At 66.3% G+C, this 57,671-nt stretch carries 47 protein-coding genes and 2 pseudogenes (2 of these 49 running past the window's edge); 22 read left to right on the top strand and 27 right to left on the bottom strand.

Annotated elements, in window-relative coordinates; translation table 11 throughout:
* The 8 genes from WKW82_RS20580 to WKW82_RS20545 all read right to left on the bottom strand — a co-directional run.
* Positions 1-869: the 5' portion of a Wadjet anti-phage system protein JetD domain-containing protein gene (locus tag WKW82_RS20580; RefSeq protein ID WP_340344196.1), read on the bottom strand. The gene continues 304 nt to the left of window position 1, outside the view; the window shows 869 of its 1,173 coding nt (coding positions 1-869); its start codon is at positions 867-869; its stop codon lies beyond the left edge, outside the window.
* A complete protein-coding gene (locus WKW82_RS20575; protein WP_340344195.1) occupies positions 866-4,243 on the bottom strand; it encodes an ATP-binding protein in 3,378 nt (1,125 codons plus the stop codon). Before WKW82_RS20575 ends, WKW82_RS20580 begins: the two co-directional genes overlap by 4 nt.
* Complete coding sequence (locus tag WKW82_RS20570; protein WP_422823541.1) at positions 4,236-4,910, bottom strand: DUF4194 domain-containing protein; 675 nt, start codon at positions 4,908-4,910, stop codon at positions 4,236-4,238. The genes WKW82_RS20575 and WKW82_RS20570 overlap by 8 nt, the downstream gene beginning before the upstream one ends.
* Before the next feature lie 17 nt (positions 4,911-4,927).
* Complete coding sequence (locus WKW82_RS20565) at positions 4,928-6,382, bottom strand: DUF3375 domain-containing protein (RefSeq protein WP_340344193.1); 1,455 nt, start codon at positions 6,380-6,382, stop codon at positions 4,928-4,930.
* Positions 6,383-6,649: 267 nt separating this feature from the next.
* Positions 6,650-7,828, bottom strand: a complete 1,179-nt coding sequence (locus WKW82_RS20560; protein WP_340344192.1) for an FAD-dependent monooxygenase — start codon at positions 7,826-7,828, stop codon at positions 6,650-6,652.
* Positions 7,829-7,995: 167 nt separating this feature from the next.
* Positions 7,996-8,274, bottom strand: coding sequence for a DUF6587 family protein (locus WKW82_RS20555; protein ID WP_340344191.1), 279 nt, complete (start codon positions 8,272-8,274; stop codon positions 7,996-7,998).
* Positions 8,275-8,279: 5 nt separating this feature from the next.
* Positions 8,280-10,181 (bottom strand): ferrous iron transporter B, encoded by a 1,902-nt coding sequence (gene feoB, locus WKW82_RS20550; protein WP_340344190.1) that lies wholly within the window; start codon positions 10,179-10,181, stop codon positions 8,280-8,282.
* The gene (locus tag WKW82_RS20545; RefSeq protein ID WP_340344341.1) at positions 10,174-10,455 is read right to left on the bottom strand and encodes a FeoA family protein; all 282 of its coding nucleotides are present in this window, start codon (positions 10,453-10,455) and stop codon (positions 10,174-10,176) included. The genes feoB and WKW82_RS20545 overlap by 8 nt, the downstream gene beginning before the upstream one ends.
* A gap of 107 nt (positions 10,456-10,562) precedes the next feature.
* Here WKW82_RS20545 and WKW82_RS20540 point away from each other — a divergent pair, with 107 nt between their 5' ends.
* Complete coding sequence (locus WKW82_RS20540; RefSeq protein WP_340344189.1) at positions 10,563-12,032, top strand: C13 family peptidase; 1,470 nt, start codon at positions 10,563-10,565, stop codon at positions 12,030-12,032.
* A gap of 247 nt (positions 12,033-12,279) precedes the next feature.
* Here WKW82_RS20540 and acnA read toward each other — a convergent pair whose 3' ends face one another.
* A complete protein-coding gene (acnA, locus tag WKW82_RS20535) occupies positions 12,280-15,015 on the bottom strand; it encodes an aconitate hydratase AcnA (protein ID WP_340344188.1) in 2,736 nt (911 codons plus the stop codon).
* Positions 15,016-15,147: 132 nt separating this feature from the next.
* Here acnA and WKW82_RS20530 point away from each other — a divergent pair, with 132 nt between their 5' ends.
* Entirely contained in the window at positions 15,148-15,972 is an 825-nt protein-coding gene (locus WKW82_RS20530; protein ID WP_340344186.1) for a helix-turn-helix domain-containing protein, read from the top strand.
* A gap of 76 nt (positions 15,973-16,048) precedes the next feature.
* Here the strand turns inward: WKW82_RS20530 and WKW82_RS20525 are convergent, their stop codons facing one another.
* The 9 genes from WKW82_RS20525 to WKW82_RS20485 form a co-directional block, all read right to left on the bottom strand.
* Positions 16,049-17,200, bottom strand: a complete 1,152-nt coding sequence (locus WKW82_RS20525; protein WP_340344185.1) for a HupE/UreJ family protein — start codon at positions 17,198-17,200, stop codon at positions 16,049-16,051.
* Positions 17,197-18,426 (bottom strand): tetratricopeptide repeat protein, encoded by a 1,230-nt coding sequence (locus WKW82_RS20520; protein ID WP_340344184.1) that lies wholly within the window; start codon positions 18,424-18,426, stop codon positions 17,197-17,199. Before WKW82_RS20520 ends, WKW82_RS20525 begins: the two co-directional genes overlap by 4 nt.
* Before the next feature lie 26 nt (positions 18,427-18,452).
* Entirely contained in the window at positions 18,453-18,740 is a 288-nt protein-coding gene (locus WKW82_RS20515; RefSeq protein WP_340344183.1) for a hypothetical protein, read from the bottom strand.
* A gap of 11 nt (positions 18,741-18,751) precedes the next feature.
* Complete coding sequence (locus tag WKW82_RS20510) at positions 18,752-20,251, bottom strand: DUF4331 domain-containing protein (protein ID WP_340344182.1); 1,500 nt, start codon at positions 20,249-20,251, stop codon at positions 18,752-18,754.
* A 298-nt stretch (positions 20,252-20,549) separates the two neighbouring features.
* Positions 20,550-21,638 carry a mandelate racemase/muconate lactonizing enzyme family protein gene (locus WKW82_RS20505; protein ID WP_340344181.1) on the bottom strand — a complete coding sequence of 363 codons (1,089 nt, stop codon included), beginning with the start codon at positions 21,636-21,638 and terminating at the stop codon, positions 20,550-20,552.
* A 16-nt stretch (positions 21,639-21,654) separates the two neighbouring features.
* Positions 21,655-22,236 (bottom strand): hypothetical protein, encoded by a 582-nt coding sequence (locus tag WKW82_RS20500; RefSeq protein ID WP_340344180.1) that lies wholly within the window; start codon positions 22,234-22,236, stop codon positions 21,655-21,657.
* Entirely contained in the window at positions 22,233-23,378 is a 1,146-nt protein-coding gene (locus tag WKW82_RS20495) for a DUF2827 domain-containing protein (protein WP_340344179.1), read from the bottom strand. Before WKW82_RS20495 ends, WKW82_RS20500 begins: the two co-directional genes overlap by 4 nt.
* Complete coding sequence (locus WKW82_RS20490; protein ID WP_340344178.1) at positions 23,375-24,529, bottom strand: DUF2827 domain-containing protein; 1,155 nt, start codon at positions 24,527-24,529, stop codon at positions 23,375-23,377. Before WKW82_RS20490 ends, WKW82_RS20495 begins: the two co-directional genes overlap by 4 nt.
* 45 nt (positions 24,530-24,574) lie before the next feature.
* A complete protein-coding gene (locus WKW82_RS20485; RefSeq protein ID WP_340344177.1) occupies positions 24,575-25,663 on the bottom strand; it encodes a YadA family autotransporter adhesin in 1,089 nt (362 codons plus the stop codon).
* A 229-nt stretch (positions 25,664-25,892) separates the two neighbouring features.
* Here WKW82_RS20485 and WKW82_RS20480 point away from each other — a divergent pair.
* Positions 25,893-28,055: pseudogene (locus WKW82_RS20480) on the top strand (hypothetical protein); the annotation flags it as partial.
* Between the two features lie 206 nt (positions 28,056-28,261).
* Here the strand turns inward: WKW82_RS20480 and WKW82_RS40645 are convergent.
* Together WKW82_RS40645 and WKW82_RS20475 are read right to left on the bottom strand one after the other, a co-directional pair.
* Positions 28,262-28,327: pseudogene (locus WKW82_RS40645) on the bottom strand (ESPR-type extended signal peptide-containing protein); the annotation flags it as partial.
* Between the two features lie 46 nt (positions 28,328-28,373).
* Complete coding sequence (locus WKW82_RS20475) at positions 28,374-32,282, bottom strand: ESPR-type extended signal peptide-containing protein (protein WP_340344175.1); 3,909 nt, start codon at positions 32,280-32,282, stop codon at positions 28,374-28,376.
* A 200-nt stretch (positions 32,283-32,482) separates the two neighbouring features.
* Between WKW82_RS20475 and WKW82_RS20470 the strand changes: the two genes are divergently transcribed.
* The gene (locus WKW82_RS20470) at positions 32,483-34,033 is read left to right on the top strand and encodes a tryptophan halogenase family protein (protein WP_340344174.1); all 1,551 of its coding nucleotides are present in this window, start codon (positions 32,483-32,485) and stop codon (positions 34,031-34,033) included.
* A 141-nt stretch (positions 34,034-34,174) separates the two neighbouring features.
* Positions 34,175-35,314 carry a DUF2827 domain-containing protein gene (locus tag WKW82_RS20465; RefSeq protein ID WP_340344173.1) on the top strand — a complete coding sequence of 380 codons (1,140 nt, stop codon included), beginning with the start codon at positions 34,175-34,177 and terminating at the stop codon, positions 35,312-35,314.
* On the opposite strand, the gene WKW82_RS20460 is transcribed toward WKW82_RS20465, so the two are convergent.
* Positions 35,262-35,426 carry a hypothetical protein gene (locus tag WKW82_RS20460; RefSeq protein ID WP_340344172.1) on the bottom strand — a complete coding sequence of 55 codons (165 nt, stop codon included), beginning with the start codon at positions 35,424-35,426 and terminating at the stop codon, positions 35,262-35,264. The two genes, WKW82_RS20465 and WKW82_RS20460, sit on opposite strands and share 53 nt — an antisense overlap.
* Before the next feature lie 85 nt (positions 35,427-35,511).
* On the opposite strand from WKW82_RS20460, the gene WKW82_RS20455 reads away from it, so the two are divergent.
* Positions 35,512-36,018: a pyridoxamine 5'-phosphate oxidase family protein gene (locus tag WKW82_RS20455; protein ID WP_340344171.1), complete on the top strand. Its 507-nt coding sequence runs from the start codon at positions 35,512-35,514 to the stop codon at positions 36,016-36,018.
* 90 nt (positions 36,019-36,108) lie between these two features.
* Here the strand turns inward: WKW82_RS20455 and WKW82_RS20450 are convergent, their stop codons facing one another.
* Positions 36,109-37,002: a LysR family transcriptional regulator gene (locus WKW82_RS20450; protein ID WP_340344170.1), complete on the bottom strand. Its 894-nt coding sequence runs from the start codon at positions 37,000-37,002 to the stop codon at positions 36,109-36,111.
* Between the two features lie 82 nt (positions 37,003-37,084).
* On the opposite strand from WKW82_RS20450, the gene argC reads away from it, so the two are divergent.
* Positions 37,085-38,014: an N-acetyl-gamma-glutamyl-phosphate reductase gene (gene argC, locus WKW82_RS20445; protein ID WP_340344169.1), complete on the top strand. Its 930-nt coding sequence runs from the start codon at positions 37,085-37,087 to the stop codon at positions 38,012-38,014.
* Positions 38,015-38,195: 181 nt separating this feature from the next.
* Here argC and WKW82_RS20440 read toward each other — a convergent pair whose 3' ends face one another.
* The 5 genes from WKW82_RS20440 to WKW82_RS20420 all read right to left on the bottom strand — a co-directional run bounded on the left by WKW82_RS20440 (position 38,196) and on the right by WKW82_RS20420 (position 44,410).
* Positions 38,196-40,784, bottom strand: a complete 2,589-nt coding sequence (locus tag WKW82_RS20440; protein ID WP_340344168.1) for a bifunctional aconitate hydratase 2/2-methylisocitrate dehydratase — start codon at positions 40,782-40,784, stop codon at positions 38,196-38,198.
* 69 nt (positions 40,785-40,853) lie between these two features.
* On the bottom strand, positions 40,854-41,405 hold the full coding sequence (locus WKW82_RS20435) for a hypothetical protein (RefSeq protein WP_340344167.1): 552 nt from the start codon (positions 41,403-41,405) through the stop codon (positions 40,854-40,856).
* Positions 41,406-41,439: 34 nt separating this feature from the next.
* Positions 41,440-42,441, bottom strand: a complete 1,002-nt coding sequence (locus WKW82_RS20430) for an HpcH/HpaI aldolase/citrate lyase family protein (protein ID WP_340344166.1) — start codon at positions 42,439-42,441, stop codon at positions 41,440-41,442.
* 94 nt (positions 42,442-42,535) lie between these two features.
* Complete coding sequence (tam, locus tag WKW82_RS20425) at positions 42,536-43,315, bottom strand: trans-aconitate 2-methyltransferase (protein ID WP_340344340.1); 780 nt, start codon at positions 43,313-43,315, stop codon at positions 42,536-42,538.
* 108 nt (positions 43,316-43,423) lie between these two features.
* Positions 43,424-44,410 carry a malate dehydrogenase gene (locus tag WKW82_RS20420; RefSeq protein ID WP_340344165.1) on the bottom strand — a complete coding sequence of 329 codons (987 nt, stop codon included), beginning with the start codon at positions 44,408-44,410 and terminating at the stop codon, positions 43,424-43,426.
* Between the two features lie 199 nt (positions 44,411-44,609).
* Here WKW82_RS20420 and WKW82_RS20415 point away from each other — a divergent pair, with 199 nt between their 5' ends.
* From WKW82_RS20415 to WKW82_RS20345, 15 genes are all read left to right on the top strand, one after another.
* The gene (locus WKW82_RS20415) at positions 44,610-45,371 is read left to right on the top strand and encodes a GntR family transcriptional regulator (RefSeq protein ID WP_340344164.1); all 762 of its coding nucleotides are present in this window, start codon (positions 44,610-44,612) and stop codon (positions 45,369-45,371) included.
* Between the two features lie 237 nt (positions 45,372-45,608).
* The gene (gene sdhC / locus WKW82_RS20410; RefSeq protein ID WP_340344163.1) at positions 45,609-46,055 is read left to right on the top strand and encodes a succinate dehydrogenase, cytochrome b556 subunit; all 447 of its coding nucleotides are present in this window, start codon (positions 45,609-45,611) and stop codon (positions 46,053-46,055) included.
* 16 nt (positions 46,056-46,071) lie between these two features.
* A complete protein-coding gene (sdhD, locus tag WKW82_RS20405) occupies positions 46,072-46,437 on the top strand; it encodes a succinate dehydrogenase, hydrophobic membrane anchor protein (protein WP_340344162.1) in 366 nt (121 codons plus the stop codon).
* Between the two features lie 43 nt (positions 46,438-46,480).
* Positions 46,481-48,289, top strand: coding sequence for a succinate dehydrogenase flavoprotein subunit (gene sdhA / locus WKW82_RS20400; RefSeq protein WP_340344161.1), 1,809 nt, complete (start codon positions 46,481-46,483; stop codon positions 48,287-48,289).
* 22 nt (positions 48,290-48,311) lie between these two features.
* On the top strand, positions 48,312-49,013 hold the full coding sequence (locus WKW82_RS20395) for a succinate dehydrogenase iron-sulfur subunit (protein WP_340344160.1): 702 nt from the start codon (positions 48,312-48,314) through the stop codon (positions 49,011-49,013).
* A 15-nt stretch (positions 49,014-49,028) separates the two neighbouring features.
* The gene (locus tag WKW82_RS20390; protein ID WP_340344159.1) at positions 49,029-49,307 is read left to right on the top strand and encodes an FAD assembly factor SdhE; all 279 of its coding nucleotides are present in this window, start codon (positions 49,029-49,031) and stop codon (positions 49,305-49,307) included.
* 47 nt (positions 49,308-49,354) lie between these two features.
* The gene (gene gltA, locus WKW82_RS20385) at positions 49,355-50,665 is read left to right on the top strand and encodes a citrate synthase (RefSeq protein WP_340344158.1); all 1,311 of its coding nucleotides are present in this window, start codon (positions 49,355-49,357) and stop codon (positions 50,663-50,665) included.
* Between the two features lie 164 nt (positions 50,666-50,829).
* A complete protein-coding gene (locus WKW82_RS20380) occupies positions 50,830-50,970 on the top strand; it encodes an entericidin A/B family lipoprotein (RefSeq protein WP_340344157.1) in 141 nt (46 codons plus the stop codon).
* A gap of 164 nt (positions 50,971-51,134) precedes the next feature.
* Positions 51,135-52,103 carry a LysR family transcriptional regulator gene (locus WKW82_RS20375; RefSeq protein WP_340344156.1) on the top strand — a complete coding sequence of 323 codons (969 nt, stop codon included), beginning with the start codon at positions 51,135-51,137 and terminating at the stop codon, positions 52,101-52,103.
* A gap of 112 nt (positions 52,104-52,215) precedes the next feature.
* A complete protein-coding gene (leuC, locus tag WKW82_RS20370; RefSeq protein WP_340344155.1) occupies positions 52,216-53,637 on the top strand; it encodes a 3-isopropylmalate dehydratase large subunit in 1,422 nt (473 codons plus the stop codon).
* A gap of 162 nt (positions 53,638-53,799) precedes the next feature.
* Complete coding sequence (leuD, locus tag WKW82_RS20365; protein ID WP_340344154.1) at positions 53,800-54,450, top strand: 3-isopropylmalate dehydratase small subunit; 651 nt, start codon at positions 53,800-53,802, stop codon at positions 54,448-54,450.
* 12 nt (positions 54,451-54,462) lie between these two features.
* Positions 54,463-54,744 (top strand): hypothetical protein, encoded by a 282-nt coding sequence (locus WKW82_RS20360; protein ID WP_340344153.1) that lies wholly within the window; start codon positions 54,463-54,465, stop codon positions 54,742-54,744.
* 27 nt (positions 54,745-54,771) lie between these two features.
* A complete protein-coding gene (leuB, locus tag WKW82_RS20355; RefSeq protein ID WP_340344152.1) occupies positions 54,772-55,860 on the top strand; it encodes a 3-isopropylmalate dehydrogenase in 1,089 nt (362 codons plus the stop codon).
* Positions 55,861-55,949: 89 nt separating this feature from the next.
* A complete protein-coding gene (asd, locus tag WKW82_RS20350; RefSeq protein WP_340344151.1) occupies positions 55,950-57,119 on the top strand; it encodes an aspartate-semialdehyde dehydrogenase in 1,170 nt (389 codons plus the stop codon).
* A 148-nt stretch (positions 57,120-57,267) separates the two neighbouring features.
* Positions 57,268-57,671, top strand: partial view of a motility hub landmark protein FimV gene (locus WKW82_RS20345; RefSeq protein ID WP_340344150.1) — the 5' portion only. The gene runs 2,305 nt beyond the window's last position; 404 of the gene's 2,709 nt are visible here — the first part of the coding sequence; the start codon lies at positions 57,268-57,270; the stop codon falls past the right edge of the window.

Below are 57,671 nucleotides of genomic sequence, written 5' to 3'. Positions count from 1 at the left end.
AGCCATCCGGCCTCGGCCAGCATTTCGAAGCCGTAGCCAGAGCCAAAGATCACCACAGCGGATTCGACCGGTGGAAACGCCAGGAAATTGATCTCGTTCTCGGTGATGAACACGCGCGACACACCGAGGTCCAGGCGCGCGAAGGTCGGCGCGTCCACCGCAATGTCCTGCGCCAGGGCAGCCGCACCGAGGGCGAACTTCGCATCCAGGATGCGAAAGCGGATTCGAAGCCCCTTGTCGCGGAAACCGTAGCGTTGCGCAAACGCCTGGATGCCCGAAGCCTTCGCCTCCACGACCTCCGCTGGCAGCACAAGGTCCAGCAACTCCGAAAGCACGCCGCGATGGGCTTCGATGAACTTGGTGTGGACGCCCGGAATGTCGACTTGCCGCAGGTAGACACCAGGCCGCGGACGCGCCTCGACCCATGCAACGATCGCCAGCAAGCGCTGCCATTCGTGCGCGAGTTCCAGCGCCCGCAAGGGTCGCCGGGCCAGCCATGGCAACAGCAGCGGCTGTCGTGACTGCGTGACGGCCACCAGCGTGGCAAAGCGCTGCCCCTCCTTGCGCTTGCCGATCAGCGCCAGCGCTTCCTCCATCGAATCGACCCACGCTTCCTGCGGCAGCGCGTTGTCGCCCAGCACCCGGTGCCGGAATTCGCGCATCACGACGCGGCAGCCCGAGGCCCGGATGTCGCGACTCCAGGCGCGCACCGCATCGAATCGATCGGTCATCTCGGCGGACGTGGGCGTCCGCAGTTGCAGCCTTCGCGGGAATAGCGGCTCGCCCGTCGCCATGCTGGAGAGCAAGTCGCCCCGCTCCCAAAGCTTGAGCACCTGGCCCCGCAGGTCGGCCGACTGCGTCCAGTTCATCTTCCGGCCTTGGCCTTTTCCGCCTGGTATTCCTCGATGGAAAGATTGCGCAGCCGCGAATCGCGCCCCTGCTCGTTGTGGACGAAACCGACGCTGGAGACGTAGGGCTCGATGATGTGGATCTTCTGCAGCGGCGTCACGATCAGCAACTGGAGATTGAGCTGTGCGAACAGGCGCAGCCCGTACTGCGCCGACTCGTCGGAGCCGCGGCCGAAAGCCTCGTCGATCACCACGAAGCGGAAGGACCTGGATCGCACCGCGCCCCACTCCAGGCCGAACTGGTAGGCAAGGCTCGCCGCGAGGATCGTGTAGGCCAGCTTTTCCTTCTGGCCGCCAGACTTGCCGCCCGAATCGGAATAGTGCTCGTGCTCGGCGCCGCCCTCTTTCCAGCGCTCGCTGGCCGCAAAGATGAACCAGCTGCGAACGTCGGTGACCTTGGCGGTCCAGCGCCGGTCTTGCTCCGTCTGCCCTTCGCGACCACGGAAGCGCTCGATGATCTGGCGCACCTGCAGGAACTTGGCTTCGGAATACTGCGCGTCGTCCGAGCCGGTGAGCGTGCCTTCGGTACAGGCGCGCAGTTCGGTCTGGAAGTCGCGCACCTCGGCATCGTTGGTGGCCTGCGCCTGCAGCTCGATGTAGCGCCCGGGGTTGTAGTCGATCTGCGTCAGCGACTCGTTGATCCGCGCGATGCGCTCCTTGATGGTCTCGCGCTCGCGTTCGAGTTGCGACTTGAAGTTGGCGACTTCGCGGATGGTGTTCTCGTTGAGCAGGTCCTTGAAGGTCGCCTCGAAGCGCGGCAAGCCGTCCGCCTGCAGGTCGCGCAGCATCGCCTGGTATTCGAAGGCCGCCTCGATGCTGGCGTCGACCTCGGCGGTCTCGAGCTTGTAGGCCTCCTTGTAGGAAGCCATCGCCTGGATCACCTTGTCGCGCAGGCGCTTGATCTTGTGGTCCTCCGCATCGATCTGCGACTGCAGCCAGTCGCGCAGGTCGCGCTCGCGGTTGTCGCAGGATTCGACGGTCAACTGGTGCGCGCCGAGGGCTTCCGCGCGCAGGCTGTCGAGCCTTGGAAACACCGCAGCACCGGCCGCGGCGCCGGGCTCGTCCAGCGTGGCTTGCGTCTGCACGCGCAGCGCCTGGGCATCGGACTTCTTCTGCTCGGTCTTCGACCGGAGGTCGCGACGATCATTGAGTTCGCGTTCGGTCTTCCCGATGGCTTCGGTGATGGCCTCTAGCTGCAGGGTCAGTGCCTTCAGGATGTCGGACGCCGCTTCGACCTCGGCCTTTTCGCGTGCCAGCCTTGCCACCTCGGCCGCCACCGATTGCCAATCGAGTTCGGCGAAGTCGTCATAGACGTCCAGCTTCGCCAACACGGTCGTGCGCTCCCGCAACGCGTCCAGTTCCGCCTGCATGCCGGCGATCCGGCTGCCCACGTCGCCCAACTGCTGCTCCAGGATGCGCGCCTTCGATTCCAGCGCGGCAATCTTCGCCGCGTTGCTCCAGCCCAGCACGTAGCGGCCGCGGTCGTCCAGGCGGTGCCGGTCGTCCTTCTCATGTCGCTCGCCCTTGGCCTTGATCTGCCCTGCACGGGTGATCGCGTGCGTCTCGCGGCGAAACTGCTCCCGCGTTGCGCAGCAGGCCACATCGAATCGATGGGCAACCTCGCGTTCGACCCAGTCGTAGAAAGGCGAATCCGGCTTGATGGACAGCTTGCGCGCCAGCGAATCACGATGCAGGCCCGGCAAGGCCTCGCTGCGCGATGCGGCACGCACGCGGTAGTAGACGATCCGGCCCTTGAGGTGCGTCTTGTCGACCCACTCGGCCACATCGGCGTAGCAATGGTCAGGCACCAGCAGCGACAAGCCGAAGCTGCGCAGGAGGCGCTCGGCCGCGCCCTCCCAATCGCGTTCGTCCTCGCGCACCTGGAGCAACTCGCCGACGAAAGGCATCGACGCTTCCACCAGCCCCAGGGCCTGGCACAGCGCCGCGCGCATCGCGATCTGGTCGGCCGGGATGTTGCTGCGCCGCGCCTTCAGGCTCCGGATTTCAGCGGTCAACGCGACATGCTCCTGCTTGCCCTGGCGAAGCGTCACGCCATGCTCGGTCGCTTCGTTCTGCAGCGTGCTTTCACGGTCCTGTGCCGCCTGCTTCATGCCGGCCAGGTTTTGCCGCTGGGCGAGGAAGTCGGCGGGCGAACTCATCGACAGCAAGCCCGCGGCCCGGGCCAGTTCGTTGTAGCTGCCCGCCTTGGCGCGCCGCTTCGCGACCTCCGCTTCCAGCCCGCGAATGCTGGCTTCCAGTTGCGCCAGCCGATCTCCGCCGTTGCCGGCGATGCTGCGCCGCAATTCGGCTTCCTGTTGGCGCTGGATGTCGCGCACCGAGCCCAGTCGGGACACCGCGTCGTCCTGCCGCTGCCATTCCTCGGTCAAGGACAGCACACGCTTGTCGAGCAGTTCCAGCTTCAGGCCCGCGAAGTAAGCCTTGAGCGCTTCGCGGCAGCTTCGCAGCTCATCCGACTGCGCCACCAGCGCGCCGTGGCGTTCGCAGTCGGCCACCAGGGGTGTCAACAACTCGACCTGCCGCTTGGCCTTCAGCACGGCCTCGTGGGCACGGTTCAGGTCGTCGAAGTGACCGATCAGCGCGGTAATGCGCGGCCCCACCTCGAACGGTTCCAGCATGTGGCTGCGCACGAAGTCGGTCAGGTTGCCGACCGACTTCATCGACACGGTCTGGTGGAACAACTCCAGCGCCTGTTCGTTCTCGATGCCGAACCGGCGGCGAAACCATGCGCCATAGGGCGGGAAGCTGTCGAACAGGTCGGCACCCGTCGTGCGCAGCCGCTTGCGCAACGCAAGGATGTCGGTGCCGAAATTGGCGAAGTCGACCGCGATGGAAAGGTCGCGTTCGGCGCCGACGAAGAAGCGCGCAGGCTGCCCTTGGGCTTCCTTCATCCAGAACACCTGGGCGATGGTGATGGTCTGGTCATAGCCGGCGTTGCGGAACACGCCCAGGATCACGGTGTAGCCGTTGTGGTTGCGCAATGCGACGGGCTTCGCCGTGCCGCTGGTTTCGTTGCGCTCGGACTTGTAGTGCCCGAGCACGTAGGAACGCAGGCTGCGCTCCTTGCTGTCGGCGCCCGCGGCCTTGTTGTAGGCAATGCGATGCGCCGGCACCAGGAGCGTTGTCACCGCGTCCACCAGCGTGGACTTTCCCGAACCGATGTCGCCGGTCAGCAAGGCATTGCGGCCTTCGGGATGAAGCGTCCAGACGCGGGCATCGAAGGTGCCCCAGTTGAAGACCTCCAGCCGGTGCAGCCTGAAGCCGGACAGTGCATCGTCCGCCGCGAAGTCCAGCTCGAAGGTGGCCCTGTCATTCATCGGTGGCGCTTCCGGAACCGGTTTGCAGATGTGCGCGGTAGCCCTCGAGCCGGGCATCGAATTCCGCCAGCCACTGGGCGTCGACGAAGGCCTTCAGGATGCGGCGCACCTCGAACGAAGCCTGTCCACCCGCCCCGCCGCTGGCAGGCTTGAGCCGGCGCAGGAAACCCAGGTCGACGATCTTGGTCAGGTGCGCGTCGATCTGGTCCACCAGCCTGGCCTCGTTGCTTTGCGTTGGCAGGAAGACCCGGACCAGCTCGACGATCTGGTCACGCGACAGCACCAGGCGCGTGTCGCCACCGCCTGCATCGAATTCGGCGAGCTTCTTGCGCAGCAAGGCCAACAGCAGGCTGACGTGGAAGGACAGGGGACGACGGGTGATCAACCGGGGCGATTTCGTGCCTGGCGACTCGTCCGGGTCGTCGGCGAGCGAAGTGCGCGACCGGAGGAAGGCGTAGCCCTCGGCTTCATCCATGGCCAGTTCGAGGCCCAGCACGGCGACGTAGTCGCGGACGCGAGCCTGCAGGCTGTAGAGCGCGTTCCACAAGGGGCCGGCACTGTCGCGGTAGATCACACCCTTGAGCAGTGGCACCACCACGGCCGACAGTTCGGGCGCCGCGCCCGTTCCTGTCGACATCGCCGGTTGCAGTTCCACGTCTTCTTCCATCATCCCGGCTCCTCCAGCTATCGAACAAAGATCACGCGAGGCAGGCTCGCCTCCCGGCGGCACAGCTCGCCGTCACGCCCGGCGCCGGTCCATTCGATCACGTCCAGGGTGCTTTCATCGGTGGTGGCGCCGAAGGCCTCGTCCGCCAGTTGCAGGTACGCGACCACTTCGGCCAGCCCGTGCCGCAAGGGTTGCATCTGCGTCAGGTCCTTCAACGTCACCTGGCTGCGCTCCTGCAGCGCCTTGCGAACATGTCGCTCGAGTTGCGCCTTGTCGATCACCACCTGCGAGAACAGCGCGCCCGCATCGATGCTGCCCTCGCCGGCCTCCAGCGAAACGTCGGCGATCTGCGGCTTGAGCGTGGGCACATGGAGGGGGCGTTCCATGGGCAATTCGACATCCACCCCGGTGCCGGCGATGCGCATCACCTCCCCGGCGGGCGGCGAATCCCGAAGCGCCAGCGCGTGGGTCTCGATGCTGCGCAGGATGTCCATGATGCGACGGTTTTCCAGCCAGGCCTGGTCGTCCAGGAAGCGCCGCAATTGCTGCGAAAGCTGCGCGACGGTGCGTTGCGTGTGTTCGCCCGCTTCCAGCCAGTCGTAGTGCACGCGCCGCGTGCGCGCCTCCGGCTTGAGCGCCTGCACGGCGGGCAAGCCCAGCACGCGCTCCAGCAGCGCCGAGAGTTCCTCCTGCCGGCTGCTCGACATCAGGAAATCCCAGAAGGCGCGGAAGCTGCGGCCCTGGTCCGATTCGGCGATGGCATCGCGCTCGCCCATGATCTGCTCGAGGAGTTCTCCCTTCGAACCGTCCCACAACGTGATGCGCTCGCGCACGCGTCGGTCCAGGCCACGGAAGTTCTGCTCCACTTCCCGGAAGTCCGTCATCAACTCGCGCGCCAGTGCGCTGAATTGCTGAAAGCGCTCCTTCAGCGCGGTGTCGTCGAGCAAGGGCAAATCACCCGACAGGACCTTGGCAATCTCGGCGTCGATCTCGTCCCGGCGCTTGTGCAACTCGGCCACGCGCAAGGCAGGGTCGGTTTCGCTGCCCTGGCTCATCTGCTTGAGCAACTCGAACAAGGTCAGCAGGCGCGATTCGGTGCCGACAAACGCGCGCTCGGTGAGCGTGCCGAGCCACGCGATCGCCTTCTCGGTGGATGGCGTCAGGTCGAACTGGGGCTCATCCGAACCCACGGCGTAGAACTTGCGCAGCCAGCCTTTTTCATTGGCGGCCCAGTCGTTGAGGTATTCGAGGGCGGACTTGGGAAATGCCGCGGTGCCGAGCTTTTCGCGCAGGTCGAACAACGCGTCCTCCAGCGTTTCGGCCAGGTCCGCCTGCGACATCACGCGGACATTGGGTGCAACGAACGCACGGTGCAGGAAAGTGGCAAGCAGGGCCGCATGATCCGAACGCAGCAGGCGCCACGCCGGATGGCTTTGGCGCAGCAGTTCAAGCGTGGCGTAGTCGAGGCTCATCGGGCCCTCGGCGCAACGCCGTGGCCACACGAGCTCAGGGCATGGCGGAGCCCGGGGCGGCGCGGTGACAGCAGGGCATGACACAAGTCGGCAGGCGACATCGCCGTCCACAGTGCAGCACTGCGAGGCAACGGTCGGGGGACTTTCAAACCTGGACGCGGTCTTATCTTCGGCATGGCGAGACTTGCAGCAAGGCGAGGTGCCATGCGCTGCGAATTATGGCAAGCCGTTCAGGCCGGGAACGGTTCCGATGCAGGCACGGCGGAATCAGGCCTGAAAGAGCCAGGGTTGATCAAGCAACGCCTTCCCCAGCACCCGCATCGCCACATCGCGCCCCAGCCGCACCGGCCCGGTCGCATGGAAGATCGCGCCATTGCGTTGCGCCCGCGCCTGTACGCGCGCATTGCGCTGCCAGCGCGCGTCGGCGTAGCGCGCGAAGGCCTGGGGCAGCCCGGCGGCGTCGGTGTTGCCCAGCGCCTCTGCGAGCGCGACCGCATCCTCGATGGCCATGCCGGCGCCTTGGGCGAGGTACGGCAGCATGGGATGCGCGGCGTCTCCCAGCAAGGCGATGCGGCCGCTGGCCATCTGGTCGGCATTCTTGAGTGGCGGGCGGTCGCTCAGGGCCCAGGTGCGCCAGGCGGGCATGGCCTCCAGCAGTTTCTGCAGGCCCGCACCGCTGCGACCTGTGGCGCCTTGCAGCGCGGCCAGGCTGCTGGCCTGGTCCCAGTCGCGCACATCGCCGGTCGGTTTCGATTCCGCGATCACCACCACGTTGAGCCATCGGCCGCCACGGACCGGGTAGGCGACCGCATGCAGCTTCGGGCCGAGCCAGACCTCGACGCCGTTGCAGCGCAGGGCCGCCGGCAAGGCCTGCTGCGAGACGATGGCGCGCCAGGCCATGTGGCCGGTGGCGCGCGGTGGCGCATCGTGCTCGACCACCTGCTGGCGCACCCGGCTCCACAGCCCGTCGGCGCCGACCAGGGCATCACCTTCCCACGCACGCGCATCGGCGCTCGCCACGCACACGAACTCATCGTCGCGCCGGACTTCAACGATGCGTGCGCCGGTGCTCAGCGCCACCTGCTTGCGGGCGCGCACGGCCTTGAGCAGCAGCGCATGCAGGTCGGCTCGGTGCGCGCAGTAGTACGGCGCGCGGTAGCGATGCTCGGCGACGCTGCCGAGCGGCAGGCGGGCCAGCACCGCGTTGTTGGCGGCGCTGCGCACAGTGAGGGCGTCAGGCTTCGCAGCGATCGCGGCCAGCGGCTTGCCCAGGCCCATCGCAATCAACCGGCGCGTCGCATTGGGCCCCAGTTGCACGCCGGCGCCGATTTCAGCGAACGCCGGGGCCTGTTCGATCAGGTCGATACGATGACCTTGGCTGGACAGCGCCAACGCGGTCGCGAGTCCGCCGATGCCGCCACCGGCAACGATGATGTTTGACGGCATGCGGATCAGGAGGTAGGAATGGATCCGGCGTGCCCGGGCAGGCCGTCAAGACGCGTCCGATCAAGGTACAAACCACTGCCACTGCGGGGGCCACGGCGAGCATTTGCAACCCAGGGCGGGCGTGTTCTGGCGGAATGAGCGGGCATGGCGGGGTCGTTCACACCTTCTCAACGTACGGCCGTGGCGTTCTTGCTTGCTGACTTGTCCGCCGACTTGGCGTCGCCAGTGCCGCATGCGCCGCAGCTGTCGCAGGAGCCGCAGCCCGAGGACTTGGCGAGCGACGCCGCCAGTTGCTTCGCGCGCTCCTCATCGACCAGTCCGGCGCGCTGTCCGCCCGCCGTCAGCTTTTGCGCGGCGCCGCGGCGCCAAGCGGCCGGCATCCATCGCCAGGCGGCGTAGATGGCGGCAGCAGCGACGATCAGGCCCACGATGATTTGTTGCAGCATGATGATCAACCCCATCCCAGCGCAAGCGCGATCCGGTAGGTGACGAAGCAGGCGAAGTACGCCAGGCCGAACAGGTAGCCGGCCATGATCCAGACGTACTTCCAGGAATTGGTCTCGCGCTTCACGGCCGCCAGCGTCGAGATGCATTGCGGCGCGAACACGTACCAGACCAGCAGCGACAGCGCTGTCGCGAGCGACCAGCTTTGCGCGATCAGCGGCTGCAACTGGCCCGCGACTTCCTCGCCCGTGGCCGACAGCGCATAGACCGTACCCAGCGCGCCTACCGCCACCTCACGCGCCGCCATGCCGGGCACCAGCGCGATCGAGATCTGCCAGTTGAAGCCGATCGGGGCAAAGATGTGTTCCAGCCCGCGCCCCAGCATGCCGGCCAGGCTGTACTGGATCGCAGGGCCGGTCGCGCCTTCGGGCGGCGACGGGAAGGTCGAGAGGAACCAGAGCAGGATGGTCAGCGTGAGGATGATCGTGCCCACACGCTGCAGGAAGATCCAGGCGCGTTCGTAGAGCCCCAGTGCCAGGTTGCGCGGATTGGGCCAGCGGTAGGCCGGCAGTTCCATCAACAGCGGGGAATGCGACTGGTTGTCCCGGAAACGCTTCATGACCCAGGCCACCGCCATCGCCGACAGGATGCCGAAGGCATACAGCCCGAACAGAACGATGCCCTGCAGGTTGAACAGCCCGCCCACGGTCTTCTCGGGGATGAAGGCAGCGATCAGCAGCGCATACACGGGCAGCCGCGCCGAGCAGGTCATGAGCGGCGCGATCATGATCGTCGTGAGGCGGTCGCGCCAGTTGCTGATGGTGCGCGTCGCCATCACGCCCGGAATGGCGCAAGCAAAGCTCGACAGCAGCGGGATGAACGAGCGGCCAGACAGCCCCACGGTGCCCATCACGCGGTCCAGCAGGAAGGCCGCGCGGGGCAGGTAGCCGGAGTCCTCCAGCGCCAGGATGAAGAAGAACAGGATCAGGATCTGCGGCAGGAACACGACCACCCCGCCCACGCCCGCCACGATGCCGTCGACCAGCAGGCTCTGCAACATGCCGTCGGGCACGACGGTCTTGATGAACTCGCCGATCGCCTCGGTGCCGGCCTTGATCGCGTCCATCGGCACGGTCGCCCAGCTGAACACGGCCTGGAACATCAGGAACAGCGTGACGCCCAGCACCAGCATGCCCCACAGCGGATGCAGCACCACGCGGTCGATCCTGTCGCTGGTTGCCAGGCTGCCGACCGGCTCGCGCACGGCCACGCCGAGGATGCGGCGCACTTCGCGCTGGGTGGCCAGCACGTCGGCAAAGGCCGGGGCCTGCCACGGCACCGGCGAGGCGCTCGCGACCGGCGCATCAAGCTGTTCGAGCAGGCCTTGCGCGCCGCCGGCATGCACGCCCACGGTCTCGATCACCGGCACGCCGAGTTCACGCGAGAGCACGGCCTTGTCGACCACGATGCCCTGCTTCTTCGCCATGTCGGTCATGTTGAGCACGACCACCATCGGCAGGCCGAGCCCGCGCGCTTCCAGCACGAGGCGCAGGTTCAGGCGAAGGTTGGTCGCATCGGTCACGCAGACCAGCAGGTCGGGCAGCGCTTCCTTGCTCTTGCCGGTGACCACGTCGCGCGTGACGGCTTCGTCGGCGGAGAGCGCGTTGAGGCTGTAGGCGCCCGGCAGGTCGAGCACGAACACGCGGCGGCCGGTGGCGGTGCGCAGGATGCCCTCCTTGCGCTCGACCGTGACGCCGGCGTAGTTGGCGACCTTCTGCCGGCTGCCGGTGAGGAGATTGAAAAGCGCGGTCTTGCCGCAGTTGGGATTGCCGAGCAGCGCGATACGCGCCGGTGGCGTGGTCGCCGCGCCGGTGGCACCGGGCTGGAAATTCAGTGTCGCTTCAACCATGTTGGGCGGCCCCCGGTATCACGCGGATGAAAGAGGCTTCATGGCGGCGCAACGCGAAGGTGGTGTGGCCCAAGCGAACGGCCAGCGGCTCGCGGCCGGGCACGCCGGTCGCCACGACGCGCACCGCCTCGCCGGGCACGAAGCCAATTTCGGCGAGGCGCAGCACCAGTTCGCGGTCATCCGCCGCGTCCGGCAGCAGCATCTCGACCACCGTGGCCCACTGGTTGCGGGGCAGCTGGTCGAGGCTCATCGCGGTCAATGCCGCTCCATTCATCTGGGTCACCCTGGAAGTCCGAATTGCAAAATGAGAATTATTCTCGAAAACTCGGCCGTGCGGCTGTCCGGTGGCAAAGTAGCCCTGCGTAAAGGCATCATCACCGCATGAAAGAGGACGCTTCCCCGGATTTGCCGACGACCCAGAGTGCGTCCTTGCCGCCGCCAAATGCGCCACCGTTGCCAGGGCGCGCCAGCATCCTGGCGTGGATCGCCGAGGGCCTCCGAAGCGGCCTGCTGTTGGCGCCGCGCATGGGCGACGCGGTGCCCACGCCCTGGCAACTGCTGGTGATCGTGCTGCTGCCCAATCTGCTGCTCCTCGCGGTCGAACGCTTCGAGATCACCGGGCCCGCCGTCTTGAACACGCCGATCGCCCTCAACTACCTGTGGACGATCGGCGCACTGCTCTGGCTGGGATGGTGGACGCTGCCGGGGCATGCTACGCCCGGCGCATCAGCCCGCCTGCCGCGCTGGTTTGCGCTTGCGAGTTGGGCCGGCATTCCGTCCAGCCTGCTGATGGTGCTGCTGTCCATCGCCTTCGTGCACGGCTGGTTGCCCAAGGCCCTGACCGGCGCGAAGGGCTTCTGGATTGTCTACGCCGTTTTGATGGCCTGGTCGGTGGTGGCGCAGGTACGGCTGATGGGCCGCTTTGCCGCGTCGCGCGTCCGGCTCGCGCTGTTCGCGCCCGGCTTGGCGGTGATCCTCGGACTCGGGTTGTGGCAAGCGCTGCAGGGGCAGACGCATGTCTGGGAAGAGGACCGCAGCGCCGCCGAGGACTCAGGGCGTGCCCGCATGCACCTCTCTCAGGAACTGTTCGAGCAGCAGCAGGCGGTGTGGCAACGCGCCGTCGACGGCTTGGCCGAACGGCAGCCCGGCCACGCCAACGTCTACGCGCTGGTGTTCGCGCCCTACGCGACCGAAGACGTGTTCCTGCGCGAAAGCAACATGGTCACGCACCTGCTGGAAGACCGCTTCGACGCCAAGGGCCGCGTGCTGCAACTGGTCAATCACGCGACGACCACGGACACGCTGCCGTGGGCCACGCCGCTGAACCTGCAACGCGGCATCGCGGCGCTGGCCGGGCGCATGGACCTTGCGCAGGACGTGCTCGTCGTCTATCTGACCTCGCATGGCGCCAGCGATCACCAGCTGGCCGCATCGCACTGGCCGCTGACCGTCGCCTGGCTCACGCCCGAGGAACTGCGCAAGGCGCTGGACGATGCGGGCGTGAAGCATCGGGTGGTGGCGATATCGGCATGCTTCTCGGGTGGGTGGATCGACGCGCTCGCCAGCGAGGACACGCTGCTGATGACGGCGGCCGATGCGACGCACACCTCCTACGGGTGCGGGCGGTTGTCGGAACTCACCTTCTTCGGGCGCGCGATGTTTGACGAGGAACTGCGCAAGACGCATTCGTTCGAGAAGGCATTTGCGGCGGCTGTGCCGGTGATCCAGGCGCGCGAGGTTGAAGCGGGCAAGGACGACGGGTTTTCGAATCCGCAGATTCGGGTCGGGGAGCGGATTCGGCCCGTGTTGGAGGGGCTGGCGGAGCGGCTGGATGGTGGGGGGCGGAACTGAATGCGGGAATACGGGATCGGGCTTGGCCGTACGCAGAGGACGCGAAGGTTACGCAAAGGACGCGAAAGGACTTCCGGAAAAATCCATCGAAATTCTTTGGCCTCCTTTCGCGTCCTTCGCGGGACCTTCGCGTCCGTCGCGGGACCTTCGCGTCCTTCGCGTACGGCCAAGTCCGAATTCCCGTGCCCTCACCCGCCGCCGTGCCCTCTTCCCAGCCCTCTCCCCCCGGAGAGAGGAGGCAAGACCCTCAGGCTGCGAGCAGCTGGCGCAGCACGAAGGGCAGGATGCCGCCGTGCTTGTAGTAGTCGACCTCGATCGGCGTGTCGATGCGCAGGCGAACCGTCACCTCCTGGTGCACGCCATCGAAGCGGCGGATCACGACCTTCACATCCATCTGCGGCTTGAGTTCGCCGCCGATCACCACATCGACTTCCTCGTCACCGGTGAGGCCGAGCGTCTGCCATGAGTCGGCGCCGCGGAACTGCAGCGGCAGCACGCCCATGCCGACCAGGTTGGCGCGGTGGATGCGTTCAAAGCTGCGCGCGATCACGGCCTTGATGCCCAGCAGTTGCGTGCCCTTGGCGGCCCAGTCGCGCGAGGAGCCGGTGCCGTATTCCTCGCCGCCGAAGATCACCGTCGGCACGCGCGCGGCCATGTATTTCTGCGCGGCGTCGTAGATGAACATCTTCTCGTTGCCGGGCTGGAAGCGCGTGATGCCGCCCTCCTCCTGCGTGCCGTTCTCGTCCGGCGGGATCATCAGGTTCTTGATGCGCACGTTGGCGAAGGTGCCGCGCATCATCACCTCGTGGTGGCCGCGGCGCGAACCGTAGCTGTTGAAGTCGGCCTTGGCCACGCCGTGCGCCTTGAGCCAGATGCCGGCGGGGGAGCTTTCCTTGATGGAACCGGCGGGCGAGATGTGGTCGGTGGTGATCGAGTCGCCGAACAGCGCCATGACGCGCGCATTGACGAAGCCGGCGTCGGTCGCGTGCGGCTGCATCTTGAAGCCGGCGAAGAAAGGCGGCTCCGCGATGTAAGTGGACTTGGGCCAGTCGTAGACATCTCCGCTGGTGCCCTTGATGCTCGTCCAGAACTTGCCGGGCTCGGTCTTGACCTTGTCGTAGTTGGCCCGGAACGACTTGGCATTCATGGCGAAGCGCAGGTTGTCGTCGATCTCCTTGGGCGTCGGCCAGATGTCTCCGAGGTAGACGTCCTTGCCGCCCTTGCCCTTGCCGACCGGCTGCGTCATCAAGTCCGTCATCACGTTGCCGGCGATCGCGAAGGCCACCACCAGCGGCGGCGAGGCCAGGAAGTTGGCCTTGATGTTCGGATGGATGCGCGCTTCGAAATTGCGGTTGCCGGAGAGCACCGCCGCGCCGACCAGTTCGTTCTTCGAGATCGACTCGTTGATTTCCACCGTCAGGTCGCCGGCATTGCCGATGCAGGTGGTGCAGCCGTAGCCGGCCAAGTAGAAGCCAAGCTTCTCCAGGTACGGCAGCAGGCCGGCCTTGGTCAGGTATTCGGTGACGATGCGCGAGCCGGGTGCGAGCGAGGTCTTGACGTGCGGTTTGACCTTGAGCCCCGCCTCCACCGCCTTCTTGGCGAGCAGGCCGGCCGCCAGCATCACGCTCGGGTTGGAGGTGTTGGTGCAGGAGGTGATGGCCGCGATCAGCACGTCGCCGTTGCCGATGGTGGTCGCGGCCTCCTTCAGCGGATAGCGCTCCTTGAGCTTCTCGGCCGGCTGGTTGAAGCCGTTGGCCTCCTGCGGCTTGCTGTAGAGCTCCGAGAACTTGGTTGACAGGTGGCCGAGGTCGATGCGGTCCTGCGGGCGCTTGGGGCCAGCGAGGCTGGGCGTGACGGTGCCGAGGTCCAGCTTGACGATCTTGGTGTAGTTGAGTTCGCCGACAGCCGGCATGCCGTACAGGCCCTGCGCCTTGTAGTAGGCCTCGAAGCGTTCGATCTCCGCGTCGGTACGGCCGGTGCCCTTGAAGTAGGCGACCGTCATTTCATCGACCGGGAAGAAGCCCATGGTCGCGCCGTATTCGGGCGCCATGTTGCCGATGGTCGCGCGGTCCGGCACGGCGATGGATGCGGCACCGGGGCCGAAGAATTCGACGAACTTGCCGACCACCTTCTCACCGCGCAGGATGGCCGTGACGTAGAGCACCAGGTCGGTGGCCGTCACGCCTTCGCGCAGCTTGCCGGTGAGTTCGAAGCCGACCACGTCGGGCGTCAGCATGTAGACCGGCTGGCCGAGCATGGCCGCCTCCGCCTCGATGCCGCCCACGCCCCATCCGACCACGCCGATGCCGTTGATCATGGTCGTGTGGCTGTCGGTGCCGACCAGTGAATCGGGGTAGTAGACAGGCGGGTCGCCCTTGTCATAAGGACTCTTGTAGACGCCGCGCGCGAAGTATTCGAGATTCACCTGGTGCACGATGCCGAAGCCCGGCGGCACCACGCCGAAGGTGTCGAAGGCCTGCATGCCCCACTTCATGAACTGGTAGCGCTCGTTGTTGCGCTGGAACTCCAGCTTCATGTTGAGGTCCAGCGCCTTGGGCGTGCCGTAGTGGTCGACCATCACCGAATGGTCCACCACCAGGTCGACCGGAACCAGCGGCTCGATGGCCTTGGGCGACTTGCCCAGCGACTGCGCCACGGATCGCATCGCCGCCAGGTCGGCCAGCAGCGGCACGCCGGTGAAGTCCTGCAGCACGACGCGCGTGACCACGAAGGGGATCTCGTCCACGCGCTCGGCATTGGGCGCCCAGTTGGCCAGTTCCTCGACGTGCTGCGGCGTGACCTTCTGGCCGTCGCAGTTGCGCAAGACTGACTCCAGCACGATGCGGATCGAGACCGGCAGCTTGTCGACGTTGGGGTATTGCCTGGCCAGTTCGCGCAGCGAGAAGTACTTGCCCGACTTGCCCGACGCCGTCTTGAAGGTCTTGAGCGTGGAGGCGAAGGCGTGGGCCGAATCCTTGGTCATGAAGAACTCCGTGGAAATCGTGGGCGGAAGTGAACATAGCAGGGTTCGGCGAATCGGGTTGTCGGACCAACCCTTCAAACATGACGTGTGAGGTCATGTTCGAAATGACGTGCACGGCCTAGCATTCGACGCATGACACTTCGCACCGCCTCGCCCACCGCGGCCGATCCGTTCGGCACCCACCTGCGCCACTGGCGCCAGCACCGCCGCTTGAGCCAGCTTGACCTGGCGCAAGAGGCGGAGGTGTCGACGCGCCACTTGAGCTATGTGGAAACCGGCCGGGCGGCGCCGAGCCGCGAGATGGTGCTGCGGCTGGCCGAGCGGCTGGACGTCCCGCTGCGCGAGCGCAATGCACTGCTGGTCGCGGCCGGCTTTGCGCCGATGTACCGGCAGCGCTCACTCGACGACCCTGCCCTGGGCCCGGCGCGGCGCGCAGTCGATCTGGTGCTGAAAGGACATGAGCCCTTCCCGGCGCTGGCGGTGGACCGGAACTGGAACTTGGTGGCGCACAACGCGGTCGTGCCGCTGCTGATGGCGGGCGCGTCGGCCGAATTGCTGAAGCCGCCGCTGAACGTGCTGCGGCTCAGCTTGCATCCGGACGGGCTGGCACCGCGCATTGCCAACCTGGGGCAATGGCGGGCGCACCTGCTGGAGCGCTTGCAGCAGCAGATCGCGGCGACCGGGGATGCAACCTTGACCGCGCTGCACGATGAACTCGCGGCATACCCGGTTGGACTGACGGGGCACGATGCGCCCGCGGTCGGCGGCGAACTGGCGGGGGTCGTGGTGCCCTTCCAGTTGGTGACGCCGAACGGGCTGCTGAGCTTCATCAGCACGACGACGATCTTCGGGACGCCGGTGGATGTGACGCTGCAGGAATTGGCCGTGGAATCGTTCTTTCCTGCGGATGCGCAGACTTCGGTGGCGCTGTCGGGGCTTGCTGCGAGGCTGGGATAGGCACAGACCTTCGCGTCCTCTGCGTATGGCCAAGTCCGCTCCCGTATTCGATACCGTATTCCGTCAACCTGTCCATCTACACCGGCAGCACCTTCAGGTCGAACACCCGCTCCACGAACCAGATCGCCGCGATGCCCATGGCCAGTGCCGAGCCGCCGCGCAACACCAGCGGCGGATAGCGGCGCTTCCAGCGCAGCGCGAGCAACAGGCTCAGCGCGATCGACACGACGATGAGCTGGCCGGCCTCGACGCCGAGATTGAATTCCAGCAGCGCGGTCACGAAGCGCTTCGCCGGGAGATCGAGCTCCCCCAACACGTTGGCGAAGCCAAAGCCGTGGATCAGGCCGAACAGGAAGGTGAAGATGCGCCGCCGTCCGCGCAGCAGCGGCACGATGTTGTCGACCGCCGCCACGATGATCGTCAGCGCGATGGCGGGCTCGATCAGGCGCGGCGACAGCGACACGATCTTCAGCCCTGCGAGCGCCAGCGTGATCGAATGGCCGAGCGTGAACATCGTGACGGTCGACACGATCGGCCAGACCGCCTGCTGCCAGCGCGCCACCGGCCGCCACTTGCCGGCGCTGCGCACCAGCACCGCCGGCAATAGCAGGCTGATGAGGAACAGGATGTGGTCGTAGCCGATGAGGATGTGGTGGATGCCGTCGAGGAAGAAGGTCGTCCCGGCGGCGCTCGCCGGTGGCTGCGCATCGGCCGGGCCCTGCACCATCGCGATCGACACCGCGCCGGCCGCCGGGTCGAGCGGCAGCAATGCGGGTGCTCGGCCATCGCCCATGGCGACACGCAGCAGGCCGCGATGCGTCGGATCGACATCGCGGAAGAGGCTGTAGTCGATGCGCAGTTCGCCAGCCGCATTGCAGGGGCTCTTCAGCTGCAGCACGAGGTAGCTTCCATCGACGCGGCTTTCCAGCGCGGGCGGCTGTGCTTCGACGAGGGTGCAGCGGCCGTCCTGCAGGCGCAGGTGCACCAGCGCATAGGCGCGGATGTCGTCCATGCGCCTGCGGACTTCGCCCCAACTCAGCTTCTGGTCCTCGTTCCGGTCGAGGTCGAGCACCGCGTCGAGGTCGCGCAGCGACACGTCCCAGCGCAGGTGCACGATGCCGTTGGCGTTGCTCAGCTGGAGGTAGGCGTCGCTGGCCTTGTGCGCCAGTGCCGGCGTGCAGAGCATGGCCAGCGCGGCCATGAACAGCGTGACCAACCAGCGCTTCATGCCGCCCCTCCGAGCACGGCGTCGACGCGCGCATCGCGCAGGCCGATCTGCCGCATCAACGCCTTGACCTCCCGCTGCGCACCTTCGTCGCGCGCAGCAGCGGCGGCGCGCGCGAACAGCAGCAGGTCGGTCGGCTCGCGCTGCAACTGCACGTTCAGTCGCGCCAGTGCCAACGCCTTCGATGCATCGCCCTGCACGTCGAGCGCGAACATCGCATGCTCCCGCGCATGCAGCTGCGCGCTGCCTGGCCGCAGGGCCGCGGCGTCGAAACGCGCTGCCAGTTCGCCGGCGTCGCGTTGCGCGGCTTCTCGCTGCGCCACCGGCAGCTTGTCCTGCGCCGCCAGACGCTGCTGCGCCATGACGATGCGCAACAGCACGGCATCGCTGCGCGCCTCCGGCTTCAACAGGGGCAATACCTCCGCGGGGCGGTTGCGCCGCAGCAGGAAGTCGCTGAAGGCCAGCACGTCGTAGCCCGAGGTGCCCATGCCAATCGCGCGCCGATACGCCGCGTCGGCCTGTGCATCGCGGCCGGCGAGTTCGGCGATCTCGGCTTGGGTCGTCAGCAGCCATTGCCGAAACGGGCCGAGTCGCTTTTCCTGCAGGAATGGGCTGTCGAGCAGATCCTGCAAAACCTGCTGCGCGGCCTCGTGGTCGCCGCGCAGGCCGTTGTTCTCCGCGAGGCAGGGCTCCGCGTAGATGTACTGCCGCGCGCGCACCAGCGCGCGGCAGGCCGTGTCGGACTCGTCATAGCGACCGCGCACGCGCAGGATCGTCGCGAGCGTGAGCCAGCCTTGCGCGTCGTCGGGATGGCTGGCGAGTGCCATGCGCAAGGTGCGCTCCGCACCGTCGAAGTCATGGAGGAACTGGGCCACCGTCGCGTGCATGATGAGGATGGCATTCGGCGTGCTGGCGGAGAGCGGCTGCCAGGCCTGCAACACGCCCATTGCGTATCCGGCGTAGCGCGCATCGCCCTGCGCGCGGGCGAGGTCGAGGTAGACCTGCGCCGCGGCCAGCGCCACGCCCTCATCGCGTGGCCGCGCGACGAGTTCACGGCGCAGGCGGCGTTCCTCGCGCGACCAGCCGGCCACGGCAGGCAGCGTTTCGACGATTTCGCTGTCGCTGGTGGGCACGCGTGGCACGGCCCGCGCCGCGGTGCTCGCCAGCAGCATGGCCAGCGAGAGAACGACGATCGCACCGGCAAGTCGACCGGACGGACGATGGGCCATCGGGGCGGTGCGATGTGGGGTCACGGTCAGGGCGTCGCGACGGCTTCCTTGGTCTCGGACGTTGCCGGCGGATCGAACTGCGACACGTCGGCCGCCTCGCCCGTCTCCGGCGACGCGCCGAGCAACGCCAGGATGTACGAGAGGAAGCCGCCGTAGGTGTCGGCCGTCCCGTTGTCGCCATTGCCGGTGCTCGTCGTCGGCGGGAAGTAGCCACCGCCGTGCCCGCCCCCGCCACCGCCGCAGCCCGCGACCAGCAACACCGTCGTCAGCGACAGGGCCACCGGGATGGCCCACCGAAAGCTTGTGTCCTTCATGATGACTCTCCTCACGGCGCCGACGACACGGCACCCGGCAGCGGCGTGTTGAGGTACGGGAATACAGCCGGGAACTGCGCCGGGCTTTGCAGCGCGCCGTCGGTCAGCGGCGCCCCGCCCGCGGGTGCGTCGGAAGGCCTGCAGCCGACCTTGAACTTGTCCTCGTTCCCGGTCAGCACGCACAGCGCGCCCATTGCCACGCGCAGTTCGATGTCGACGATGTCGTCGCCCGGACGACGGCCGTTCGGGAAGCCCGCAAAGTCGCCACCGGCCACGCCGAAGTTGCTCTGCTTGTCCTTGGGGGTCGGCGGGATCTTGGTCTCCAGCCGCAGCATTTCCGAAGGCGTTCCGTTGGCCGGCTTGTTGAGGCCTTCGATGCCGGTCAGGAAGGCAGCCACGAGGTCGGTGCGCGGGAAGTTGGTCGGCGCCTTGGCGGAGGGGAACAGCGTCTCGATCAGTGCCGGCAGCGCGGGGTTGGTGACATAGCTGAGGAACTGCCCGTCGTTCTTCGGCTGCGAGTTGTTGAAGCGGTCCTTGTCCTTCAGGCCGATCACCACCTCGTTGACCAGCGGCATGCCCAGGCGCGACACCTGGGCCCACGGGCCGCCGTTGATCGCGGCGGTCTGGTAGCCGCTCTTGGGCGGGCTGGCGATCAGGCGGCCCTGGCGCACGCTGGAGGTGGTCCAGCCGCCGATGATGGTGCTGCCGCCGGTGGTCAGGCAGGCGGTCGGCACTTCCAGTTCCAGCGAGGTGATGTTCTTGCCGGCCAGGTAGTCGGCACCTGGCACGTCGGTGTTGCCGAGCGGGTTGAGGTTGATCAGGTCGAAGATCGGGCCGAGCGCGACGGCGAACGGGTCCTTGCGCTGGCCGACGAAGACCTTGGCCGGCGCGCCGCAGCCGGGGATGTTGACGTCGTAGATGTGCTGCGCCGCATAGGCGGCGTAGGCGCCACCGGTTCCGAAGGTCTTCTCGCCGATGTTGTCGGTGGGCTTGTCGAATTCAGTGCTGCCGTCCGACTTGGTTACCAGGCTTCCCTGGCTGCCGCGACGATCGCCGCGCACCACGCTCACCGTGTAGGTCTCGCGCAGGTTGCTGGTGCCCTGGTTCGGCGCCGTGATGCCGCCCGCTTGCACCAGCGGGATCGAGGTGGACTTGCCGCCGATGGGCAGCGCGATGTCGCGCAGCGTGTTCCTGAAGCGGAACTGGAAGGTGATGTCTTCGCGCGCGTCGCCGTTGTTGTCGATGTGGATCTCGTAGAGGCCGTTCGGGTCCATCGCGAAGTAGTTGGGGCCGCCGGAGGGGCTCTGGTCGGGCTGGTAGTCGGCGATCAGCGTGGTGTAGTCGCTGCGCGCGGGGTCGTAGCTGCGGAACATGTAGAAGTCCGTCGCGTCGAGCTTCGGGCTGCCGGCGATCGACGGCGCCTCCCGGTGGCTCGATGCGAAGGCACCACCCGCGACGACCGCGCAGAGCGCGGCAACGCAGGGCCTGACGGGGAACCTGGAAAGTCTCATGGGCGTCACCTCTTGGTGTGGAGTGAGTGATCTCCGCCAACAGGGCGGAGCACATCAACTACGCGGGGAGGTTTCGCGTGGATTCAGGAAAGTGCTACTGAATGCAGCAGGCCGACGGACGGTAAGGAGGCGCGAGGGGGAAGGCTGTCGGAATGCGGACTTGGCCGTACGCAGAGGGCGCGAAGGTTACGCGAAGGACGCGAAAGAAGACCGAAGGAAATTCAAGAGAATTGTTTTGGAAGTCCTTTCGCGTCCTTCGCGAAACCTTCGCGCCCTTCGCGGCCGGTTCCCGTATTCCCTACGCCCGGATCGCCTCCAGCCCCTTCCAGTCGAACTCGATGCCATGGCCCGGACGGTCCGGCGCCACCGCGAAGCCTTCGCTGATCTGCAGTGGCTCGGCGATGTACTTGTCCAGGCCGAAGCCGTGGGCTTCGAGATACGAGCGATTTGGCACCGCGCCCAGCAGGTGCACCGTCACGTCGTGCGCGCCATGCGTGGTCACGGGCAGGTTGAAGGCCTCGGCCAGGTGGGCGATCTTCATGAAGGGCGTGATGCCGCCGCAGTTGGTGACGTCGGGCTCCGGGAAGGTCACACCGCCGGCTGCGATCAGCTGCTTGAACTCCCACAGCGTGCGCAGGTTCTCGCCTGAGGCGATCGGGATGCCGCCCTCGCGCACGACGCGCGCCTGCCCGGCGACGTCATCGGGAATCAGCGGCTCTTCCAGCCAGGTCAGGTCGAAGGGGCGGAAGGCATGCGCGGCGCGGATCGCCTCGTCGGCGCTCCAGCGCATGTTGGCGTCGACCATCAGCGGGAAGCCCTCGCCGAGGTGCTCGCGCATCGCGGCCACGCGGGCCACATCCTCCGACAGCTTCTCGCGCCCGACTTTCATCTTGATGGCGCGGAAGCCCTTGGCCAGGTTGCCATCGGTCTGGGCCAGCAGGTCGTCCAACGGCAGTTGCAGGTCGATGCCGCCCGCGTAGCAGGGCACGCGCGGATCGTTGCCGCCGAGCAGCTTCCACAACGGCTGCCCGAGCCGTCGGGCCTTCAGGTCCCACAGCGCCATGTCCACGGCGGACAGTGCCAGCACCGTCGGGCCACCGCGCCCGCCGTAGTGCGAGGCCCACCAGAGCTTGTTCCACAGGTGCTCGATGCGGTCGGCGTCCTCGCCCACCAGCAGTTCGGTGAAGTCCTTGGCCAGCACCGCCTCGATGGCCGCGCCGTTGCGGCCGCATGTGTAGGTGTAGCCGACGCCCTCGGCGCCCTCCTCGTCGCGCAGTCGCACGAGGTTGAGCTCGAAGGCACGCATGTCGCCATGCATCGAATCGGAGAGGGTCTGGGGCAGTGCGAGTCGGCAGTGCAGGGTCTGGACGGTTTGAAGGCGGCTCAACGGGGCTCCGATGTTTCTAGCGCTTGGGCGGTGGCGTGGCGGCAGCTGGCGCGGCCGGGTTCTTCCACGAATATTCGACGAACCTGCGGATCACGAGACAACCCGGCGGCGAGTCGATCAGCGAGACCGAGGAGTTGGGCTCCTTCGGGTCGACGTAGACCGTGTAGATCGGCAGCAGCTTGCTCATCTGGTAGCCGCCCAGTTCCTGCTGCGCGATGCTGGCGCAGGTGAAGGGCGCGACCGAGATGCGTTCGGCGGCGACGGTGCAGGTGCCGTCGGCTTCCGGCAAGGTCATGATCGACGCGGCCACGCCGGCATTGGGGTATTCGATGCCGAGCATCGCGAAGGTCGCGCCACTGTCGGGGCGCTTGCGGTCCCAGTCGAGCAGCAGGTCATGGGACCGCGCGCCTTGCAGGCTCAGGGCGGAAAGCCGCTGGATGGCCGGCAGGCAGCGCTTGATGCCGACGCTGCTGGCAGCGGTGCTGAGCTTGTCCTGCGGCGCGGCCGCCTGAGGCGCGAGCACGCCTTGGGCAAACGCCAAGTCGCTCGCCAGGCTCAGGGCCACGGCGGCCATGCAGGGCAGCAGGCGGGTGTTCATGGTGTGCGGTCGAAGATCCCCACGATCGCCTCAGTGTAGGCGCGTACGTTGTCTTCGTGTTCCGGGTCGAGCCGGGCCAGGAAGTTCCGTGCTACCGCGCGGTAGGCAGGCAGGTTGGCATCGTGCTCCGCGAAGGCGCGGCGCAACGCCAGGCCACCCTCCTCGCAATCGAAGTCGTGATAGCGATAGCCGCAATCGCCGATCAGGTGCGAGTTGTGGATGAGCGGGAAGCCGCCGTGCAGTGCCTCGTAGTAGAGGTAGTTCTGGCTGTTCTCCCAGTGGTGCGCAAACACGGCGTCGACGTTCTGCGGCATGACCTGGAACACCGGGAAGCGCCCTTCGAAGGAGGCCAGTCCGTGCCGCACCAGGTCCAGGCTCTGCGCGAAGCCGATGAAGGCAGCCTTGTCCTTCAGGTGGAAGCTGTTGTAGACCCACAGGTGTTCGATCAGCCGCGGTTGCGCGCGGTGCGCCACGTCGCAGGCGAGCATCGGCGTGAAGCTGGTCTTCACCATGCAGATGTTCGGCTCGAAGATGGCCACGCGCCACTTGGGCCGGCCGGGCGTGTATTCGAAGGGCACGGTGACCTTGGTGCGCTCGCGCGCGCGGTCGAGCACCAGCGGGCTCCACAGGTGCGGCATCAGTCGCACCGGCGCGCGGAAGGCGGAGGCGAAATACGGCGCGCAGATGTCTTCGTATTCGGGCAACGTCCAGACTTCGTCGTACGGCGCGCCGGTGATGAGCAGGCCATGCGGCTTGTCGAACACCATGCGCTCGACGTCGATCACGTAGTCGTTGCCCACGCGCATCGACGCGACGCGGCCACCCCTGGCGCGGAAGTCGATCATCCATTGCTTGTCGAGCTGCGCGCTCATCTCGATCATGAAGTCGAGCCGCTGCGCCGCAGCGGCCATGTCGATGATCGGCACCGGCGAATCGACCAGGAAGGTGGACGCATCCTGCGGCTGGCCATCGCCGCCGCCGGCCACCAGCACCACGTCTTCCACGATGGGCGAGCGCATCAGCAGCAGCACCAGGAAGATGCAGTTCTGGAAGATCCCGTTCTCCCACAGGCTCTGGTCGCCCTTGCGGATGAAGATCGAGACGCCGACCTTCAACTTGCGCGTGGCAAGCGGCCCGTTCAACCCCTCACTCCTGCGGCGGCCAGCGGAGCGTTGGCCTTGAAGCCCTCATCCCCACCCACCAGGTGCAGCAGGCGGCGTGCATAGCCGACGAGATTATCGACAGCGAAGGGGTCCACCGCGTCGAACACACGCCGCGTGCGGGCCCGGTAGCCCTCCAGTTGCGCATCATGGTCGCGCAGGGCATGCAACAGTTGCGCGCCCGCGGCGGCGGCATCGAAGCGCGGGTAGAAGTAGCCCGCGTCACCGAGCCAGGGCGAGTTGTGGATCAGCGGGTAGTCACCGTGCAGCGCGTCCAGGTAGCTGTAGTTCTGGTCGTTCTGCCACTGGTGCGAGATCACCGCATCGGCATGCTGGACCATGAAGCCGGCGAAGTCGTGCCGGCCATGGAAGATCGCCTTGCCGTCGCGCACGATGTCGAGCGAGTTGGCCAGGAACAGCATGGTCGGGTGGTCCTTCATGTGCAGCGTGTTGAGCACCTGCATCGATGCGACCCTGTCGGGCGCGGCGCGGTAGGCCACGTCGACGCCGAGCATGGGAATGAGGCAGCTTTTCACCGTGGAGATGTTGGGCTCGAAGATGGCCACGCGCCAGGACACCCGGCCTTTTTCATGGCCGTAGCGGAAGCCCGATGCCTCGACCTCCTTCACGCGCTGTGTGATGAACTGCGGCGACCAGATGTACGGCACCTCGTGCACCGGACAACGGTGCAGGGTGCGCAGCATCGGCGCGAAGCCGGCGTCCTTGGGCAGCAGCCACACCTCGTCCATGCGTTCGGCTTTCACGAAGGTCGCCTTGTCGGTGAACAGGATCGGCTCGGCCAGCCCGACGTGCGGCTGCCCCACGCACATGTAGACCGCCTTGCCGCCGCAGGCGCGGAAGTGCGCGAGCCATTCGCCGGGCAGTGCGCCGGCCATCTCGATGATGACGTCCAGCGTGTCGAGCACCGCCTGCGGCTTGACCAGTTCCAGGCCCATGGCCAGGAGATCGACCTGCGGCGCGACGTTGGGCTGGTCGCCCATGTCGACCAGTTGCACCTTCTCGACGAACTCCAGCCGCTGCAGCAGTTGCGCCAGGAACAGCACGTTCTGGCCCATGCCGTTTTCCCAGATGTTCTGCCCCGAATGCGAGATGACCGAGATGCCGATGTGCATGGGCCGAGTGTTACCCGAAACCCGCTTGGCGCGCCATGGGGAGCGTCATTCAAAAGCCCAGTCGATGCCTGCACTGAGGCCCCAGAACCTGCCCGTGGTCGAGACGCCGCCGCCCCATGACCAGGTGCCGTCCTTCGAGAGCTTGCGGTACTTGAGCGCCACCGCGCCGTAGCCCTGGTAGCCGCCGATGCCGACGCCCATGGTCGAGCCGCCGGGCCGCAGCGGCACGCCGGAGGTATTGGCCATCGCGAAGCCCATCGCCACGCCCGAGTAGGCGATGCGCGACACGTTCTGCACGTTCTGCTGCACCGCATAGACCTGCGACTGCACCACGGCGACCTGTGACTGCATGAGGTTGATCTGGTTGGTGACCTGCGAGACGTCGCTGTTGGTCGCCTTCAGCTGCGACACGTTGACCGCGTCGCTGTCGGTCGTGCCGGCCGCCACGCCGGTGATCTGCCGGTACTGGCCGGTGGCCGGATCGCCCACCGCCACCGCGCCCTGCGTGCTGGTGGTGGCGGCGACGGCGGCCGTCTGCGCCGGTGTCGCGCCCGCGCCCACGAAGCCCGGCACGCCTGGCCCGGTGCTCGCCACGGAGCCCGAGCCGATGGCCGCGCCGCCGTTGACCTGCACCACCGCGCCGAAGCCCACCGCCGTGCCTTGCACCACCGCCGTGGCCCTGCTCAGCGGCGTGCCGCCCGCGTCCGCGTTGTCGCCGATCGCCGTACCGCCGCCGCCCGCGCGGCTGTTCACGCCGATGGCGACCGAGCCCGTGGCCAAGGCGCCAGTGCCCACTGCGACCGCATTGGTGCCGGTGGCCATCGCACCGAAGCCCATCGCCACCGCGCTGGTGCCGCTGGCCACCGCCTGCGGACCCAGCGCCACCGAATCGGCGCCGGTCGCCTGGGCCGCCGCCTGGCTGGAATTGACCTGCCCGTACTTGGTGCCCTGCGTGTTGATGGTGTCGATGGCCGCGCCCACGCTGCCGGCCTGGGCGGCGCTGCCGTCGTTGTTGTAGACGGTGAATGCCGGCGCGGTCAGCTTGCCCGTCGCAGGATCGTAGGCCGCGCCCGCGCCCAATGCCGCCGCCACGCCGAGGCCGGCGGTCGCCACGGTGCTGCCGACAGTGCTCAAGCCGGTCGAGAGTGAGCCGACGCTGCTGCCGACGGTGCTCAACCCGGTCGACAGCGAACCGACGCTGCTACCGACGGTGCTCAATCCGGTCGAGAGCGAACCGACGTTGCTGCCGACGGTGCTCAATCCGGTGGAGAGCGAACTGGTGGCGGTGACCAAGCCGGTCGAAAGCGTACCGACGTTGCTGTCGACCGTGCTCAAGCCCGTCGAAAGCGAACTGACGCCGGTGATGATGTTGCTCACGCCGGTGGACAGGCTGCTGAACCCGACCGACAGGCTGCTGGTGCCCGACGACAGGCTGCTGGTGAAGCTCGACAAGCCGCTGGACAGGCTGCCAAAGCTGTTGGTCAGGTCGCTCGCGCTGGTCGACAGCGAACTGGCGTTGGTGGACAGGGTCGACAAGCCGGTGGACAAGGTGCCGGTGCTCGTCGACAGGCTCGTGACGCTGTCCGTCAGACCGCTGAACCCCACCGAGGTCGAGGTCGACAACGTGGAGACGCTGGTCGTCAGGCCGCCGATGCCTGTGGAGGTCGACGTCGACAGGGTCGACAGGCCGGTGGACAAGGTGCCGGTGCTCGTCGACAGGCTCGTGACGCTGTCCGTCAGACCGCTCAAGCCGACCGAGGTCGAGGTGGACATGGGCGGCTTCGGCCCCGGCGTGGCGCGCGGCGCGAGTTTTGCCTGGGAAGGGGGGGATAACTTCAGCACCAGCGGGCCGGGCCAGACCGTCGCGGTCGCCAGCAACCTGTCGATCTTGCTGGCGGGCGACAACAACGACTTCTGCGGCACGCCCAACGTGGCCGGGCGGACCAACATTCCGGGTGCGGTCAACGCAGCCAACGTGGGTACTTCCGTCACGGCGGCCCAGTTGTACGCCAACATCATCGCCAATACACCGGGGGTGGCCGGCATCAACACGGCGGGCCGCACCTCGTGGGACACGTACACCACGCAGCAAAGCTGGACGGGGTCCGGCACCACCACCGGCACGACCGGGGGCTATCCGAATGCCATTGCCACGGCCGAGCCCCGCCCTTGGGGCATCGGCTCCTTCGTGGTCGGTTGCGGCAGCATGGCGACAGGCAATTTCAGCGCGGCGATCGGCATGTCCGCGACAGCGACGGCACCCACGGCCCAGGCCTTCGGCGTGGCGGCGCTGGCCTCGGGCAAGGCCGCGCTGGCCATTGGCGTCGGAACGGAATCGACGGCCGAGTCCGCGGTGGCGCTCGGGTCGCTGGCCAAGGCTGGCGGCATCTTCTCGCTTGCCCTGGGTGGCCAGTCCACGGTGGCGGCGGGTGCGGTGGCAGGCATTGCCATTGGCCGCAACTCGGTCACCAACGCCTCCGCCGGCATCGCGATCGGCGACGGCACCATCAGCGGCGCCACGGGGCAGAACGTGGCCATCGGCTCGGCGCTGACCACCGCGAATGGCACCACCGCCGCCGGCGGGTCGGTGGCGATCGGGCGTGCGGCCGCCACCACCGGCGACGGCGCTGTCGCCATCGGCTGGCTCAACACGGCACCGCAAGGCGCGGTCGCCGTCGGCAGCAACATCGCGATTTCGGAGTTCAACGCGGTCGGCGTCGGCAAGGACCTGACGCTCAGCGGCGCCAGCAGCGTGGGGCTCGGCGCCGGTGTCACGACGAGTGCGACCAATGCCGTGGCCATCGGTACGAACTCCAAGGCATCGCTGGCCAATTCCGTGGCGCTGGGCTCGGATTCCATCGCGTCCGCGGTGTCCCCGACCACCAACTGGACGACGCTGGGCGGCGTGACCAAGGGCAAGACCTTCACGGTGAACCAGGCGCCGACCAATGGCGTGGTGGCGGTCGGCTTGCGGCAGATCCAGGGCGTGGCGGACGGCGAGGTGTCGGCGACCTCGACCGACGTGGTGACGGGCAGCCAGCTTTTCGCGGTGGCGCAGGCCGCGGGCAGCGCCGCCTACCTGGCGGCCAACAGCAGCACCGGGCAGGCCACGGCCACCGGCACCGATGCGCTGGCGGTCGGGCAGGCCACGGCCAGCGGCAACACCAGCGTGGCGGTCGGTTCGGGCGCGCAGTCGCAGAGCGTGTCGTCGATCGCGATGGGCACGGGGGCCAGCGTGGCGGCGCTGTCGCCCAATTCGGTCGCGATCGGCAACGCGGCGTCGGCGACAGGCTCGGGCAGCATCGCGCTGGGCAATGGCACCGTCACCAGCTACAAGGGCGCGGTGGCGCTGGGCGAGGGCAGCAGCGCCACCACGGCGCCCACCGGCACCGGCTTCCTGACCGGTGCGGCGGCGCCGGCATCGGCGGTGTCGATCGGCGCGGCGGGGACGGAGCGGCGCATCCAGAACGTGTCGGACGGGTCGGCACCGACGGACGCGGTCAACGTCGTGCAACTGAGCACCGGACTGAGCACAGCATCGAGTGACCTGGTCAGCAACGTGAGTTCGCTGTCGACATCGACATCGGTCGGCTTCACCGGTGTCACGGACAGCGTCACGAGCTTGTCGACCAGTACCGGCACCTTGTCCACCGGCTTGTCGACTTTGAGGATGGAGACCGCCAGCGCGACCGAGGTCGACCGCGCCCGCCCCGATCCGGATCGCGCCGACGCGATCTCGGACACCGCCACGCAGGTGCCCGTCGCCTCATTGAAGAGGGTGCGGTAAGTCTTGTTCATCGAGCTTCCTCTTGCGCCGCGAAGAGCGCATGCGGACCGCTGCCAGCTACTTCCACTTCCACCCGATGCCCGCGTTCACGCCCCACTGGCTGCCGCTGGTCGAGACGCCGCCGCCCCAGGACATCTTTCCGTCGCTGGACAGGGCCTTGAAGACGAAGGCGATCGCCCCGTAACCCTGGTAGCCGCCGATGCCCACGCCGATCGTCTTTTCGCCCGGCTCCAGCGGCGGCAGGTAGGCACCCGACATGGCAAAGCCCATCGAAATGCCCGAGTACGCGATGCGCGCCACGTTTTGCACGTTCTGCTGGATCACGTTGTTCTGGAAGGCCAACTGGTTGACCTGGTTCGAGATGTTGCTGATCTGGTTGGTGACCGACGACACGTCGTTGTTGGTCACCTTGAGTTGCGCCACGTTGACCGCGTCGCTGTCCGCCGCGCCCGCCGCCACGCCGGTGATCTGCCGGTACTGGCCGTTCGCCGGATCGCCCACCGACACGGCCCCCTGGGTGCTGGTGGTGGCAGCGATGGCCGCCGCCTGCGCCGGCGTCGCACCCTTGCCGACGAAGCCCGGCACGCCTGCCCCGGTGCTCGCCACGGCACCCGAGCCGATGGCCACGCCGTTGCTGGTCTGCACCACCGCACCGAAGCCCACCGCCGTGCCCTGCACGATGGCCGGCGCCTTGCTCAGGGGCGTGCCGCCCGCATCGGCGTTGTCGCCGATGGCCGTGCCGCCGCCACCCGCGCGAGCGTCCGTGCCGATCGCCACGGACCCGGTTGCCAACGCGCCCTTGCCCACCGCGACCGCGTTGGTGCCGGTGGCCTGCGCGCCCAGGCCCAACGCCACCGCGCTGGCGCCGCTGGCCACCGCCTCCGGCCCGATCGCCACGGAATTGGCGCCGGTCGCCTGCGCGCCCGCCTGGGTCGAATTGACCTGCCCGTACTTGGTGCCCTGCTTGTTGATGCTGTCGACGGCCTCACCCACACTGCCCGCCGCGGTCGTGGAGCCATCGGTGTTGTAGACCGTGTACGACGGCGCGGTGATGTTGCCCGTGGCCACGTCGAAGGCCGCGCCCCCGCCCAGCGCCTCGGCCGTGCCAGTGCCGACCTTGGTCACCGTGGTCGAGAGCGCGCTGACACCGGTCGACAGCGCGCTGACGCCGGTGGACAGCGTGCTGACACCGGTCGACAGCGCACCGACGCCAGTTGACAGCACACTGGCGCCAGTGGACAGCGAACTGACGTCGGTGGACAGCGCACTGACGTTGGTCGACAGGCTGCCGAAGCCCACCGACAGGCTGCTGGTGCCGCTCGACAGGCTGCTGGTGAAGCTGGACAGCCCGCTCGACAGGCTGCTGAAGTTGGTCGACAGCGAACTCGCGCTTGTCGACAGGGAACTGGCGTTGGTCGACAGGCTGCTGAAGCTGGTCGACAGCGAACTCGCCGAGGTCGACAAGGAACTGGTGCTGCCGAGGATGGTGCTGAGGCCGGTCGAGATCGAACCGATCCCGATGGAGGTCGATGTCGAGAGGCTGCTGACACCCTCGGTCAGGCCGCTCACGCCCGTCGACAGGCTGCTCACGCTGTTGCCCAGGCCACTGAGTCCGGTGGACATCGAGCTGAAGCCCAGCGATGTCGAGGTGGACAGCGAATTCGTGCCGGCGGCCAGCGAGGTCAGCCCGGTGGAGGTCGAGGTGGAGAGCGCGCTCACCGTCGTCGACACCGAGCCGAAGCCGAGCGAGGTGGAGGTCGACAGGCTGCTGATGTTGGTCGCCGTGGAGGTCGACAGGCTGCTCACGCCCGTGGTCAGGTCGCTGACGCTGGTCGACAGCGAACTGATGTTCGTCGTGAAGCCGGACACTGAGGTCGACAGTGAACTGAACCCGGCCGATGTGGAGGTCGACAGCGTGCTGAGTCCGGTCGACAACGCACCCGTGCTCGTCGACAGGCTGGTGACGCCGCTGGTCAGTCCGCTGATGCCTGTGGAGGTCGATGTCGTCAGGGTCGACAAGCCGGTGGACAAGGTGCCGGTGCTGGTCGACAGGCTGGTCACGCTGGTGGTCAGGCCGCCGATGCCGACGGAGGTCGACGTCGACAATGAACTCACGCTGGTGGACAGGTCGCTCGAAGCCGTGCTCAAGCCGGTGCTCAGTTGCACGACGTTGATCGCGTCCGTCGGCGCGGAGCCATCGGACACGTTCTGGATGCGCCGCTCCGCCCCCGCCACGCCAATCGACACCGCCGATGCCGGCGCTGCCGCACCCGTCAGGAAGCCGGTGCCCGCGGGCGCGACCGTGGCCTTGCTGCCCTCGCCCAGCGCCACCGCGCCCTTGTAGCTGGTGACGGCGCCACTGCCCAGCGCGATGCTGCCCGCCCCCTGCGCCGACGCCGTCGTGCCGATGGCAATCGCGTTGTTCGAGGTCGCGGCCGCGATGGCCCCCGTGCCCATCGCGATCGAGGAGACGGAGTCGGCTTGCGCGCTCGCGCCCACCGCCACGCTGGTGTTGCCGTTTGCGGCGGCCTGTCCCATCGCGAGGGAGTCCACACCCGCGGCGACGGCCTGGCCGGTGGTGCTGCTGGCCGCAAAGTAGGTGCTGCTGCCGGCAGCCTGCGCCACCGCGAAGAGCTGGCTGCCCGATACCGCATCGGTCGAAGTCGCCGACACCTCGCCGTCCGCCACGCCCTGGATCTGCCGCAAGCCGACCGCCACCACGCCATTGGTCGGCGCCTGGTTGACCGTGAAGGTCTGGCCCTTGGTCACGCCACCCAGGGTCGTCCAGTTGGTGGTCGGCGTCACGGCGGAGGCGATCGAGCCACTGCCCAGCGCCACGGAACCCGCCAGCGATGCCTTGGAAGTCGCGCCGATGGCCACGCCCTGCGCGGCCGTCACGGACGACGAACTGCCCATGGCAATGCCGGTGGCGACGTTGGCGGACGCGGCGGTACCCAGTGCAATCGCGCCGCTGCCCGCCACGGCGGTCGATCCGATTGCCACGCCATTGCCGACGGTTGCCGTGCTGCCCGAACCAATGGCCACGCCCTGGTTGTTGGCCGTCGTGCCGCTCGCGCCGATGGCCACGTTGGCCCCCACAGGTCCGCTCTGGATGCCGTCGCCGATGGCGATGCCGTCGGTGGCACTGACCGTCGAGCCGGAGCCGATCGCGACGCCGGCCGAAGCCGTTGGCGCGACCGTCGCCTTGCTGCCCAGCGCCACGGAATTGCTGCCGTCGGCGGTGGCCAGCGAGCCGATCGCAATGGCCGACTCCGCCGTCGCGGCGCTGCCCACGCCGATGGCCATCGACGCCTTGCCCGAGGCCAGCGCCGCCACGCCGATCGCATTGGCCGCCGGTGCCAGCGCCGTTGCCGCGAGGCCGATGGCTTGCGAATAGTTGCCCGTTGCGGTGGTGCCGCAACCCACCGCGAAAGAGCCGATACCGAAGGCATGCGGCTGCGCATTGGTGAACGCGTTGGGATAACCCTGGCCGGCGCCGCTGGTGGTGCCGCTGCCGACACCCGTCTGTTGCGTTGTGTAGGTATCCCAGACCGTCCTGCCCGCCGTGTTGATGCCCGGCGCGCCCGGCGCATTCGACAGGATGTTGGCGTAGAGCAATGCAACGGTCGTGGGCGTCGGGCTTGCACCGAAGCCGCCAGCAGCATCGGTGCGGCCGGCCACCGACGGCGAGCCGCAACCATCGTCCTCGCCCGTCAGCGTGACCGACAGGTGGCTGGTGCCGGCCTGGGCATTGCCAAGGTTGTTGCCGATGTTGTTGCTGCCATTGAGGCCGGCATTCGCCCCCCATGCCGACTCCGCAACGGTGGCCCCGATCACGATCGCCGCCGCCATCGCGATCGCAGTGACCTGCACCCCCCCGGGCTTGCCCCGCGCCGAAGTGACTTCAGATACGGCAACCCACGCCCCTGTGCGCTGGTTGAATACGGTCCGATACACCTTATTCATCTCAGGCCTCCTGTGTGGCGCACGCAAAAAGGGTGCGGCCTTCTACTTAAGTTCCCTCGACTTCTTTCAGTTTACGTTTCGACAATATGTTTGCCACACTGTCGTGTCGCGTAACTTTGGTAATAGAAGGTGGGATGTTGGTACCGGCAGCAGCCCCCCGCAAAATGACCGCCTGCAGGTTCCCGATGGAGTCAGAGCACATGGATGAACACCCGAACCGGATTCGAAGCATCGCCATCGTGGGCGGCGGCACCGCCGGCTGGATGGCCGCCGTTGCGCTCGGCCATGCACATCGCCATGGACCCTGCACTGTGCGTGTGATCGAGTCCGACGACATCCCCACTGTGGGTGTCGGCGAGGCCACGCTGCCCATCCTGCGTCACTTCAACAGGATGTTCGGCATCGATGAAGACGAGTTCATGCGCGCCACCGGGGCCACCTTCAAGGCCGGCATCCAGTTCGTCGACTGGGCACGCATCGGCCACACTTTCTTCCACCCCTTCGGTGGCTACGGCGCGCCCATCGAGCGCCTGCGCTTCCATCACTACTGGCTCAAGCAGCGCCTGATGGGTGCGCCCTGGAGCCTCAATGCCTATGCGGAGAATTCGGTTGCGGCGGAGACCAACCGCTTCGCGAGGCCACGCTGGCCCACCGGCGAGATACCCGACAACCAGTACGCCTTCCACTTCGACGCCGCGCTCTATGCAGCCTACCTCCGGCAACGCGCAATGGCGATCGGCGTTGAGCGCATCGAGGGTCGCGTGGACAGCGTCAAGCTGCGCGAGACCGATGGCTTCATCGAGTCGGTCCGACTCGCCAGCGGCGAGGTGATCGCAGCCGATCTGTTCGTGGATTGCTCGGGCTTTCGCGGCCTGTTGATCGAGGGTGCGCTGCACACCGGCTACGAGGACTGGACCCACTGGCTGCCCTGCAACCGCGCGCAGGCCGTGCTGTGCGAGGGCGTGGACGCGCTCACGCCCTACACCCGCTCGACCGCGCGCAAGGCCGGGTGGCAATGGCGCATCCCCTTGCAGCACCGCATCGGCAATGGCTATGTCTATTGCAGCCAGCACATCAGCGATGACGAAGCCGCCGCCACGCTGCTCGCCAACCTCGACGGACGAGCGATCGACGCGCCGCGCCTGCTGCGCTTCACCACCGGCCGGCGCAAGCTCTACTGGAACAGGAACTGCGTGGCCATCGGCCTGGCATCGGGCTTCCTGGAGCCGTTGGAGTCATCGAGCATCGGCCTGATGCAGAACGCGATCTTCCGCATGCTCGAACTCATGCCGGACCGCGATTTCGATCAAGCCACACTCGATGAATACAACCGCCAGACCATCCACGAAACCGAGCGCACGCGCGATTTCATCGCGCTGCATTACCACGGTAGCGGGCGAGACGATGGCCCGTTGTGGGCGTATTGCCGCCATATGAAGCTGCCCGAAACCTTGCGGCATCGCATCGCCCTGTTCCGCGTGCGCGGCCACCTGCCCTCGCTGCTCGGCGAGCCGTACGGCGACACCAGCTGGCTCGTGATGCTGACCGAACTGGGCTTCATGCCACGGGACTACAACCCCTTGGTCGACGCCGTGCCCATGGACGTGGTGGAGCGGGCCATGGCCGACATCCGGAATCGCATCGCGGCCTATGTGCAGACGCTGCCGACGCACCGTGCCTACGTTGACGCCATCGCCCGGGCCGACACAGTGCGCGTCGAAGCTGGGCCTGCCGCGGTCCTTCAGGCATGAGTGCCGCCCGGCCGCCCGAAGGCGCTCGCACCGCAGCGCACAGCGCGGAGGTTTCCTGATGACTGCCGCTCGGCCGCCCGAAGCCGCTCGCACCCCTGGTGGGTGCAGCCAAGGCATGCAAACGCCGAGCGTGGAGGCCCTGTGAGCGCACGAGAAACAAGGCTGCGAATCGGCATCACCATCGGCCTGCACCACCCGGCCGAGACGCTGTGGAACAACGGCATCAAGCAGAACGCGGTGTACCTGGCCGAGGCCCTGAAGAACTGTCCCAACGTGCAGGGTGTGGTGCTGGTCAACACCACCGCCATCCCCATCACCAACGCCCTGCCCTGGGACCTCCAGCGCTGGCCCACCGTGAACTGGGACGGCGCCAAGGACTCGGTCGACGTGCTCATCGAACTGGGCGGGCAGATATCACCGGACCAGACCGAATACCTCAAGGAACGCAACGCACGGCTCGTTTCGTACTGCTGCGGCACCGAGTATGTGAGTTCGATGGAGGCGGTGCTGTTCGCACGGCCGCTGTGGGGCGCCAACCTCTTCGTCAACCAGCGCTATGACGACATCTGGATGGTGCCGCAGGTCGCCAACATCAGCCAGCCGTACTTCGAGGTGCTGCGTCGACTGCAGGCACGTGCGGTGCCCTTCATCTGGAGCCCCGTGTTCCTGGATCAACGCAGCGCGGCCCTGCCGAACAAGGGACTGCAAGTGCCGCGACAGGGCCCTCGCCGACTCACGGTAATGGAGCCGAACATCGACGTGGTCAAGTTCTGCCTCTACCCCATCTTCATCTGCGAACTCGCCTATCGCGCGCGGCCCGAGGCCATCGCGCTCATGCAGGTGACCAACGCCGAGCCCATCGCCAAGGAGCGGCTGGAGTTCATCACCCTGATGCACCAGCTCGACATCGTGCGCGAGCACAAGGCGGTGTTCCTCGGCCGCCACGACACGCCACAGTTCCTGGCCGAGAACACCGACATCGTGGTCTCGCACCAATGGGAGAACCCACTCAACTATTTCTATCTCGAGGTCTGCTGGCAGGGCTTTCCGCTGGTGCACAACGCCGCGCTGTGCCCGGACCTTGGCTACTACTACCCGGGCAACGATGTGAACGCGGGCGCGGCGCGCGTGCTCGAAGTCATCGATGGCCATGACGCGGACCACCAGGGCTTTCGCGAACGGCAGCGCGCGCTGATCTCGCGGTACCTGCCCGATGACGCCACGCTCGTCACTCGCTACGCCGCGCTGCTCGACGAACTCGTGGCCCGGCCTGCGCGCTGACAGACAGGCTGCGGGCGTTGGCGTTGGCGTTGGTGTTGGTGTTGGTGTTGGTGTTGGTGTTGGTGTTGGTGTTGGTGTCGGCCTCGGCGTAGGCGTCGGCGTTGGATGACATGCGCTTGCGAGTTTGCTCCGCGTATCCGTGTACCGGGCTCGCCTACGGTCGCCCGTTCCAGCCACACCTTCACGGAGATCCGCACATGACCCACACACCCGTCACCCATGACCTGAGCAAACTCTGGGACCTGATCAAGGGCACGCGCTTCGGCATGCTCACGCACCGCCACGAAGACGGCCTGCACAGCCACCCGCTGACCACGCAGAACAAGCACCTCGACGATGACGGCAGGCTCTACTTCTTCGTGCCGAAGAACGGCGAGATTGCGCGCCACCTCGTGCATGACGCCTCGGTCAACGTGGCCTATGCCAACACCGACGACGACAGCTACGTCTCGGTCACCGGCCACGCAAAGCTGATCGAGGACCAGGCGCTGAAGGAGTCGCTGTTCACGACCATGGCCAAGGCCTGGTTTCCGGAAGGCGCCAAGGACCCGAACCTCGGCCTGCTCGCGGTGGAGATCAGCAGCGCCGACTACTGGGACGTCGATGAGACCAAGGTCACGCAACTCTTCAAGATGGCCCGTGCCGCGGTCACTGGCAAGCCTCCGACGGACCTCGGCGAGCATGGTCGCGTGGTGATGAACTGACGAGACTGCCGCTCGCTGTTCGCCGCGCGATGAACGTCCATCGGAGCTGCCGAAGGATCGATGTCGGCGTAGGGTCGAAGCGGCGCCGCTTCAAGGCGCCACCTGCCTGCTGGGAAGCAACGCCGCCATGACGATGCTTGTCGTGCCACTGGCGCCTCGGTCACTGGTCGCGAGGCCGAGTTGCCGCCACAGCGCCGGGCTGAGCGGGCGGACGGCGATGCGAGGATCGCGCGCGGGGTCGTGCGACTCTCCCGGCAGCAACGCCGCACCGTAGCCCGCGGCGACCAGTGTCCTGATCGCGTCGTTGTAGTTGAGCTCGATGCGCGGCCGGCAATGGACGCCCGCCGCAGAAAACCATTCGGCAGTCAGCCGATAGAGACGCGTAGAGGCGTCATTCATGATCAGCGGTCGCTCGGCCAGCCACTGCGGAGTCAGCCGCCTGGGTGCTTTCCAGGCTGCCGGCAGAAATGCGACGACAGGCTCGCGTCGCAGCGGCGTGACGTGGACGCCGCGCACCGGCGCCTGCGGCAGCGCCACGACCGCCAGGTCCAGGCTGCCTGCGGCGAGCCGGGCCATGCTGTCGTTGGAGGTCAGCACCTGCACATTCACGTCGATGCCCGGATGGTCCCGCGCCAGTCGTTCGAGCGCGGGTGGCAGCAAGTGCGCAATGGCGCCCGTCGAGGCGCCAACCCGCACGCGGCCCGTCTGGCCTGCGAGCTGGCGTCGAACGTCTTCCACTGCGTCGTCGGCGTCCGCCAGCAGCCGGCGGGCACGCGCGATGAAGCGCTCGCCCAAGCCGGTCGCTTGCACGGGCCCTCCTCGCCCGCGAACGAGCAGTTGCCCACCCAGGCGCGACTCCAGGTCCGCGATCTGAACAGTGACCGTGGGAGCAGCCAGATGAAGCGCGCGCGCGGCATTGGCCAGGGAGCCGAGGTCGGCGATGGCGACGAGGGTACGCAGATGGTCGAGACTCAGTTCCCGCATCCCGCCAATTTACCTTTTCTTAATTCGGTGTTCCACATATTCAACTGGAGCCAAGGTCGCCCTGTCCCTACGATTGCGCACCATGGACCTCAGCATCTTCATCGACGGCGACCAGGGCACCACGGGCCTTGACTTGCAGAACCGACTCCGCGGCGGGGAATTTCGCGTTCGCACATTGCCTGCAAGCCTGCGCAAGGATGCGGCTGCCCGCCGGGCCGCGCTCAACGAGAGCGACATCGCCATCCTTTGCCTGCCCGATGCAGCGGCGCGAGATGCGGTGGCGATGATCGAGAACCCTTCGGTGCGCGTCATCGATGCCAGCTCGGCGCACCGCACCAGCCCGGGTTGGGTCTACGGCCTCCCGGAGCTCGATGCACAGCAAGGTGAACGAATCGCATCGGCACTGCGGGTCACCAACCCGGGCTGCTATCCCACGGCCGCGATCGCGCTGCTGCGGCCATTGACGGATGCGGGCCTGTTGCCCCGCGACTATCCGCTTGTCATCCACGCCGTCTCGGGCTATTCGGGCCAAGGCAGAGCGGGAGCGGAAGCGCACGAGGCCGGCGCGGGAGCGCATTCACTCAAGGTCTATGGCCTTGCACTCGAGCACAAGCACGTGCCGGAAATCGAGGCCTACGCGGGATTGACGGAACGCCCCATCTTCGTGCCGTCCTATGGGAGCTACCGGCAAGGCATCGTGCTCACCATCGGACTGCACGCTCGAATACTTCCTGCTGATGTGTCCGGTGCGCGCATCCACGAATGCCTCGGCGATCGGTACAGGGATGCGGAACATGTGCATGTCATGCCGATGTCTTCCGTCTCACCGATGACCGAGCGGGATCCGCAAGTCCACAACGGTTCCAACGACATGAGTCTGGCGGTGGCATGCAATGAACGCACGGGCCAGATCGTCTTGAGCGCGGTTCTCGACAATCTGGGCAAAGGTGCCGCAGGCGCGGCCGTGCAGAACCTGCGCCTTATGTCGAGGGCTTCACAGCCCGCCTCGTGAATCGATGTGGCTTTGCCATCTCGATTCAATCCCCCGCGGGGGGCGGGATGGGCCTGGCCCGACCTTGGGGGCTCTTGAGTCCGAAGCGTTTGGGACGCGACCGGACATTCAAGACCATCGCGCAAGGCAAAAAGAAAAGGCCCGCAGAGCGGGCCTTTCTTCAGGAGAGCCGGAAAGCAGATCAGGCGTGAACCGTCGCCGCCGCGTCCTTGAACTCCTCGATCTTGTCGAAGTTCAGGTACTGGTAGACCTGATCGCTTGCCGCCGTGAGCACGCCCATGCCGGCCATGTACTCTTCCTTCGTCGGGATGCGGCCCAGCGTGGACGCGATCGAAGCCAGTTCGGCGCTGCTGAGGTACACGTTGGAGTTCTTGCCCAGGCGGTTCGGGAAGTTGCGGGTGCTGGTCGACACGACCGTCGCGCCTTCACGCACCTGTGCCTGGTTGCCCATGCACAGCGAGCAGCCCGGCATTTCGGTGCGCGCACCGGCGTTGCCGAACACGCCGTAGTGGCCTTCTTCCGTCAACTGGTTTGCGTCCATCTTGGTCGGCGGTGCGATCCACAGCTTGACCGGGATGTCGCGCTTGCCTTCGAGCAACTTGGAGGCGGCACGGAAGTGACCGATGTTGGTCATGCAAGAACCGATGAACACTTCGTCGATCTTGACGCCGGCGACTTCCGACAGCGTCTTCACGTCGTCCGGGTCGTTCGGGCAAGCCAGGATCGGCTCGTGGATGTCGGCCAGGTCGATCTCGATGACGGCCGCGTATTCGGCGTCGGCATCGGGTTGCAACAGTTGCGGGTCCTTGAGCCAGGCTTCCTGAGCGGCGATGCGGCGACCCAACGTGCGAGCGTCGGCGTAGCCTTCCGAAATCATCCAGCGCATCAGCGTGATGTTGCTGTTGATGTATTCGATGATCGGGGCCTTGTCGAGGTGCACGGTGCAGCCGGCGGCCGAGCGTTCTGCCGAGGCATCGCTCAGTTCGAAGGCTTGTTCCACCTTCAAATCAGGCAGGCCTTCGATCTCGAGGATGCGGCCGGAGAAGATGTTCTTCTTGCCCTTCTTCTCGACCGTCAGCAGGCCCGCCTTGATGGCGTACAGCGGAATCGCGTTCACCAGGTCACGCAGCGTGACGCCCGGTTGCATCTTGCTGCCCTTGAAGCGCACCAGCACCGATTCCGGCATGTCCAGCGGCATCACACCGGTCGCAGCTGCGAAGGCCACCAGGCCCGAACCTGCCGGGAAGCTGATGCCGATCGGGAAGCGCGTGTGGCTGTCGCCACCCGTGCCCACGGTGTCGGGCGTCAGCAGGCGGTTGAGCCAGCTGTGGATCACGCCGTCGCCCGGACGCAGCGACACGCCGCCGCGGGTGCTGATGAAGTCGGGCAACTCGTGGTGCGTCTTCACGTCGACCTTCTTCGGATAGGCGGCCGTGTGGCAGAACGATTGCATGACCAGGTCGGCCGAGAAGCCCAGGCAAGCCAGGTCCTTCAGCTCGTCGCGGGTCATCGGGCCGGTGGTGTCTTGCGAACCGACCGAGGTCATCTTGGGTTCGCAGTACGTGCCGGGGCGGACGCCCTGGCCTTCCGGCAGGCCGCAGGCGCGACCGACCATCTTCTGTGCGAGCGAGAAGCCCTTCTTGGTATCGACCGGCGATTGCGGCAAGCGGAACAGCGTCGACGGCGGCAGGCCCAGCGCCTCACGCGCCTTGGTCGTGAGGCCACGGCCGATGATCAGCGGAATGCGGCCACCGGCGCGCACTTCGTCGAACAGCACGTCGCTCTTCACGGTGAACTCGGCGATGACCTGGCCGTCCTTGAGGGCCTTGCCTTCGTAGGGACGCAGTTCGATCACGTCGCCCATGTTCATCTGGTTCACGTCGAGTTCGATCGGCAGTGCGCCGGCGTCTTCCATCGTGTTGTAGAAGATCGGCGCGATCTTGTTGCCCAGGCACACGCCGCCGAAGCGCTTGTTCGGGATGAAGGGGATGTCTTTGCCAGTGAACCACAGCACGCTGTTGGTCGCCGACTTGCGCGAGGAACCCGTGCCGACCACGTCGCCGACGTAGGCGACGAGGTGGCCCTTTTCCTTCAGCGATTCAATGAACTTCACCGGACCGCGCTTGCCGTCTTCTTCCGGCGTGATGCCGGGGCGTGCGTTCTTCAGCATCGCCAGGGCGTGCATGGGGATGTCGGGACGGGTCGTCGCGTCGGGCGCGGGCGACAGGTCGTCGGTGTTGGTTTCGCCGGTCACCTTGAATACCGTCAGCGTCATGCTTTGCGGCACTTCGGGACGGCTGGTGAACCATTCGGCATCGGCCCAGCTTTGCAGCACGGCCTTGGCATTCGCGTTGCCGGCGTCGGCCTTTTCCTTGACGTCATGGAACTGGTCGAACATCAGCAGCGTCTTCTTCAGCGCGTCTGCGGCCACACCGCCGACTTCGGCGTCGTCGAGCAGGTCGATCAGCGGGCTGATGTTGTAGCCGCCCAGCATGGTGCCCAGCAGTTCGGTGGCGCGTGCGCGGGAGATCAGCAGGCTCTTCTCGCTGCCGTGTGCCACGGCGGCGAGGTAGCTGGCCTTGACCTTGGCCGCGTCGTCGACGCCCGCGGGCACGCGGTTCGTGATCAGGTTGAGCAGGAATTCGCCGTCGTTCTGGGTGGCGACCTTCAGCAGCTCGATCAGGTCGCCGGTCTGCTTGGCAGACAGCGGCAGCGGCGGGATGCCGAGCGCGGCGCGTTCGGCAACATGTTCAACATAGGCTTGCAACATTTTCTCTCTCCGTATGACGTGGGAACAGCAGGCGGCGCAAGCTTCAAGCAAGAGCCGCGCCGCGGGGACTTACTTTTTCGGTTCGTCGGCGCCTTCGAACAGGGCCTTCGGCGGGTTCTTCTTGATTTCTTCGGCAAGCTGCGCTTGCACTTCGGCCTGGCATTCATCGGCAAGGCGCAGGCCTTGCTTCTGGCTCATCAGCATCGACTTGTTGCCCAGTTGCAACCACATCGCCTGCTGGCGCGGGTCTTCCAGGCGAACCGCGCCGGTGCGGCTCTCCACCGGGTGCATGCGGTAGCGCACATTGCTGTGCATCAGGGTGAAATAGCCGGGCTTCTTCTCGTCGGCCGTGATGCTCACGCTGGCGCCGAGTTCGCACTTGATGGTGCCCGTGTGCACGCGCAGTGCGACAGCCTGGTCCTCGGGTGTCAGGACGACATCGACATCTTCGGCGATGGGCTGCCTTTCCTCGACCTTCTTGATGATCTTCTTGGGCACCACTTTCTGCGTGACGGCCTTCCCGGTGGACTGCGGCTTCGGCTTGGGCTTTGCAGGTTCCTGCGCTGAGGCAGCGAAGGGCAATGCCAAGGCCAGCGCCGCAATGAATGCAATTTTCTTCATGGTGGGATTCCTTGTTGGGAGTGTTTGGGAGCAGTCAAGAGGTGGCGGGGGCGGCAAACCATGCCTTGGCCTCGGGAGGCAGGGCACGGCCGGTGGCGTGCGCGCGTTCGAGCACCTGCCAATAGAGGCGGTAGCTTGCGCGGTCGTGCAGCACGCCTTCGAAACTCACGGGCGCCCAGTTGGCACGCTCGGCGGCCGCGACGATCTTCGCCGCGATCTCGATCTGCCTTTCCCCGGGCGCGAAGGCCTCGAGGATCGGGCGGATCTGGTTGGGGTGGATGCTCCACATGCGGGTGTAGCCGAATTCGTTGGCGGCGCGCCCGGCGGCGGCACGCATCGCGTCAATGTCGTTGAATTCGGTGACAACACAATGAGAGGGCACCTTGCCGTACGCATGCGCGGCAGAAGCAATGTCCAGCTTGGCCCGCACGACGAGCGGATGCGCGAACTGCCCCGCCGCTGCCATGCCCTCGGCCGGAATCGCACCGGCATGCGCGGACACGAAGTCCATCAGGCCGAAGCTGAGCGACTGCACCCGCGGATGCGAGGCGATGTCGAAGGCGTTGTGCACCGCCAGCGGCGATTCGATGAGCACCTGCAGCGGCAAGTCCTGCGCGCCGGCCGCATCGAGCGCGGCAGCGGCGCGCACCACGTCGGCCAGCGACTCGACCTTCGGCACCATGATGTGGCTGAGCTTGAGGCCGGCACGCCCGGCGATCGTGGCCACGTCGGCATCGAAGGCCGCATGGTCCACCGGATGCACGCGCACGCCGACACGCATGCCGGGCGCCGCAGCCAGCGCCAGTTCAGTGACCAGCGCCGCATGCTCGGACTCGCCGCCGACCGGCGCACCATCCTCGCAATCGAGGGTGACGTCGAACACGCAGGCGCCGAACTCCTGGGCCATCTCGGCCTGGAGCGCGAGGCTCTTCTTCATGCGCGCTTCGACGCCGCTGTAGTGGTCGCACACCGGCAGCACGACCGAGCCGGCCTGTGCGGCGCGCAACACGTCGCCGGGGCGAATATTCTGGGTCATAGGATCCCCCACGGTCGGCACTTCGTGTCCTCGCTGCCCCCCGAGGGGGTGCGACCTTGCTTGGGGCGGCCCTGCGCTGCGGTCATGGAGGTGGTCATCCTTTGCGCGCCACGATGAACATGCGCGGGAACGCCAGCAGGCGCTTCTCGTCGGCACGTTCGGGGTAGGCCTGGTCGATGCGCCGTTCGTAGGCGGCCAGGTAGCTTTCCTGCAGTTCCGGCGACAGGCGATCAACGAAGGGCTTCAGCCCGGTGCCGCGCACCCAGTCGACGATCGCCGCGGGCGATTCCATCGGGTGCTGGTACGCCGTGCGCCAGACGTCGAGGTTCGCCGCCAGCGGCGCCAGCAGGTCGTAGTAGCCGTCCAGCGACAGCAGTTCGGTCCGGAAGCGCGAGAAGTCGCCAATCGCCTTGGCCCACGGCGCCTTGGCCGCCAACTCGCGCATCAGCCGATGGGTTGGCTCGTCGCGGTTGTCCGGCATCTGGATCGCCAGCGTGCCGCCGGGCGCGAGCGCGTCCAACAGGCGCGGGAACAGGGTCTCGTGGCCCGGCACCCATTGCAGCGAGGCATTGGCGTAGATCAGGTCCGGCGGCACTTCAGGCTGCCACGATCCGATGTCGCTCAGGAGAAAGGTCGCCGATGGCAGGCGCTCGCGCGCCTTGACCAGCATCGATTCGGAGTTGTCCGTGCCGGTCACGAACGCCTGCGGGAAGCGTTCGACCAGCAGTTCGGTCGAGTTGCCCGGGCCGCAGCCCAGGTCGACCACGCTGGCCACGCCCGCCGGATCCATCGCCACGCGCGCGAGCAGGTCGCGTGCGGGGCGGGTGCGCTCATCCTCGAAGCGGGAATAGAGCGCGGGGTTCCAGTCGAGCATGGTCATTGGTGCGAAAGGCGGCCGCCGCCGGGCCGCCCCAAGGCGAGCCGCGCCTCCCCCTCGGGGGGTGGCGAAGCACACGCAGTGGCAAGCTGGCGGGCCGACATTTCAGAGCAGGTGGGCGACGCCGGCTTGCTCGCCCTGGAGTTCGTCCAGGGTCTTGTTGATGCGTTCCTGGCTGAAGGCGTCGATGTCCAAGCCTTCGACGACCTTGTACTCACCGCCTTCGCAGGTGACCGGGAAGCCGAACATCGTGTCCTTCGGAATGCCGTACTGGCCGTCCGACGGGATGCCCATCGTGACCCACTTGCCGTTGGTGCCCAGGGCCCAGTCGCGCATGTGGTCGATGGCGGCGTTGGCAGCCGAGGCAGCCGACGACAGGCCACGCGCTTCGATGATCGCGGCGCCGCGCTTGCCGACGGTCGGCAGGAAGGTGTTGGCGTTCCATTCCTGGTCGTTGATCATCTTGGCAACGCTTTCGCCGTTGATGGTGGCGAAGCGGTAGTCGGCGTACATCGTGGGCGAGTGGTTGCCCCAGACGGTCAGCTTCTCGATGTCGGCCACGGCCTTGCCGGTCTTGGCGGCGATCTGGCTGGCGGCGCGGTTGTGGTCCAGGCGCAGCATGGCGGTGAAGTTCTTGCGCGGCAGGCTGGGCGCGCTCTTCATGGCGATGTAGGCGTTCGTGTTGGCCGGGTTGCCGACCACCAGCACCTTGACATTGCGGCTGGCGACGGCGTCGAGCGCCTTGCCCTGGGCCGTGAAGATGGCGCCGTTGACGGCCAGCAGTTCGGCACGTTCCATGCCGGGGCCGCGCGGACGCGAACCGACCAGCAGCGCGTAGTCGGCGTCCTTGAACGCCGTCATCGGATCGCTGTGCGCTTCCATGCCGACCAGCAGCGGGAAGGCGCAGTCGTCGAGTTCCATCATCACGCCCTTGAGTGCCTTTTGCGGGCCTTCGACCGGCACTTCGAGCAGGTTCAGGATCACCGGCTGGTCCTTGCCCAGCATTTCGCCCGAGGCGATGCGGAACAGCAGGGCGTAGCCGATTTGGCCGGCGGCGCCAGTGACGGCAACGCGGACGGGTTTTTTGCTCATGGGAAGACTCCAGAAGGTGATGAAAAGGGAGGGATTCGCCCCGCGACTGCCTCTTGAACGCCGCGGGCATTGCCGGACCCAGGGTCCGCGCGCAAAACCGGCCGGCATTTTAGGCCCAAACCGCGTTTTCATGGCGCATGTCTTATGTCTTATATAAGATAGGGGCCATTCCGGCGCCATCGCCGCGCTTGCCCACGCCATGAACACGCCTCTTTCCGCCCTGCCAGACACGCCGACGCCGGCGTTCAGCCCGCTGTACCAGCAGATCAAGGCCCTGATCCTGCAAAACCTGAAGGCCGGCGAATGGAAGCCCGGCGAGCCCATTCCCAGCGAAATGGACCTCGCCGCGCGTTTTCGAGTGAGCCAGGGCACGGTGCGCAAGGCCATCGATGAGCTGGCCGCTGAAAACCTGCTGGTGCGCCGCCAGGGCAAGGGCACCTTCGTCGCCACGCACACCGAGCACCACGTCCAGTACCGCTTCCTGAAGCTGGTGCCCGACAGCGGCGACCTGAACTCCGAAGGCCCGGCCGAACGCACCATCGTGGACTGCAAGCGCCTGCGCGCCGCCGCCGACGTGGCGCGCGCCCTGTCCCTGCGCACCGGCGACGCCGTGCTGCAGGTGCGCCGCGTGCTGGCCTACGGCGGCGTTCCGACCATCCTGGAGGACCTGTGGCTGCCCGGTGTGCCCTTCAAGGGCCTGACCGCCGAGCGCCTCACGGCATGGCGCGGCCCCATGTATTCGCTGTTCGAAGCTGAATTCGGCGTGCACATGATCCGCGCGGAGGAGAGAATCCGCGCGGTGCTGCCTGACGACGCACAAGCTGCACTGCTCGCCGTCACCAGCGCTACCCCCCTCCTGAGCGTCGAGCGCGTGGCCTATACCTATCACGACACCCCCATGGAGCTTCGGCGCGGCCTCTACCGCACCGACACGCACCACTACCGGAACGAACTCGGATGATGGCGTCCGCGTCCTCGATCGCTGCGTCCGCCGCCGGGCCACTGGCGCGTACTTTTTGCGCGAACATGGCCGCAGGCGCTCGGCGCCATCCCGAATTCAAGTCCAAGTGCCCGAGCGATGCACTGTGTCGATGCACGACGCACCGATGCGTCATGGTGCATTGCAATACAATTTTTGGTTGTTTGCATTTGCCTACAGACTCAAGCCGTCCCCCACGAAAAGCAACGAAAGCCTCCCATGACTGAGCTTGCCTCCACGCCACGGCCACCGCGCCGCGAGTTCCGCAACATCAACGCGTTCACCGATCTGCGCACGTATCGCCTGCCTCCGGCCGGCATCGTGTCGATCCTGCACCGTATCAGCGGCTTCCTGATGTTCCTGCTGCTGCCGTTCATCATCTGGATGTTCGACACGTCGATCAGTTCCGAGATTTCCTTTGAAAAATTCAAGGCCGCCTTCAACAGCGGCCTTGGTTTCGTTCCGGGCGTGCTGATCAAGTTGGTGGCGCTGGCGCTGATCTGGGCCTACCTGCACCACTTCATCGCGGGCCTGCGCCACTTGTGGATGGACGTGAGCCATTCGGCGGTGACGAAGGAATTCGGCAAGACCTCGGCCATGGCCACGCTGTTCGTGAGCATCCTCCTCACCGTCGTGCTGGCCGCCAAGCTGTTCGGTTTGTACTGATCGGGAGCAATCAAAAATGGCAGTGAACTACGGCTCCAAGCGCATCGTCGTCGGCGCGCACTATGGACTTCGCGACTGGCTCAGCCAGCGCATCACGGGCGGCCTGATGGCCCTCTTCACCCTCATCCTGCTCTGCCAGGTGCTGTTCACCTCGGGCGAGATCGGCTACGACAAGTGGGCCGGCATCTTCTCGTCGCAGTGGATGAAGGTCCTGACCTTCGCGGTCATCGTCTCGCTGCTGTACCACGTGTGGGTCGGCATGCGCGACATCTGGATGGACTACGTCCAGCCGGTCAGCATCCGCCTCCTGCTCCAGATCTTCACGCTGGTCTGGCTTGTCGGTTGCGCGGGTTGGGCCATTCAAGTGCTCTGGCGGGTGTGATGCCCTCACCCTCCGAGTCCCATCCCATTGCCGCCCTGACCCCATGACCTACACCAAAGACCAAATCACCAAGCGCAAGTTCGACGTCGTCATCGTCGGCGCCGGCGGCTCCGGCATGCGCGCATCCTTGCAACTCGCACGCGCCGGCCTCAACGTGGCCGTGCTCTCGAAAGTGTTCCCGACCCGCTCGCACACCGTCGCTGCACAAGGCGGCGTGGGCGCATCGCTCGGCAACATGAGCGAGGACAACTGGCACTACCACTTCTACGACACCATCAAGGGTTCCGATTGGCTGGGCGACCAGGACGCGATCGAATTCATGTGCCGCGAAGCACCGAAGGTCGTGTACGAACTCGAACACTTCGGCATGCCTTTCGACCGCAACCCGGACGGCACCATCTACCAGCGCCCCTTCGGCGGCCACACCGCCAACTACGGCGAAAAGCCCGTGCAACGCGCCTGCGCCGCGGCCGACCGCACCGGCCACGCGATGCTGCACACGCTCTATCAGAAGAACGTGGAAGCGCGCACGCAGTTCTTCGTCGAATGGATGGCGCTCGACCTGATCCGTGACGAAGAAGGCGACGTCGTCGGCGTGACCGCGCTGGAAATGGAAACCGGTGACCTGCACATCCTGCAGGCCAAGACCGTGCTGCTGGCCACCGGCGGTGCCGGCCGCATCTTCGCCGCCTCGACCAACGCCTTCATCAACACCGGCGACGGCCTCGGCATGGCCGCGCGCTCGGGCATCCCGCTGCAGGACATGGAGTTCTGGCAGTTCCACCCGACCGGCGTGGCCGGCGCCGGCGTGCTGCTGACCGAAGGCTGCCGCGGCGAAGGCGCCATCCTGCTCAACAGCAACGGCGAACGCTTCATGGAGCGCTATGCGCCCACGCTGAAGGACCTGGCGCCGCGCGACTTCGTGTCGCGCTCGATGGACCAGGAAATCAAGGAAGGTCGCGGCTGCGGTCCTAACAAGGACTACGTGCTGCTCAAGCTCGATCACCTCGGTGCGGAAACCATCCACAAGCGCCTGCCTTCGGTGTACGAAATCGGCGTCAACTTCGCCAACGTCGACATCACCAAAGAACCGATTCCCGTGGTGCCGACCATCCACTACCAGATGGGCGGCATCCCGACCAACATCAACGGCCAGGTCGTCATCCAGCAGGGTGAAGAGAACAGCGCCGTGGTCAACGGCCTCTATGCCGTCGGCGAATGCTCCTGCGTGAGCGTGCACGGCGCGAACCGCCTGGGCACCAACTCGCTGCTCGACCTGCTGGTGTTCGGCCGCGCGGCCGGCAACCACATCGTGCAGTTCAACGAGAAGAACAAGGAACACAAGCCGCTGCCGGAAGACGCCGCCGACCGCACTTTGGCCCGGCTGAACGAACTCGAAGCCTCGACCGACGGACTCTACGCGCAAGACGTCGCCGGCGAGATCCGCGCCGTGATGCAGCAGCACGCCGCCGTGTTCCGCAAGCAGGCCTCGATGGACGAAGGCGTCGAGAAGATCGCCGCCGTGCGCGAACGCGTCCGTGCCGTCACGCTCAAGGACAAGTCCCGCGTGTTCAACACCGCCCGCATCGAGGCGCTGGAAGTCGACAACCTGATCGAAGTGGCGCAGGCCACGATGGTCTCGGCCGCCGCCCGCCGCGAATGCCGCGGCGCCCACACCGTGGAAGACTACGAGCGTCCCGCGGACGATCCGGTCGCACCGCTCGGCCGCGACGATGCCAACTGGATGAAGCACACGCTCTGGTACAGCGAAGGCAACCGCCTCTCGTACAAGCCGGTCAAGATGCAGCCGCTCACGGTCGACTCGGTGCCCCCGAAGGTCCGGACCTTCTGAAGATCAAAAACAGGAATCCACGATGAAGCGCACCTTCAAGATCTACCGCTACGACCCGGACCGGGACGCCAAGCCCTACATGCAGACCATCGAGATCGAACTCGACGGCCACGAACGCATGCTGCTCGACGCCTTGATGAAGCTCAAGGCGCAAGACCCCACGCTGTCCTTCCGCCGCTCCTGCCGCGAAGGCGTGTGCGGCTCGGACGCGATGAACATCAACGGCAAGAACGGCCTGGCCTGCCTGACCAACATGCTCACGCTCAAGGGCGAGATCGTGTTGAAGCCGCTGCCCGGCCTGCCAGTCATCCGCGACCTGATCGTCGACATGACGCAGTTCTTCAAGCAGTACAACTCGATCAAGCCGTACCTGCAGAACGACAACGTGCCGCCCGAGAAGGAACGCCTGCAGTCGCCGGAAGAGCGCGACGAACTGAACGGCCTTTACGAGTGCATCCTGTGCGCGAGTTGCTCGACGAGCTGCCCGAGCTTCTGGTGGAATCCCGACAAGTTCGTCGGCCCCGCAGGCCTGCTGCAAGCCTACCGCTTCATCGCCGACAGCCGCGACGAAGCCACTGGTGAGCGCCTAGACAACCTCGAGGACCCGTACCGCCTGTTCCGCTGCCACACCATCATGAACTGCGTCGACGTCTGCCCGAAGGGCCTGAACCCGACGAAGGCGATCGGCAAGATCAAGGAATTGATGGTCCGCCGCGCGATCTGAGCCTTGGAACAAGCCATGCAAGCCACCGACAACCTCGACCAGCCCCTTGGCGCCCCCGCGCTGAGCAAGCTGAAATGGCGTTGCCGGCGCGGCTTGCTGGAAAACGACTTGTTCATCGCCCGTTTCTTCGAGCGGCATGAATCTCGCTTGACCGTTGGACAGGCGCAGGCCATGGAAGCCCTGATGGACCTGTCGGACCACGATCTCCTCGACTTGTTGCTCAAGCGCAAGGAGCCCGAGCCTGCACTGGCCGAGCCGGGCGTGGTCGATTTGTTGCGTCTTCTGCGCGTCTGAACGCGCATCCACCGTGCAGTTTTTTTATTTGCAGAAAGAAAGCCTTCATGAAAGCCTCTGACAACAAGGCCACGCTGTCGTTCAGCAACGGCACCGACAACATCGAGCTGCCGATCTACAAGGGCTCGATTGGCCCGGATGTCATCGACATCCGCAAGCTCTATGCCCAGACCGGCATGTTCACCTATGACCCGGGCTTCATGTCGACCGCGTCGTGCCAGTCGGCCATCACCTACATCGATGGCGACAAGGGCGAACTGCTCTACCGCGGCTACCCCATCGAACAGCTCGCGACCAACTGCGACTTCATGGAAACCTGCCACCTGCTGCTGTACGGTGAGCTGCCCAATGAAGACCAGAAGAAGGGCTTCACCAAGCTCGTGACCAATCACACCATGGTCAACGAGCAGATGCAGTTCTTCCTGCGCGGCTTCCGCCGTGATGCCCACCCGATGGCCATCATGACTGGCCTGGTCGGCGCCCTGTCGGCCTTCTATCACGACAGCACGGACATCAACAATCCGAAGCACCGCGAGATCGCCGCGATCCGGCTGATCGCGAAGATGCCGACGCTGGTCGCCATGGCCTACAAGTACACGATCGGCCAGCCGTACATGTACCCGAAGAACGACCTGAGCTACGCCGGCAACTTCCTGCACATGATGTTCGCCACGCCGTGCGAGGAATACAAGGTGAGCCCGGTGCTCGAGCGCGCGCTCGACCGCATCTTCATCCTGCACGCCGACCACGAACAGAACGCATCTACCTCGACCGTGCGCCTGTGCGGCTCGTCGGGCACCAACCCCTTCGCGGCCATCGCAGCCGGCGTGGCCTGCCTCTGGGGCCCGGCCCACGGCGGGGCCAACGAAGCGGCGCTCAACATGCTCTACGACATCCAGAAGGCTGGCGGCGTCGAGAAGATCGGCGAGTTCATCAAGCAGGTCAAGGACAAGAACTCCAACGTCAAGCTGATGGGCTTCGGCCACCGCGTGTACAAGAACTACGACCCGCGCGCCAAGCTGATGCAGGAAACCTGCAAGGAAGTGCTGCATGAACTGGGCCTGGAAAACGACCCGCTCTTCAAGCTGGCCATGGCGCTCGAGAAGATCGCCCTGGAAGACGAGTACTTCGTGTCGCGCAAGCTCTACCCGAACGTCGACTTCTACTCGGGCATCGTGCAGCGCGCGATCGGCATCCCGGTGCCGCTGTTCACGGCCGTGTTCGCATTGGCCCGCACGGTCGGCTGGATTGCCCAGCTGAACGAGATGATCGGCGACCCGGAATACAAGATCGGCCGCCCGCGCCAGCTGTTCGAAGGCTCGGTCAAGCGCGACGTGCAACCCATCGCCACCCGCTGAAGACCCGGTAGAGGGCTCGCCCCTCACTCTCCAAAAGGCTGTCTCCGGGCAGCCTTTTTGCGTTTTGGCTGACAAGACGACGCCATGCGTTTTCATAACCTGCAGTTGCGGAGGGAACACCGCCTCGCATTCCGTTCAACCAACTGCTCCAAAGGAGTCATGCCATGAAGAAAATTGCTGCAATGATGGCCGTCGCATTCGCGTTTGCCATTCCGCTGGCCGGCTGCAACACGATGAAGGGCGCAGGCCAGGACGTGCAAAAGGCCGGCCAGAAGCTCGAAAACTCGGCCGATAAGAAACAGTGATCCTGGCGCTCAGACGCCAGCACCTGGAACGAGCGGGCCGAGCGCCCGCTTTTTTTCATCTTGAGGCAGCAAGAGTGTCATCGCGCTTCACGATGACGGAAGGGTCAATTCCCTAGCAAAATAGCGCTCCGCTTCATCGCCTGCCGCGATGACGGCAGCGCCCCATGAACCCTTCGGAACGCACCTCTGAACGCAGCTTCGCCCGCCGGATCGACCTGACCTCCCTGCAGCTCTTCGTGGCTGTGTGCGAGCTGGGCAGCATCGGGCGCGCCGCAGAGCGCGAATTCATCGCGGCTTCAGCGGTCAGCAAGCGGCTGTCGGACCTGGAAGCCACGCTCAATACTCCCCTGCTCTACCGCCACACGCGCGGCGTCGACCTGACGCCCGCCGGCGAAAGCCTGCTGCACCACGCACGCTCGGTGCTCTACAGCCTCGAGAAGATGCAGGGCGAACTCAGCGAATACGCCGACGGCGTGCGCGGCCACGTGCGGGTGCACGCGAACATCTCCGCCATCGTGCAGTTCCTGCCGGAAGACCTCGGCGCCTTCCGCCGTGACCACGAGGCCATCAAGATCGACCTGGAAGAACACCTCAGCAGCGAAGTCCTGCGCGCGGTGCAGGAAGGCGCGTCGGACCTCGGCATCTGCCACCTGGCCGACCACGACAGCGAATTGCAGAGCCTGCCCTACCGGCACGACCACCTGGTGCTGATCGTGCCCGCGGGCCATGCGCTCGCCGGCACGGGTCCGATCGAATTCGTCGACTCGCTGGAATACGACCACGTCGGCCTGCACACCAACAGCTCGATCTACGTCGCCACGCGCCAGGCCGCGCTCGACGCCGGCCGCACCATCAAGCTGCGCATCCACGTCACCGGCCTCGACGCCATGTGCCGCATGATCGAGAACGGCCTCGGCATCGGCGTGATGCCGGGCCAGGCCTTCGACCTGATGCGCGGCGGCGTCGGGCGGCGGCTCACCAGCGTGGCGCTCAAGGACGCGTGGTCGCAGCGCGAGATCCGCCTCGTCGCCCGGGATTTCTCCACGCTGCCGGTGGCGGCGCGCACGCTCGTGCAACACCTGCAAGCCTCGGGCGAAGCAGCCGCCCGCGAACCCGCCGAACTGACGGCCTGAAACACAACGATCACCCACGAAAGAAAGATATGACCCCCAAAGCTCACATCAGTTCGCTGCCCCCCGAGGGGGCGCATGCCACCTTTGAAGCGGTTCGGCAGGAGGCATGACCATGGCACGCACGCTCTACGACAAGATCTGGGACGAACACGTCGTCCACACCGAGGAAGACGGCACCGCAATCCTCTACATCGACCGCCACCTGGTGCACGAAGTGACCAGCCCGCAAGCCTTCGAAGGCCTGCGCGAAGCCGGCCGCAAGCTGTGGCGCATCAGCTCGGTCGTGGCCACCGCCGACCACAACACGCCGACCACCGGCTGGGAGCGCGGCTATGAAGGCATCGCTGACGCGACCAGCAAGGAACAGATCACCACGCTCGACCACAACATCGCCGAGTTCGGCGCGGCGGCGTTCTTCCCGTTCCTCAGCAAGCGCCAGGGCATCGTCCACGTGATCGGCCCCGAATCGGGCGCGACGCTGCCCGGCATGACGGTCGTCTGCGGCGACTCGCACACCTCGACGCACGGCGCCTTCGGCGCGCTCGCGCACGGCATCGGCACCAGCGAGGTCGAGCACGTGATGGCCACGCAGACGCTGCTCGGCAAGAAGGCGAAGAACATGCTCGTGAAGGTCGAAGGCAAGCTGCCGCTCGGCTGCACCGCCAAGGACATCGTGCTGGCGATCATCGGCAAGATCGGCACGGCGGGCGGCACCGGCTACACCATCGAGTTCGCCGGCTCCGCCATCCGCGACCTGAGCATGGAAGGCCGCATGACGGTCTGCAACATGGCGATCGAAGCCGGCGCGCGAGCGGGCCTGGTGGCGGTCGACGAGAAGACCATCAATTACGTGAAGGGTCGCCCGCTGGCACCCACCGGCGTGGAGTGGGAGCAGGCCGTCAACTACTGGAAGACGCTGCATACCGAGCCCGGCGCGCACTTCGACCTCGTCGTCGAACTGGACGCCACGAAGATCCCGCCGCAAGTCACCTGGGGCACCTCGCCCGAGATGGTCACCGAGATCAATGGCCGCGTGCCCGATCCCGACAAGGAAAAGGACGCCAACAAGCGCGGCGCGATCGAACGCGCCCTCACCTACATGGGCCTGGAGCCCAACAAGGCGATGAACGACATCTTCGTCGACAAGGTGTTCATCGGCTCCTGCACCAACAGCCGCATCGAGGACATGCGCGAAGCCGCCGCGATCGTGAAGAAGCTCGGGCAGAAGGTCGCGAAGAACGTGAAGCTTGCGATGGTCGTGCCCGGTTCAGGTCTCGTGAAAGAGCAAGCCGAACGCGAAGGCCTCGATCAGATCTTTAAGGCCGCAGGTTTCGAATGGCGCGAGCCCGGCTGCTCAATGTGCCTGGCCATGAACGCCGACCGCCTGGAACCCGGCGAGCGCTGCGCATCGACGAGCAACCGCAACTTCGAAGGCCGCCAGGGCGCCGGCGGTCGCACCCACCTCGTGAGCCCGGCCATGGCCGCGGCGGCGGCGGTGCATGGGCACTTCGTCGACGTGCGCACGTTCGCCTGAATACAAGAACAGCCGGACGCAGAGGACGCGAAGGTTGCGCGAAGGACGCGAAGGAAATTCAAGAAATGAAATTCTTTCTGGCTGTCCTTTTGCGTCCTTCGCGGAACCTTCGCGTCCTTCGCGGTCGGAAGTCCGCATATGGCATTTGACTGGAGCCTCTTCATGCAGAAATTCACCGTACACAAGGGCCTCGTCGCCCCGATGGATCGCGAGAACGTCGACACCGACGCGATCATTCCCAAGCAGTTCCTGAAGTCGATCCGCAAGACCGGCTTCGGCCCCAACCTGTTCGACGCCTGGCGCTATCTCGATACCGGCGAACCGGGACAAGACCCCGCGAGCCGCAAGCCGAACCCCGACTTCGTGCTGAACCAGCCGCGCTACGCCGGCGCATCGATCCTGATCGCCCGCCAGAACTTCGGCTGCGGCTCGTCACGCGAGCACGCACCGTGGGCACTGGACCAGTACGGCTTCCGCGCCATCATCGCGCCGAGCTACGCCGACATCTTCTTCAACAACAGCTTCAAGAGCGGCCTGCTGCCGATCGTGCTGCCGGAAGCGCAGGTCGCCAAGCTGTTCGACGAGGTCTTCGCCTTCCCCGGCTACCAGCTGACGATCGACCTGGAGCGTCAGGTGATCGTCAAGCCCGACGGCACCGAACTCGCCTTCGACGTGCAGGCCTTCCGCAAGTACTGCCTCATCAACGGCCTCGACGACATCGGCCTCACGCTGCGTCACAAGGACAAGATCCAGGCCTTCGAAAAGGAGCGCCTCGCCACCAAGCCCTGGCTCGCGCACACGATGGTGAGCTGACGCGGGTCCGCCATGCGCCGCCTGTTCCAGCGCTGGGTGCTGTCGCGGCTGTGGCTGACCTTCATCGTCCTGTGCCTGAGCTTCTTTGCCTTCGGCATCGGGACCTTGAACCTGATCTACCTGTTCCAGGCCAACGCGACCTTCCTGGCCGAACAGGGATGGCAGGCCGTCATGGACGGCGCGCTGGTCCAGCTCTTTCACCTGGTGCTGAACGGCACGCTGAGCATGGTGGCCTATGTCATCTTCAAGACCTGCGAGCATCGCCTGTCGCATTGGCTCGGCGACGAGCACTGAAACAACCAACCACAACCATCGACTCTCATGAAAATCGCAGTCCTCCCCGGTGATGGCATCGGCACCGAAATCGTCGCCGAAGCCGTCCGCGTCCTCGACGTCCTCGACCTGAAGTTCGAGATGGAAACGGCCCTCGTCGGCGGCGCCGCGTACGAGGCGCACGGCCATCCGCTGCCCGAGTCGACCCTCAAGCTCGCCAAGGAATCCGACGCCGTGCTGTTCGGCGCCGTCGGCGACTGGAAATACGACAAGCTCGACCGCCCGCTGCGCCCGGAGCAGGCCATCCTCGGCCTGCGCAAGAACCTCGGCCTCTTCGCCAACTTCCGCCCGGCCATCTGCTACGAGCAACTCGTCGGCGCGTCGAGCCTCAAGCCCGAACTGATCGCAGGCCTCGACATCCTCATCATTCGCGAACTCACCGGCGACATCTACTTCGGCCAGCCACGCGGCCGCCGCACGGCCGTCGATGGCCACTTCCCCGGCGCCGAGGAAGCCTTCGACACGATGCGCTACTCGCGCCCCGAGGTCGAACGCATCGCCCGCGTCGCCTTCGAAGCCGCCCGCAAGCGCAGCAAGCGCGTGACCAGCGTCGACAAGGCCAACGTGCTGGAGACCTTCCAGTTCTGGAAGGACATCGTCACCGAGGTCGGCAAGGAATATCCGGACGTCGAACTCGACCACATGTACGTGGACAACGCGGCCATGCAACTGGTCAAGGCGCCGAAGAAGTTCGACGTGGTCGTCACCGGCAACATGTTCGGCGACATCCTCTCGGACGAGGCCGCGATGCTCACCGGCTCCATCGGCATGCTGCCCTCGGCCTCGCTCAATTCGAGCAACCAGGGCCTCTATGAACCGAGCCACGGCAGCGCGCCGGACATCGCCGGCAAGGGCGTTGCCAATCCTTTGGCTACAATCCTCTCCGCTGCCATGATGCTCCGCTTCTCCCTCAACCAACCCGAAGCTGCCGCTCGTATCGAGTCGGCGGTTCAGCAGGTGCTGGCTTCCGGCCTTCGCACCGGCGACATCTGGTCGGAAGGCACGAAGCGCGTCGGCACCCGTGAAATGGGTGACGCGGTTGTTGCAGCAATCACCAAAAAGACGATTACCGGCTAACCGCAGCCCGCTTCGTCACGCCCCCCGGCTCGACGAGTCGGGCGCAAAGAGAAACCACTTTTCTTTTTTGACATAGGGCACTTTTCAAAATGGCGTACGCATCTCAACCCCTGGTCGGCCTCGTGGGCTGGCGCGGCATGGTCGGCTCGGTCCTGATGGACCGCATGCAGGCCGAAGGCGACTTCGGTCTCATCGAGCCGATGTTCTTCTCGACTTCCAACGCCGGCGGCAAGGCCCCGGCCATGGCCAAGAACGAGACCGCGCTGAAGGATGCGTACGACATCGAGTCGCTCAAGAAGTGCGACATCGTCATCACCGCCCAGGGCGGCGACTACACCACCGAAGTCTTCCCCACGCTTCGCGCCGCGGGCTGGAACGGCCACTGGATCGACGCCGCCTCGACGCTGCGCATGAAGGATGACGCGATCATCATCCTGGACCCGGTCAACCTGCCCGTGATCCAGAACGCGCTGTCCAAGGGCGGCAAGAACTGGATCGGCGGCAACTGCACCGTGAGCTGCATGCTCATGGGCGTGGGCGCGCTCTACAAGGCCGGCCTGGTCGAGTGGATGACCAGCATGACCTACCAGGCTGCCTCGGGCGGCGGTGCGCAGCACATGCGCGAGCTGCTCACGCAGTTCGGCACGATCAATGCCGAAGTGAAGTCGCTGCTGGACGACCCCAAGTCCGCCATCCTCGAGATCGACCGCAAGGTGCTGCACAAGCAGCAGAACCTGTCGGCGGCGGAGACGGCCAACTTCGGTGCACCGCTGGGCGGCTCGCTGATCCCCTGGATCGACAAGGACCTCGGCATCGGCAAGTCACAGGACGATGCCGACTGGGGCGTGTCCAAGGAAGAGTGGAAGGGCGGCGCCGAGACCAACAAGATCCTCGGCCAGGGCGCGGGCTTCGGCACCGCCGCCACGCCGGTCGACGGCTTCTGCGTGCGCGTCGGCGCGATGCGCTGCCACAGCCAGGCGCTCACCTTCAAGCTCAAGAAGGACGTACCCCTGGCCGACATCGAGGCGCTCATCGCCGCCGACAACGCCTGGGTCAAGGTCGTGCCCAACACGCGCGAAGCCACGGTCAAGGACCTCACGCCCGTCACGGTGACCGGCACCATGAATATCCCTGTCGGGCGCATCCGCAAGCTGGCGATGGGCCCCGAATACGTGGGAGCATTCACCATTGGCGACCAGTTGCTGTGGGGTGCGGCCGAACCATTGCGTCGTATGCTGCGAATCCTGCTCGATGCTTGAAGCAGAAGCGCGACGTTGCAGTACGGCAACGGAACTTTGGCAAGTGAAGTTGGCGCGCTCCGGTCTGGTCTAAGCTGCTGCCTTGTCACTGGGGGGTGATGGTGTTAACGTTATTTTACACTTTTGGGCCATCGTGCCCCCTATGAGCATGACAAGACCACCGCTGCACGTGAACCCGAATCTGGTCACCCGGCCCACCACGAGTTCGTCGGGCAGCGGTCAACTTTCCTTGATTGGCACCGCCGTCGCGCTTGCCATGGGCGTGGTGGTGAGCACGGATGCGAGCGCGCTGGCGCTGGGGCGGCTCAACGTGCAATCGGCTCTCGGCGAACCGCTGCGCGCCGAGATCGACGTCACCGAGATCAGCGCTGCCGAGGCCGACGGCATGCGGCTCAACGTCGCGTTGCCCGAGGCCTTCCAGGCGGTGGGCGTCAACTACAACGCTGCCCTGGCCGACGTGCGCATGACACTGCACCGCCGCGCCGACGGCCGCTACTTCGTCCGCCTGAACGGCAGCCGGTCGCTCAACGATCCGTTCCTCGACCTGCTGGT

The sequence above is a fragment of the Variovorax rhizosphaerae genome (assembly GCF_037889975.1).
GTDB classification, from domain to species: domain Bacteria; phylum Pseudomonadota; class Gammaproteobacteria; order Burkholderiales; family Burkholderiaceae_C; genus Variovorax; species Variovorax rhizosphaerae.
Note: the sequence above shows the minus strand (reverse complement) of the source record. Positions and strands in the feature narration are given on the sequence as shown.

Bases quoted from the DNA above. Each gene is read 5' to 3' on its own strand.
- WKW82_RS20575 (WP_340344195.1), bottom strand. From the start codon at position 4,243: ATGAATGACAGGGCCACCTTCGAGCTGGACTTCGCGGCGGACGATGCA.
- WKW82_RS20570 (WP_422823541.1), bottom strand. From the start codon at position 4,910: ATGGAAGAAGACGTGGAACTGCAACCGGCGATGTCGACAGGAACGGGC.
- WKW82_RS20565 (WP_340344193.1), bottom strand. From the start codon at position 6,382: ATGAGCCTCGACTACGCCACGCTTGAACTGCTGCGCCAAAGCCATCCG.
- WKW82_RS20560 (WP_340344192.1), bottom strand. From the start codon at position 7,828: ATGCCGTCAAACATCATCGTTGCCGGTGGCGGCATCGGCGGACTCGCG.
- WKW82_RS20555 (WP_340344191.1), bottom strand. From the start codon at position 8,274: ATGCTGCAACAAATCATCGTGGGCCTGATCGTCGCTGCTGCCGCCATC.
- feoB (WP_340344190.1), bottom strand. From the start codon at position 10,181: ATGGTTGAAGCGACACTGAATTTCCAGCCCGGTGCCACCGGCGCGGCG.
- WKW82_RS20545 (WP_340344341.1), bottom strand. From the start codon at position 10,455: ATGAATGGAGCGGCATTGACCGCGATGAGCCTCGACCAGCTGCCCCGC.
- WKW82_RS20540 (WP_340344189.1), top strand. From the start codon at position 10,563: ATGAAAGAGGACGCTTCCCCGGATTTGCCGACGACCCAGAGTGCGTCC.
- acnA (WP_340344188.1), bottom strand. From the start codon at position 15,015: ATGACCAAGGATTCGGCCCACGCCTTCGCCTCCACGCTCAAGACCTTC.
- WKW82_RS20530 (WP_340344186.1), top strand. From the start codon at position 15,148: ATGACACTTCGCACCGCCTCGCCCACCGCGGCCGATCCGTTCGGCACC.
- WKW82_RS20525 (WP_340344185.1), bottom strand. From the start codon at position 17,200: ATGAAGCGCTGGTTGGTCACGCTGTTCATGGCCGCGCTGGCCATGCTC.
- WKW82_RS20520 (WP_340344184.1), bottom strand. From the start codon at position 18,426: ATGGCCCATCGTCCGTCCGGTCGACTTGCCGGTGCGATCGTCGTTCTC.
- WKW82_RS20515 (WP_340344183.1), bottom strand. From the start codon at position 18,740: ATGAAGGACACAAGCTTTCGGTGGGCCATCCCGGTGGCCCTGTCGCTG.
- WKW82_RS20510 (WP_340344182.1), bottom strand. From the start codon at position 20,251: ATGAGACTTTCCAGGTTCCCCGTCAGGCCCTGCGTTGCCGCGCTCTGC.
- WKW82_RS20500 (WP_340344180.1), bottom strand. From the start codon at position 22,236: ATGAACACCCGCCTGCTGCCCTGCATGGCCGCCGTGGCCCTGAGCCTG.
- WKW82_RS20490 (WP_340344178.1), bottom strand. From the start codon at position 24,529: ATGCACATCGGCATCTCGGTCATCTCGCATTCGGGGCAGAACATCTGG.
- WKW82_RS20475 (WP_340344175.1), bottom strand. From the start codon at position 32,282: ATGAATAAGGTGTATCGGACCGTATTCAACCAGCGCACAGGGGCGTGG.
- WKW82_RS20470 (WP_340344174.1), top strand. From the start codon at position 32,483: ATGGATGAACACCCGAACCGGATTCGAAGCATCGCCATCGTGGGCGGC.
- WKW82_RS20460 (WP_340344172.1), bottom strand. From the start codon at position 35,426: ATGTCATCCAACGCCGACGCCTACGCCGAGGCCGACACCAACACCAAC.
- WKW82_RS20455 (WP_340344171.1), top strand. From the start codon at position 35,512: ATGACCCACACACCCGTCACCCATGACCTGAGCAAACTCTGGGACCTG.
- WKW82_RS20450 (WP_340344170.1), bottom strand. From the start codon at position 37,002: ATGCGGGAACTGAGTCTCGACCATCTGCGTACCCTCGTCGCCATCGCC.
- argC (WP_340344169.1), top strand. From the start codon at position 37,085: ATGGACCTCAGCATCTTCATCGACGGCGACCAGGGCACCACGGGCCTT.
- WKW82_RS20440 (WP_340344168.1), bottom strand. From the start codon at position 40,784: ATGTTGCAAGCCTATGTTGAACATGTTGCCGAACGCGCCGCGCTCGGC.
- WKW82_RS20435 (WP_340344167.1), bottom strand. From the start codon at position 41,405: ATGAAGAAAATTGCATTCATTGCGGCGCTGGCCTTGGCATTGCCCTTC.
- WKW82_RS20430 (WP_340344166.1), bottom strand. From the start codon at position 42,441: ATGACCCAGAATATTCGCCCCGGCGACGTGTTGCGCGCCGCACAGGCC.
- tam (WP_340344340.1), bottom strand. From the start codon at position 43,315: ATGCTCGACTGGAACCCCGCGCTCTATTCCCGCTTCGAGGATGAGCGC.
- WKW82_RS20420 (WP_340344165.1), bottom strand. From the start codon at position 44,410: ATGAGCAAAAAACCCGTCCGCGTTGCCGTCACTGGCGCCGCCGGCCAA.
- WKW82_RS20415 (WP_340344164.1), top strand. From the start codon at position 44,610: ATGAACACGCCTCTTTCCGCCCTGCCAGACACGCCGACGCCGGCGTTC.
- sdhC (WP_340344163.1), top strand. From the start codon at position 45,609: ATGACTGAGCTTGCCTCCACGCCACGGCCACCGCGCCGCGAGTTCCGC.
- sdhD (WP_340344162.1), top strand. From the start codon at position 46,072: ATGGCAGTGAACTACGGCTCCAAGCGCATCGTCGTCGGCGCGCACTAT.
- sdhA (WP_340344161.1), top strand. From the start codon at position 46,481: ATGACCTACACCAAAGACCAAATCACCAAGCGCAAGTTCGACGTCGTC.
- WKW82_RS20395 (WP_340344160.1), top strand. From the start codon at position 48,312: ATGAAGCGCACCTTCAAGATCTACCGCTACGACCCGGACCGGGACGCC.
- WKW82_RS20390 (WP_340344159.1), top strand. From the start codon at position 49,029: ATGCAAGCCACCGACAACCTCGACCAGCCCCTTGGCGCCCCCGCGCTG.
- gltA (WP_340344158.1), top strand. From the start codon at position 49,355: ATGAAAGCCTCTGACAACAAGGCCACGCTGTCGTTCAGCAACGGCACC.
- WKW82_RS20380 (WP_340344157.1), top strand. From the start codon at position 50,830: ATGAAGAAAATTGCTGCAATGATGGCCGTCGCATTCGCGTTTGCCATT.
- WKW82_RS20375 (WP_340344156.1), top strand. From the start codon at position 51,135: ATGAACCCTTCGGAACGCACCTCTGAACGCAGCTTCGCCCGCCGGATC.
- leuC (WP_340344155.1), top strand. From the start codon at position 52,216: ATGGCACGCACGCTCTACGACAAGATCTGGGACGAACACGTCGTCCAC.
- leuD (WP_340344154.1), top strand. From the start codon at position 53,800: ATGCAGAAATTCACCGTACACAAGGGCCTCGTCGCCCCGATGGATCGC.
- WKW82_RS20360 (WP_340344153.1), top strand. From the start codon at position 54,463: ATGCGCCGCCTGTTCCAGCGCTGGGTGCTGTCGCGGCTGTGGCTGACC.
- leuB (WP_340344152.1), top strand. From the start codon at position 54,772: ATGAAAATCGCAGTCCTCCCCGGTGATGGCATCGGCACCGAAATCGTC.
- asd (WP_340344151.1), top strand. From the start codon at position 55,950: ATGGCGTACGCATCTCAACCCCTGGTCGGCCTCGTGGGCTGGCGCGGC.